Below are 57,671 nucleotides of genomic sequence, written 5' to 3' on the forward strand. Positions count from 1 at the left end.
TCACTACACTTCCATTCTGAACTTCTTTGAAAACAGGAGTACAAATGCATCAGCAGAATCATTCAATGCAAAAATAAAAGCATTCAGGGCTCAGTTCAGAGGAGTCACCAACATTGAATTCTTCCTGTTCAGACTATCTAACATCTATGCGTGAATAAACCTGCTCACCAGATATTAAGACTGATCCATACAAAGTAGGAAAAGTTGAATTTCCAGGTTAAGGCCGATCCGGTCTTCCGATCTGAAAAGCAAAGAATAATGTCAACTGAGTTCATTTCGGATATTCAGCTTCTGTTTTATATCCTTTTTGATTAGTGGCATGATTGCCATTTTTTATTTTGTTACTTTCAGATTTGGATTAATAAAATAACCTATGCCTCAACCCAAACTTATACAACCCTACGCCACAGTTATTTTGGTGGCTGCTATTCCAATTCTTTTTTCATGTAAAAAAGACGAACCGATAGATCTGAGAGAGAAAACTTTAACCAAAGAAGTGATCGCGCCATTGGTCAAAGCTGCAGAAGAAGGTATAAACCCCACTTTAGCTTCAGGACTAAAACTTTCCCTGTGGGCCGTAGATTCTCTGGTCTATGATCCAATTTCTATTCAGGTCACTGATGATGGAAGTTTGTATTATACACGTACCAATCGTCAGAAAAACTCTGAATTTGATATCAGAGGACATCAAGAATGGGAAATAGAATCAATCAGTCTGCAGACTATAGATGATAAAAGAGCTTTTCTGCAAAAAACGCTCTCACCAGAAATGTCAGATAAAAATACCTGGCTAGCAGATGTAAATGGAGATGGATCACATGACTGGCGTGATATGACCGTGGAGCGAGAGGAAGTTTTCAGACTAGAAGATAGGGATGGGGATGGACTGGCGGAGTATTCTCAGATTATGGTTCAGGATTTCAACGACGTCACTACTGATGTAGCGGGTGCGCTTCTAAAGTTTGAAGACAATTTGTTTGTGGGAGTGGGACCAGATGTCTGGCGAATGACCGATAAAAATGGCGATGGCATAATGGATGAAAAAGTATCCATCTCACATGGCTATGGAATTCACATTGGCTTTGGTGGGCACGGTATGTCCGGCCTAGAAGTTGGGCCGGACGGTAGGATCTACTGGGGAATAGGAGATATTGGATTTAATGGTGTAGGGCCTGACGGTACCGAATGGAAATATCCGAATAGAGGCGTAGTGGCTAGAGCCAATCCTGATGGAAGTGACTTTGAGGTTTTTGCAATGGGAGTGAGGAATACTCATGAATTCACCTTTGATGCATATAATAACTTGATCTCTGTAGATAACGATGGAGATCATCCTGGAGAAAGTGAACGATTAGTTTATCTGGTTAATGGCTCAGATACGGGCTGGAGAACCAACTGGCAATTTGGAAAATATAAAGATCCTGACAACAATACCTACAAAGTCTGGATGGATGAAAAACTCTATATTCCAAGACATGAGGGCCAGGCTGCTTACATCACTCCACCTATTCAGAACTACATCAATGGACCTACAGGAATGGTTTATAACCCAGGTACGGCTTTGGCTGAAAAATGGAAAAACACCTTTTTCGTAGCTTCATTCGTAGGAAATCCGACCAGATCAGGAATTCATGCTTTCAAACTTGAACCTGATGGAGCATCATTTAAAATGTCCCAAACAGAAAATATTATGTCAGGCGTATTGGCAACTGGTTTGGATTTTGGCCCTGACGGATCCTTGTATTTTGCGGATTGGATAGACGGATGGAATACCAAAAACTCAGGTAGAGTTTGGAAAATTGAAGATGAAGCAGGTGCCAACTGGGAAGCTAGGAAGATCACAGCTCAAGTAATGAAAACTGATTTCAAAACGCTGAAAGAGGAGGCTTTGAGTAACTACTTGGGTGATGAGGATATGAGGATTCGAAGAAAAGCCCAGTTTGAATTGGCAAAAAGAGGAGAGGATGGATTTAAAGTATTCCAAGCATCCATAGCTCAAAAAACAAATCAGTTTGCCAGAATCCATGCGATAGTCGGAATTAGTCAATTAGCCAGATTAGATAAGAAAGCCTATGCAGATGCTTTGATTCCGCTTTTGAAAGATCAAGATCCAGAGATCAGAGCACAAGCGGCCAAGTGGCTCGGTGATATAAAATATGCTAAAGCAGGTGCAGCTCTTATGCCTTTGCTAACAGACAAGGAAATACGAGTAAGGTTTTTTGCCTGCGAAGCACTGGGAAGAATCGCCTACGAACCTGCATTAAATGGTCTGGTCGACGTTTTAGAGGCAAACAACGATGAAGATGTCTTTCTTCGCCATGCGGCAAGTTTAGCATTAGCCAGAATCAACAAGAAAGATCCGATTATTGCACTATCCTCACACTCTTCCGACGCCGTTCGTCTTGGTGCCGTTTTAGCGCTTCGCCGAATGGCTGATCCCGGCATCTCAGTATTTCTATCTGACCGGAATGAGTACATCGTGACAGAGGCTGCGAGGGCAATCAATGATGACTTCTCTATAGAAGGTTCTCTGCCGGACTTAGGAAATCTTTTGGTCACTACCAGCTTCGAAAATGAGCCATTGATCAGAAGGGCCATTAATGCAAACCTGAGAGTAGGTACGCAGAAATCTATGGATAACCTGATGGCCTATATCGCAAAACCAGGGGTAAGTTCTACCCTGAAAGCCGAAGCTATTGCCACATTAGGAACCTGGGCCAAGCCTTCTGTGCTTGATCGTGTGGATGGACGAAATCGTGGTGCTATTGAAAGAGATCTTGCCCCGATACAGAATGCAGTAAAGCCAGCTCTCTTGGGAGCTTTGAACGACAAAGATCAGGATATTCGTGAGGCAGGTGTAAAAGCCATAGGTAAATTGAAAATCGCTGATGCAGAATCGCAGTTGGTTTCTTTATTGAAAAATGACCCATCAGAAACTATTCGAGTTGCCGCAATTTTGGCACTTTCTTCTGCTAATCCAGAATCCATTTCTGAGCCAATTGCGCTGGCGATGAAAGATGATTCTCGGGCAGTACGCGTGGTAGGTTTGGATCTACTATCCAAAACCGATATTTCGGAGGAGTTAATGGTAAGTTTACTTCAGGATGTTATTCAAAATAGATCTACTTCTGAGAAACAAGCGGCCTTATTGAGTTTAGGAAATTTGAGTAATTCGGCAGAGCTTCCGCTGTGGAATACACTTTTGGACGATTTGTCAAAAGATAAATTACCAAATGAAATAATGATTGAATTGGAAGAGGCTATAGATGCTACAAGCTCTAGTGAACTACGTTCGAGATTTGATCAGATACAAGAAACGCGAACTAAGGGTGATTTGGTGGCACTGTACAGTGGAGCACTTCAAGGAGGTAGCATTAGAGCAGGAAGGAATATTTTCTTTCAAAGTCAAACAGCACAGTGTATTCGTTGCCATGGCTATGATGACATGGGGGGAGTAGCCGGTCCACACTTAAATGGAATCGCCAATAGAATGACAAATACTGAACTGCTCGAAGCCTTGATTGACCCGAGCAAGCGATTGGCGCCTGGATATGGAATTGTGCAACTGAAGTTGACTGATGGGAGCTCTGTTAGTGGTACATTGATGGAAGAAAAACAAGAAGGATTATTGATTAAAGTTGGAGGGAAACCTGATACGTTAATAATGAATAGTGCTATCGCTGAGCGAAAAAACTCACCTTCTAGTATGCCAGATATGAAGACTATTTTGACCAAAAGGGAGATAAGGGATTTAGTCAGTTTTCTCGGCATGATGACCAAAGAGTGGGAGTGAGAGAACTCTTAGTCAGTTTATAGTTTAGTAGGATCATCACTTAGGTGGTGATCCTTTTTTTATACAATATGTTCTATGTTAAAATACCTACAATCAGGTCTGAAACTTTCATACTGATTCCCACAGTTTGATTGGAATATGGAATCTAAAGGTATCACTACTTAGTATGGTTAATCTAGCTTAATTGAGCTTTCATTTAAGGCACGTTTTGATTTTTAACCTTGGCAATTCCCTATTCTCTACCTCTGAAACCACCGATAATGTAAAAGCATAACTGAAATAGCGCTGCATGCGCTCAACATACTTACTCTCTGGTTCTTCTTTCAAAACATTACATATTATGTAAAGCTATTTCAAGATGGGACCACTATTTAAAAAATAAAAGCCACCTGAATCGGTTCAGGTGGCTTCTACTACATAACAAGTTTTATCTATCTCGGTAGATCATTTCCGATGAATTCGTTAGGATTGGCACTAGGGATATTAGATCCCCACTTTTGATTGATCTGATCTATAAATAGATTTGCAACAAAAGCATGAGCTCTAGCATTTGGATGAACTCCATCGAGGGAAAAGCCTCCATTCGGTGGTATAATAGATGCAGTAAGCCCAACTCCACCAGAACTTACTTGACCAGCTAATACTCGATTTAATAAGTCATTAACGTCAACTAAAACCAACCTCTCGGAGTTAGCCTGAACTGCTGCGCTAATAAAGCCATTGAAAGCAGTAATTTTTTGTTGGATTTCAGTTTGCTCCTGCGGTATCAAAACAAATTGGTCTTCAACAGGAACGGTAATTCCTCTCAGAGCAGCAGGATTTCCTCCTACAGGCTGTCCTAATGCTTGAGAAAGTGTAAGTGTCGCTTTATCTACAGGCTTACTCTGTCTAATTGTTGGTAAACCAAGTGCCGAAAGATCCGTCAATGACTCGTCTGCCATCACAAATGCATTTTGGCCTGCCGTAAAGAGAACTCTTCTAAAAACCTCTTCTTCTGCTGTTATCAACCCAAATGATCTTGCCTGAGCTAGACCTCCGTTATAAGCAGCATAACCTTGATTAGCTTGATCTGCTTGAGCTTGACTCAGAGGCAAGGCATTCCAAGGAACTAAATTGAAATAAGGTAAAACTGATAAACTTGGGATATTTGCTACAGCTCCTTTGGCAGTAGCATTAGCCTGAAGCAAAGCACCAAGTGCAGCACCTAGTCTTTGTTGAAAATCAGCATTGGAAGTAAGAATAGCTGGATTGGAAGCTCCACCTGTAGCATAGCCCAGTACATCATTATTTCCTAACCAGAAAGTAAAGAAAGTTCCTCCGTTAGCTAAAGCAGCAGCTGCATCTCCAATTATAGTTGAAGTTCCTGGGTTAGATGCAAACCTCTCATATAATCTGTTGTAAGCTGGATTTGCTGGTGAGGCAGGGCCTCCTGTCTGGGGAATTAAAGCAGTCAATAAGGTAATACCAGGGACACCAAAGTTGTTTAGGTTAGCTTTATTTCCAGCATAATTACCAGGAAGGTCTCCAACTCCAATAGGAGCTGGACCTGTAGCTCCAGTTTGAGGGTTTACTGTTAAAACTAGTCTTCCCAAAGGTCCCTGAGGCCCCATTTGGAAAAAACCATTGACAGAATTGATATCCGGTACATTGAAGTCGCCTCCTCCATTAAATTTCGCCTGTTCTGCCAGAATAACTGCAAATGAATTTTGCTGCCCTCTATTATATAGAGCTCCATCCATATATCCTGCTGTAATAGAATTACCAACAGAGACTATTTTTGTGAAATCAGCTGATCCAGAAGTTGGTTCAACAATTACAGGATCTGGAAAGTCATAGGTACAAGCTACAAATGAACCTAGTACTAATGAGTATATTAATTTATTGAATATTTTCATTTTTGTCGATTTATTAATTTAACAACTCATCAAATGTGATAGATACATAATATATCGCACCAATAGTAGGTCCTCCAAAATTTTGAATATTTCGATTATTGAAAATATTTGAGCCTCCTAGTTTGACAATAGACTTCAACTCTTTCAGCTTGTAACTCAACTGAGCGTCAAAAGTGTGAATCTCTGGAACATCCCCTTGGGCAAATGTGGATTCCCATCTGAATGCACTTTGGTATCGGTATGTCAACCCAAAGCCCAAGTTTTCAGTTAGCTTTCTATTTCCAAAAGTGATATTTGTCTTATGTTCTGGTGTATTGAAATCACTCAAGAAGTCTTCTTCTATATCTGAAATTAAGCTGTTGAAATTATAATTAGCACCAATGGAGAAATTTCTAGGTAAGCTATAATTTAAACCAATAGCAGCCCCATGAGCTCTAACATCTTCATCCACAATATTGGTATAGGTTTGGAATGTGTTTTCCTGACCTGGAGTGGTAATTGGTGTTAATAAGGTAGGTGCATTGATTGCATTGATCGCTCCTTCGTCGGTATTTGGCAAGGCACCAGGGTAAATAGGTCCAGGTGCTTTTCTAACAGAAGTTTGAGTGATGAAGTCATTGTAAATATTATAATAGTAAGCAACATCAATCAACAACCTGTTGGTCGCTAGCAAACTTTTATATCCAATCTCAAAAGACCTAACTCTCTCAGGGCGAAGCTCAGGTAAGGAGGTAACTTGCTCTAATAATCCTGTAGCTCGTGGATCCACAGGTGATAAACCAGTACCAACAGCTGCTACGTAATTATTGACAGATGCTAGTGAGTATGCATTCGTGAATATATCATACTTATCTCTGTAATAAGGTAGGCCACCAATCAATCTAGACGACACTACGTTCAAGTCAATGTGCTGACCTTGTGTAGTTGGGTTTCTAAAACCAGTCTGATAAGAAACTCTCAAATTGCTGTTTCCTTGAGAATAAACACCTGAAATTCTTGGGTTCAATTGACCTTTGAAGTTTTCATTCTTATCGTATCTTATCGATCCTGTCAATTTCAATTTGTCATCGAGCACTGTTTTTGCACCTTGAGCAAATGCTCCAAATTCCTGAATAGTAATATCATTACCCTCAACGTCTGCAAAAATGGTCCCATTAGACCTCAAATCATACACTCTATAAGAACCTCCCACTTGAAGATCCATAAAATCGATTTCATTTTTGAAATTGTATTGACCTTCTACCATGTTCATTCTTGACTGATCGTCAAATAATGAACCTGTTGGGATGGTTTCAGATCTTACTGCTGATTTGGCAGCTTCGAATTCAGGAGTTCCTGGCATCAACCTGCCCGTATCAGCGGCTCCTCTTGCAAATTGATGGGCTGCAGCCTGCTGAGCAGAAGTACCTAATTGGCCTGGTGCTACGCCTTGGCCGAAAAGATTTTGAAGATATGCGCCTGCATACTGACCAAACCAAGCTGTATTTGATTTCCATGTATCATTGATCACCACACCTGTTAAGTCAGCAATATAAGAGTCACCAGAATTCTCTATGGTGGTGTAAGCTCTCACGAAATAGTTATCGCCTTTCAATTCAAGTTTGTGTTGTATAATGGAGAAATTGGACAATGAATATCTTTGTGCACCAGTATAAACTGATGTACCAGCCCCATAATTCATGGTGTAAGAGAGTTCAGAGTTATCTGTTATTCTGTAGTGAAGAGCTCCGTTTAACTTCAAATTAGAAGCGTTGTAATCTACCAAAGTTCTCTCGTCATAACCTGTCCTAGATACTATTTGATCTGGAAGACTGCTTGCTGCAGGACCAAATGCCTGCTGAATTGCAGCTACATTTCTCAAAAGACCAATATTATTGGATACTTCATCTCCAAAAACATGAACTCTGTTTGCGCCTGGATTGAAAGGTAAGTCCCCTTGAGCGTCTACATTTAAATCAGTTTGATCTGTACCATACCAGTCGGTCGCCTGCATGTAAGAAGCATTGACTTTAAATGCAAACTTGTTATTGAATGCTTTTGCGTATCGAATGGAGCCTTCATACATCGGTTGAGGACTTGTAGGTTCACCTTCTTGTCCATTGATGTGATTGACTCCTTGTTTGTAAAAAGCACTTAGACCTTGATATTCAAAAGGGCTCTTACTATTTACTAACAAAATACCGTTGAATGCATTAGGTCCATAGAGTGCTGAGGATGCTCCTGGAATAAATTCTACTGATTCCACATCAAGTTCTGATGGTCCGTTCAAGTTTCCAATCGGAAAGTTCAAAGCTGGAGCTTGAGTATCCATACCATCTGTCAATTGAACAAATCTAGTATTACCAGTAGAATTGAAACCTCTTGCATTTATAATTTGGAAGTTTATTGACGATGTAGTGACATCAACACCTTTGAGGTTAGCAATTCCCTTATAGTAAGTGTCTGCTGGAGTTTCTCTAATCGCCAAAATGTCCATTTTTTCAATAGAAACAGGAGATTTCAAGATGCTTTCCTCAACTCTAGAAGCAGATACTACTACTTCTTGCCCTAGCATGGTCTGCTCACTTAGCTCAACTTTTAGGTTACTAGTTTTTGTATTTGTGATTTCTATTTCTTGAGATGAATACCCAATCATCGAAAATATCAAAGTAAGAGGAGGTTCTTGACTAACATTCAGGGAGAAATTGCCCGAAAGGTCTGAAATGGTTCCGATGACTTTACCTTTTACCAAAATGTTGACGCCCACTAGTGTCTCTTTGGTATCTGCATCTGTCACTGTCCCTGAAATAGTTGTCTGGGACATGACTTTTGCTGATGTGATGGAAACCAAGAGTGCCAGCAAAAACACTGACGCTCTGATTTGAGTTGTAAAATTACTCATAGGCTAAATTGTTAATTGTTAAGTGTTCGAGAGTTTTGGGTGAAAAACTCAACTGTTAGAACGCAAAAATTAGCCTAAAAAACCAATAATTAATAGTTTCTACGAAAAATAATATTCGATCATTAAATTGCCTAGAAACAGGCTAGAACGGAAACTCTAGCTTAAAATTCCAAATCAAAAAATATTTATTGATTTCATTGTAAATCCCTAAGTGACTCAATGATTTCATTACCGAATTTTAAAAAATGAATTTGTAAAAGTTTTTTACTTGAAACGACAAAAGCTCAGGATGAACTGAGCTTGTGTCGTTTGAAAGGAGGATTAACCTGCTTTATTCTCTTCATTTACGTGTTTTACTAACCGATCACAAAGCTCTTTGATCTCTTCCGACATGTATTCATCCGCGGTACTATTTAGAATCGTTTGAGCCATGCCTCCTAAGATATCAATGTAAAAACGCTTCATTTCTACTACCGACATTTCTTCTGTCCAAAGGTCAATACGAAGGGTGCTGTGGTTTTGATTATCCCACACATTGAGACTTATACTTTTCGTATCTTCTAGCCCTGTTCCTTCCTTATCTGAGGCATCCCATTTAATTTTTTTCGGGAAGCTGTTTTCGTCTAAGTCAACTTGAAATTTTATCTCTGAATTTTTCATTTGTTATAGTTCGATTCCGATGAAATCTTGTGTTTATCTCCCAAAATTAATCAGGCTAACTTTATGTTCACGGTCTGAGTTCCGTTTTGCTATTTTTATTTATATGATTATCCGCTTTTCTACCAGTAGGGTGGAATAAGCAATGTAGCAAATGTTAAACTTAAGAATTGAGGCACGCTTCGGTCATTGGTCTTCCAACCAGATAAGCAAGGAATATAAGGTGACTGGCATTATTGCGGATAATCATATTTATTTAATTGGTATATACGTCTTACTACCAGTAAAAAGCCGAATGTATTACTGTATTTGGTCAAGTTAAGAATTGAGAACATTTCGGTCACTGTTCTTCTGGCTTCTGCCTGATGCGTAAGGTAATTTTGGGTATTATCAAGGTTGCGGATAATCAAATTAGGTGAAAATCATCTCAGGTATTTCTCCATTCACGATCATCCTTCCAGCAGTTTTGGAATGAATCTCCTCTACTGAAACTCCTGGAGCTCTTTCTAAAAGAATGAAACCTCCGTCCGGAGATATTTCTAAAACTGCCAAGTCAGTAACAATCTTTTTTACACAACGAATACCTGTGATAGGTAAGGAGCATTCTGGCAAAAGTTTGGACTCACCGGCGCGTGAGCAGTGCTGCATGGCAACTATAATATTGTCTGCAGAGGCGACCAAATCCATCGCTCCACCCATTCCTTTTACCATTTTGCCGGGAATTTTCCAATTTGCGATATCACCATTTTCAGACACTTCCATTGCCCCTAGAATAGTAAGATGAACATGTCCGCCCCGAATCATCGCAAAGGACTCAGCAGAGTTAAATAGTGCGGATCCTTTGGCCATAGTCACGGTTTGCTTCCCAGCATTGATCAAGTCAGGATCGATCTGATCCTCAGTTGGGAAGGGGCCTATTCCCAGAAGGCCATTCTCAGATTGCAACACCACTTCCAACTCATTGGGAATGTAATTAGCAACTAATGTAGGGATGCCTATTCCTAAATTTATGTATTGCCCATTCTGCACTTCCTTGGCGATACGTTGGGCTATTTGGTCTTTTGTAAGCATTTCGGGTTTATTTTAAGTCCTTGATAAGTTTAAAAAAAGCACAGGGCAGCTTACTTGGATACCGTACGCTGTTCGATTCTTTTTTCGTAATCTTTTCCTTGGAAAATACGCTGTACATAAATCCCAGGGGTATGAATCTCGTTGGGATTGAGCTCTCCAGCTTCTACCAATTCTTCCACTTCAGCGATACAAATCTTACCAGCTGCAGCCATCATTGGATTGAAATTTCTAGCGGTACCTTTGAAAATCAAGTTTCCTGCGGTATCACCTTTCCAAGCTTTTACGATTGAAAAATCAGCCTTGAGCCAACTTTCAAGTAAATACATTTTACCATCAAACTCCCTCGTTTCTTTGCCTTCTGCTACTTCTGTTCCTACTCCGGCAGGAGTGAAAAAAGCAGGTATTCCCGCACCACCAGCTCGCACTCGCTCTGCAAGTGTACCCTGAGGAATTAAATCTACTTCCAGCTCACCACTTAATAATTGACGCTCAAATTCAGCATTTTCCCCCACATAGCTTGAGATCATCTTCTTGACCATTCGCTTTTTGAGTAAAAGTCCAATTCCAAAATCATCCACTCCGGCGTTGTTTGACACGATGGTCAATCCGGAAATATCTCTTTCTAAAATGGCTGAAATACAGTTCTCCGGAATTCCGGTAAGACCAAATCCCCCCATCATCAGCATGCAATCGCTGGGAATGTCAGCCACTGCCTCTTGGGCATTTTTTACAGTTTTATTGATCATATATTTTGGGTTTATAGCACTTTCTTAGCATTCTTTTGATCCACATAGAGCTGAGCCTTCAACGCTTCCAACCCATCAAATTTCTGTTCATTTCGAAGGAAAGCTTTGATGAAAATTGTGATTTGTTTGTCGTACAAATCACCTTGAAAGTCAAATAAATTAGCTTCTACAGTTTTCTTGGTCCCGTTGACAGTTGGACGATTACCGATGTTCAACATGGCCTTGTATAGCGAGCCACCTACCAAAGCTTCTATTGCATAAACGCCATCTTTGGGGATTAGTTTGTAATCATTTGGGATATGAACATTTGCCGTAGGAAAACCTATAGATCTCCCAATCTGCTCTCCCTTGATGACAATACCGTTCAATTCATAGGGTCTGCCCAGGTAATTTATAGCAGTTTCTATGTCTCCTGAGACTAGCGCATGACGAATTTTGGTACTGGAAACTCCAATATCCTCTACATCTTGTCTGGAAATTTCCTCCAGATCAAAGCCAAATTCCTGATGATGCGTTTGTAGGTATTCAAAGCTTCCTTCCCGATTTTTACCAAAACGATGGTCATAGCCAATTACCAATTTTTTGGTTTGAATAGAATCAACCAAAACGGATTCTATAAACTCCCTGGAGGTCAGCTGCGAAAATTCTTTAGTGAATGGGATGGTGATTAAATGATCTATACCTGCTTCTCGGAGAAGCTTGGCCTTTTCCTCAAATGTGCTCAATAATCTCAATTGATGTTCATCAGGATAAAGTACCAATCTAGGGTGCGGCCAAAAAGTTAATAACACCGTCTCTCCATTGATCGATCTAGCAATTTCCCTAATCCTATGAAGGATTTTCTGATGTCCCAAATGTACTCCATCAAATGTTCCGCTAGTAACGACGGCATTGGAGAGGGTAGGGAAGTCACTTAGACCTTCATAGATTTTCATATGGATAGAGGTTGTGTTGCAAAAGTCCCATGGAATCTGACTGGGTTTGTGTTTATTCCAATTTTTGACTCGTAGATTCCGGTTGGATTTCTTGTGTTCGTGCCTTGATTTCTTCTACCAAGGTTGTAAGCTCATGCGCTGCCGCAAGCTTGAAATCACCAATTCGAGTTCTGCATAATGAACTCATGTATGCACCTACATTTAATTTCTCACCCAAATCACGAGCTAAACTCCGAATATAGGTTCCTTTGGAACACACAATTCTAAATTCAATAACCGGATTTTCAAACTTCGTGATTTCAAATTCGCTAACCGTTACCGGACGAGGATCCATCTTTACTACTTTGCCTTGTCTTGCTGATTCATACACTCGCTTACCATCCACTTTGATCGCGGAATGCATTGGTGGAATTTGCAAAATATCCCCTGTAAGTTCGGCAACTGCCTTTTTCACCTGATCCAAAGTGATGTGGGAAGGATCTGAAACTTCAATGATTGGCTGCTCCAAATCGTATGAATCTGTAGTGGCACCGATCACAAAAGTCCCTGAATATTCTTTTTCTTGACCCATAAATGAGTCGATTTGCTTGGTCATTTTGCCGGCACAGACAATAAGCAGTCCATTCGCAAGGGGATCCAACGTACCAGCATGCCCCACTTTTTTTATTTTCAGCGCATTTCGCACTTTGCGCACTACATCAAAAGATGTCCACGCGAGAGGTTTATTAATTAAAAATACTTCTCCGTAAGGCTCTTGCTGCATTTCTTGAAGGGAATAGGGAAAACTGAACAGAATTCAGTCTCACTAGTTAATTAAGTATTAGGTTCTGACTTGGCGAAAATCGCGTAGAATTGGAAAATGAAGCCTGTTAGGGTCACTATCGGTCCGATAGTTAATCCCAAAACACCATTTCCATGTGGCGCACTATCGAGGCCAATAAGTATAAATCCAAGGATGATCAGTCCTATACCGATAAACATCAACTTGTAATTTTTGCGGGAAAAAGGAAAAGAAGATTTGCTCATTATATTAATAGAGTTCGTCCAAAGACATATTTAAATACTTGTTCACTGCACGCAAGGTACTGAGTACAGATAGAATCCCGCCAACTGAAATCAAAATTCCGAAAAGCACAAACAACAAATTCTGATTTTGCAGCATAGCAAAGCCTTCGATATTTGCTTGGGTATATTTCACCAAAGCAAAAAGTATCACCGAAGCCACGGCACCCGCTATCATTCCAAATAGAAACGCCCGAGATAGAAATGGTTTTCTGATAAATCCTCTCGTTGCACCAACTAACTGCATAGAGCGGATCAAAAAGCGCTGGGAAAAAAGCGCCAATCGAATGGTGTTATTAATCAGCATCACTACCGTAATGATCAAAATCAGAATGAATCCTCCCATGACCAAACTCACTTTCACTAGGTTTTTGTTGATGGAATCGACCAGATCAGTCATATAGGACACTTCAAACACGCCAGGCACCGCCTGAATCTCCTTCACAATGGCCTCAAGCTGTTCGGAAGTTTGAAATTCCTCAGCAATGGTCAGCACAAAGCTGTCTCGCAGAGGATTATCTTCCAGAAATTGGGTGAAATCTTCCCCAGTACTTTCTATAAATGTGGCTGCTGCTTCCTCATCCGAAACAAATTTGAGGCTAAGTGTATCGCCTTTTTGCAATATAAAGGATCGTGCTGCTAGATTTTCTTGAATCACATCCAACTCACTTTGCTCAAGGTCCTTTTCTAAAAACACCTGTACCTCGATGTTTTCTCGAATCATACTGGTAAGTGTTTTTGCTTGGATTAGAATTACTCCGAAAAGACCTACTATAAAAAGTGAGAGCGTAGTACTGAAGAGAACGCTCCCGAATTTGAAGTGTCCGAGTGTCTTTTTCTTTCGTGGATAATTGGCCATAGATTATGATTTCTGCTCAAAAGTAACCTTCCCCAAGGATATTGCCAATCTATTCCTCAGAAAGGATTTGAAAGAAATTTTATACAACAAGTTCGTTTAACGGGAATTGTTGTAACTCAGGTAAATGATAATTCCTACATCATAAGGTGAAAGGATGGCTAAAATTGATTGCAAAAAACAACAGCTATAGAATGAACTTTGAAGCTTCAAATGGTGACTAATGCACAATCTACCTGATGGATGTAGTGCCACTTTGGTATGGTTTTAGGTTTGAATTGGATAAATTAATATGCATCCCTACTTTAATTTTCACCTAATCTACTTTTTATGAAATGGTATCATTACACTTCCATCTGCTTGCTAGTCCTCCTGATAGGTCTGGAATCTGCTCAAGCCCAGTCCAAGTCTAAGGTAATTGGAGTATGGTTCAATTCTGAAAAAACGGCTCAAATAGAAATCCTGGAAAATAATGCTCAATTGATCGGGAAAATCATCTGGATAAAGCATGAAGATGGAAAACCAGAATCTATCACGGATCTAGGAAACTCAGATTCTACCTTAAGAGATCGCCCTTTAATGGGGCTTACTATTCTGGAAGGTTTGCAGTACAAAAATGGTATATGGTCTGACGGCAAGATCTATGACCCACAGTCTGGAATAAGTTATACGTGTGAACTACAACTCAAAAAAAAGGATGTTCTGGAAATTAAGGGCTATTTAGGGGAGTCTTGGGTCAGTAGGACCGTAGAATGGAATAGAGTAAAAAAATAAGGCTATCTCATAATTACTGTTTGCCACATTGAGCAAAGTCTAAATCCAGATGTATTTGCTACATACGTCATTGGACTCTGTTCACCTTGACAATATCAGTCCTCTATGAGATAGCCTCTTATTTTTTCATCCTACACATTTTTCTCTAACACATATCCGCTATGATACCAGTAAATAAGCTAAAAGTGCAATGGGGTTCGTTCAACTTAAGAATATATTCCGCTTCGGTCATCGGTCTTCCAACCTGACTAGCAAAGAATTTAGGCAACTGACTGGATTGAGGGTAAGGGTAGTTCTCTAATGTTTTTGCTGCAAGTAAAATGACTTCAGAATATAGGATAACTGTTCAAATTCTATCAAAAAGGCATCGTGTCCGGCTGTAGAGGTTATTTCCTTATAGGTTCCTTTTCTCACGCTGCCACTTATAAACTGAGACTCTTCGGGGAGGAAAAGCAAATCCGAATTAACTCCAATGGCCAATACGTTGGCTTCAATCTGACTCAAAGCCTCTTCGCATCCACCGCGATTTCTGCCCAAATCATGGGAATCCATCGTTTTGCTGAGTGTCCAGTAGGAGAGCGCATTGAATCTTTTGGCCAATTTTTGTCCTTGGTATCTCAGGTATGAAGCAGCGCGAAAATCGTCTAGCTTATTTTCAGAATCTACTTGTTTTGTCTCTAAGTCAAGGGGATGTCTGTACGTAAGCATGGCTATGGCTCGCGCGGTTTCTAGACCTTTTCTGCCTGCATCTTGGTTGTTTTCACCCCAGGTACAATCAGATTCTATGGCCATGCGCTGGGTTTCATTGAAGCCGATTACCCATGGTTTTGTCTTGGAAGTAGAGGCTAGAATGATCGCATTGTTTAGCTTTTTTCCTAAAGTATATGCCCATTCCAAACCTACCTGACCACCCAATGATCCACCAATAAGCGTATGAATAGTCTCTATTTGCAAATGAATCCTCAGTCGCTCCAAGCCCTGCGCTAAATCACGCGTGGTCATCTGAGGGAAATCATAATAATACGGCCTGCTGGTTTTGGGATTCTCACTAAATGGGTGAGTAGATCCGTAGCATGATCCTAGGAGGTTGGCACAGATGATAAAATGATTTGACGGGTCAAAGAATTTGTCTTCGCCTATCAAACCATTCCACCATTCTTGTGCATTAGAATCACCAGTGAGCGCGTGAATAACCCAGATTACATTGGAATTTTCTGCATTGAGCTGGCCATACGTAGTGTAAGCTAGTTCAAACTCAGGAAGAGTTTCTCCTGATTCCAGATGTAAAGGTGTGTTAGAACGAAATATTTCCTGGGTCATGGTAATCGAAGCGTACTGACTTTTAAGATTCATTTGTTGAATTAGATTTTATCGAAGGCTTGCTGCAAATCCGCTTTGATATCTTCAATGTGCTCGATTCCGCAGGAGATTCTCAATAGGGTTGGAGTGACGCCAGCGGCAAGTTGCTCGGCATCTGAAAGCTGCTGATGAGTAGTAGCTGACGGCTGGATAATCAATGTCTTGGCATCTCCTACATTAGCAAGATGAGAGATTAATTCCAGGTTATTGATTAGTGCTGAAGCCTGCTCTTTGTCACCTTTGAGCTCAAAACTCAAAACTCCACCAAAGCCATTTTTAAGGTATTTCTTTGCCAGCTCATGATAAGGCGAAGAGGCCAACCCGGGATAGTTTACTTTTTGAACCTTTGGATGGGCTTCTAGCCATTCCGCCAAAGCCAAGGTATTTTCAACTGTTTTTTGAACCCGAAGGGAAAGAGTTTCTACACCTTGAAGCAGTTGGAAAGAATTAAATGGACTGATGGCTGGCCCAAAATCACGAAGTCCTTCTACTCTGGCTCGTATGGCAAAAGCGATGTTTGGAAGTCCTAAAGGATTGTTTTCACCGAAAACCTCCCAGAAATTCAATCCGTGATATCCTTCCGAAGGCTCAGAGAATTGCTTGAATTTTCCGTTACCCCAATTAAAATTACCTCCATCTACGATAATTCCGCCTATAGATGTACCATGTCCGCCAATCCATTTGGTAGCGGATGAAGTGACAATATTTGCTCCATGAGCGATAGGCTGGCACAAGTACCCTCCGGCGCCGAACGTATTATCTACTATCAATGGGATGTTGTTCTTTTTGGCAACGTCAGCGATTGCTTCGAAATCAGGGATATTAAACTCAGGGTTTCCGATGGTTTCTAAGTAGATCGCTTTCGTCTTTTCGTCGATAAGCACTTCGAAATCTGCCGCGTCTTTTCCTTTGGCAAATCTTGCATCAATTCCGATTCTTTTGAAGGCTACCTTAAATTGGTTGAATGTACCGCCATATAGGAAAGGGCTGGAAACAAAATTTTCTCCAGCTTCAAGGATATTATTCAGTGCCAAAAACTGAGCTGCTTGTCCCGAGCTGGTTGCTACTGCTGCCACACCGCCTTCCAGCGCTGCTATTCTTTTCTCAAAAACATCAGTGGTGGGATTCATGATACGGGTATAGATGTTCCCGAATTCTTTTAATCCAAACAAATTAGCACCATGCTCGGCGGAGTTGAATACGTAGGAGGTGGTTTGATAAATGGGAACAGCGCGGGAATTAGTGGTTGGATCAGGTTCTTGTCCCGCATGAACTTGAAGGGTGTCGAAGTGAAGGTTTTTAGACATGATTGTTGGATTTATGGTTTGAAAACGTGTAAAACAAAAAACTAACTCTTCAAAGAAAAGAGCTAGTTCAAATCAGGCATATACTGCCGTTGGTTAGCCAAAATGGAAACCAGTACTAAATTCTGAAGGGAGAGAGAAGAAGGGGAATATCCGAGGTGCATAGACATATGAACTTATAGTTCCAAATAAGACTATCTCATTTGGCAGGAATTGGCACCTTGGACTTTCCAGGTTGCCAGAGGGTCAATGAGCCTGTCTCTCGCCTCTTCTGTATAAATCCACGCACTAAAAGTGATTGGATGATGCAAAGAAAGAAATCACGAGCTAAAAATCAAAATGATATTTAGCTCGTGTTCCAAATTTATTTTTTTAATCAGTTTATCCGCTTTGTCACCTGTAAAAAGCCAAAAGCATATTAAGATTTGGTCAATTTGAGATTGAGGCCACCTCAGTCTCCGGTCTTGGAACTTCTGACCGTTTGAGTAATAGAATTTCAGGGATTGCCAAGATTACGGATAATCATATTTTTCATTTATCTAATTCTTCAGAGTCAAACCTGAAAATAGGGTTAATACTCTCAAAATCAGGTTCAATATTGACTAATTCCTTGACCAAGCCATCCTTTAGGCCATAAGCCCACCCATGGATAGTCGGAGCATCCCTGTTTTTCCAAGCTTTTTGAATGGTGGACGTTTTGATCAAATCTTGGCACTGCTCAATCACGTTGAGCTCAACGAGCCTATTCACTTTGTCCTCATGAACTTCTATTGCATCTAATTCCGCCTGATAAGTTTTATAGACTTCTTTGATGTTTAGAAGCCATTTATTGATGATTCCAAAACTTTTATTCCCCAAAGCAGCATCTATACCGCCACAGCCGTAGTGACCACAGACTATGATATGCTCTACTTTAAGTACTGTCACAGCATATTCCAAAACACTCAAGAGATTGACATCAGTATGCACAACCATGTTGGCTATATTTCGATGAACGAAAATCTCTCCTGGATCTGTACCCGTGATTTGATTAGCAGGAACTCTACTATCGGAACAACCAATCCAAAGGAATTTTGGTGACTGCTGCTTTTCCAACCTCCCAAAAAAGTTTTTATCCGCTTGCTGTTGATCTACAGACCAAGCCTTATTCTGGAGTAATAGTTTCTCATAAGGTGTCATATTTTTTCTTGCAATTTATGGTGGTAACCTGTTACTGTGATAGTGATATCTTTATCTGGACCAGAAGCTATAAAATCATTTAATACCTCTTGAATATCATGATCAATAAATTGAGCTTTTTGTGCATTGATGATCACTTGGCTATGGGCTGGGATTTTCTCCAAGTTCTTCATGAGTAATGCTTTATTGAGGAAGGAAACATCTTTTTGAAGCTGCAAAAGGTAATTTCCATTCAGTTCGGTAAGGGTCACAGACCGTACAAAGTTGGTTTTCACTACAAAAAATAACCCGAAGGCCATGCCTATTCCTATACCTACAAGGAGATCGGTAAATAAAATGGCCAGTACCGTCACTATGAAAGGAATAAACTGATCCCATCCATTTTTGTAGATGTTTATGAAAATAGAAGGCTTCGCTAATTTATAACCTACTAAAAATAGAACTGCTGCCAAGCAACTTAATGGAATTAGGTTTAGAATGTTTGGGATCGCTAATACAAGGAGCATTAACAAGATGCCGTGAAAAATCGCTGACATTTTTGTTTTCGCTCCAGAGGCCACATTTGCAGAGCTTCTTACAATAACAGCAGTCACGGGAAGGCCACCTAGCAAGCCAGAAATTGAATTGCCAACACCTTGAGCCACTAGTTCCTTGCTAGGAGGACTAGTTCTCTTCAGTGGGTCAAGTTTATCAGCGGCATCAATGCTTAACAAAGTTTCCAGGCTGCCGATTATCGCAATAGTAGCAGCCACTATCCAAAATGTACCTTCGGTAATCATGGAAAAATCTGGGAAAGTAAGTAACTCTCCAATCTGACTAATACTATCTAAAACAGGAATACTTACCAAATGATCCCCTTTTAATTGCCATTCAGGCTTCCAAATAGTATAGAGATAATTAATAACGATCCCTGAAATAACTGCCCATAAAGCACCTGGAACAACCCCGAAAATTTTATGATTTTTGACCTTAGGTTGCTCAAAAAGAATCAAAATACCCATCGCTACCAAAACTATAGGAATTGCACCCATGCTAAAGTATTGAATAGCATACCAAATTTCAGAAAACGTGTTATGATCATCTGCTTGCAAAAACGCCTGATCACCCATCGCATCCACATCATATCCTAGTGCATGAGGTATCTGCTTCAAGATCAAAATTAATCCTATTGCAGTGAGCATTCCTTTGATTACCGCATGAGGAAAATAATAACCTATAATACCTGCTTTAGCGATTCCTAAGGCTAGCTGGATCAAACCTGCAATTACAAGAGTTCCTAAGAAAAGGGGAAATGAACCCATGCTGTTGATAGAGTCTAGCACGATCACTGTCAATCCAGCTGCCGGTCCACTGACACTTACATGCGAACCAGACAAAGAGCCAACTACGATTCCACCTACAATCCCAGCTATCAAGCCAGACATAGGTGGTGCGCCACTAGCTATTGCAATACCCAGACAAAGCGGTAACGCAACTAAGAAAACCACTAAACTGGATTTTAAATCATATTTCAAATTTTTGCCTAAAAGCGTGGTCATTCTTGGGTGGTTAATTTTAAAATGGAAAAATATAAACTGAAAACCAGTTTGTCAAAATAAATACTTCTGGACAAAATACATCTTAAATGTTTGACTTACTCTTAATGAAAGAGTCGATTATATGAATGGTCGATCGCTTGAAAGTCAAAACTGATTAGGACTCGATCCATCTTTTGCTGAATAGCAGGCAGTTCCAACTTACCAATACTTCCTTCATGTGTGTGTTCCAACTGACTTTGATCAGGATCAAAATTACCTGATTCTATTGCCAGACCCACTTGTTTGTAGGCATCCCTAAAGGGCATCCCTTTTAGGACTAGATCATTCACGACCTCTACCGAGAATAGGTGTTTGTAGAAAGCGTCTGAAAGAATATTTTCCTTAACCTTAATGGAGCGTAGCATAAACGAAGTCATACTCAGACAAGATCTAACTTGGTTTATTGCAGGGAAAATTTCCTCTTTAAGCAATTGCAAATCACGATGATATCCAGTAGTCGTGTTCGTCAACAGCATAGTCACGGAAGTTGGGACAGATTGGATTTGATTGGTTTTGGCACGAATCAATTCGAATACATCCGGATTCTTCTTGTGGGGCATGATACTGCTACCTGTGGTCAAATCGTCAGGAAAACTGATGAATGCAAAATGCTGATTCATAAAAATACAAACATCAGAGGCCATGCGGTTCAGCGTTCCAGCAATACCCGCCATCGCAAAGGAAAGCGTCCGCTCTGTTTTGCCTCTGCTGTTTTGTGCATTGATTACGTTGTGATGAAGATCTGCAAAACCCAAAAGTTCTGTGGTCATAGTTCTATTCAACGGAAAGCTAGATCCATAGCCTGCAGCTGAACCTAAAGGATTTTTATTTGCCAAGTCAAATGCAGCTTTTAACAAGCCTAGATCTTCTGTCAACCCTTCTGCAAAAGAACTGAACCAAAGTCCAAAGGAAGATGGCATGGCGAGCTGCGTATGCGTATAACCTGGCATCAAGTCATTTTTATGCTTTTCCGATAGAATAATCAGCAAGTCAAATAGTTCTTTTACTTCTTCAATAATCTCTCGAATAGCCGCACGATAATATAACTTCAAATCCACCAAAACCTGATCGTTTCGACTCCGCCCGCTATGCAGCTTCTTACCCACATCGCCAAATCTCTCAGTCAACAGAAACTCAACTTGAGAATGCACATCTTCTACACCAGGAGCAATTGAAAATTGTCCCTTTTCTATTTCAAAGTAAATATCCTTCAATCCACGCTGCAGGATTTCATTTTCTTCCTGAGTTAATAGGCCAATGGTAGAAAGCATCTTCGCGTGGGCCATGGAACCTAAGACATCAAATGGCGCTAAAAGTATATCAAACTCAGGGTCGCGTCCTATGGTGAATGATTCCACTTCCTTTTTACTTCCGGTTTCTTTTTGCCAAAGTTTCATTTCTAAGTAGTTTGAGTGAGCAAATTAGCGTAGGTTTCCAGTAGTTGGATATAACCTGCTATACCTTGCTGAATTTCGTTCAAATAAATATATTCATCTGCAGAATGTGACCTTGCAGAATCTCCAGGGCCGATTTTTACAGATGGATAGGGGATCAAAGCCTGATCGGATAGGGTGGGACTTCCGTAGGTTTTTAAGCCAAGTTTTTCTACAACTTGTAAAATTAGGTGATCTTTCGGAACATGGGAGGACTGCAATCTAAGCGACCGGGGAGTTAGCTCGGCACTGAGGGAGCCTTTCAATTCCTCAAATGCTTCTTCCAATGAATATGCATCCGTCACGCGAACGTCCAATACAAATTCGCACAGATCCGGAACAACATTGTGTTGCTGACCTGCATGGATAACAGTTGCGGAGACTTTCGTCTTTCCCAGAAATTGGGATACTTTCTGGAATTCAAAACTCTTGATTCTCTGTAGATCTTCCAAAGCTGCATAGATCGCATTGACTCCTTCCTCACGAGCTGCATGGCCAGCTTTACCATGGACTTTGGCATCGATGACCATGAGCCCTTTTTCTGCTACAGCCATATCCATCAAAGTAGGCTCGCCTACGATTGCCAACTCACAGGCAGGTAGCTGATCGATCACTGAAGCAATGCCATTTTTACCAGAAATCTCCTCTTCAGCGGAAGCAATCATGATCAAATTGAAGGGGAGGTCTCGCTCATGAAAGTACGTAAAAGCAGCAATCAAGCAAACCAAAGGCCCGCCAGCATCATTACTGCCAAGCCCAAATAACTTCCCATCTTCTGTGATAGCATGAAAAGGATCTTTGGTATAACCGGCATTTGGCTTCACGGTATCGTGATGAGAATTCAGCCATATCGTTGGCTTGTTATTATCAAAAGCTGACGCAAAAGCCCAGACGTTGTTCCCCGATTTATGTGATTCTATATCTCTTGCTGTAAAAAATTCTTCTATTAGTTCAGCAGTAGAGCTTTCTTCTTTAGAATAAGAGGGAATTTCTATTAGCTGAGTAAGAAGTTGAACCGCGTCATGATATAAATCCATCTTTAAATTTTGGTTTAGTATAAGTCGTATCGACTTCTCTCGATGGTTGTGCCCGAAAGTTTTCCTTTGGCTGCCAAATGAAGATTTTCAGCCTTTCCTATCCACACATGATTGACGCCCTTTTGCAAGGCCTCAAAAGCATTGTCCAACTTTGGAATCATACCTGAATGGATTACATTTTCCTTTTTCAGTTCTTGATAAATATCCTCATTAATCAGCGGAATGATGGAATTCTCATTTTTCTCATCGATCAGAACGCCACTTTTGTTGAAGCAGAAGTAAAGGTTAACCTGATGTTCTTTTGCCAAGCTAGTGGCTAGGGCAGAAGCTATGCTGTCGGCGTTTGTATTTAGCAATTGGCCTTTTGCATCATGGGTAATAGCATTTACCACTGGAAGCAAATTCCCAGAAAGTAAATGATCAATTAATTTAGTATTGACTTCCTGAATATCACCTACAAATCCGTAATCTATTCCTTTGACAGGACGTTTGATTGATCGGATGATGTTGCCGTCAGCACCACACATTCCTATTGCATTTACCTTTAGCGCCTGAAGTTTTGCTACTAGGTTTTTATTGATTAGTCCGGCATACACCATCGTTACCACATCGAGTGTTTCCTTATCCGTGATTCTACGTCCATCCACCATTTCAGGCATTACGCCAAGAGATTCACCGAATCTAGAAGCCATGATTCCTCCACCATGAACCAATATTTTGTGTCCGGGGAATTTGGAGAAGAGAGCTAAAAATTCATCTAATTTTTCAGGAAAATCGATGACATTGCCCCCGATTTTAATAATACTGATTTTCATTGGGAGTTCTTTAAATAGTTCCTAGAAGGTGACTAATGACTGCCTGAGCTGCGTAAACTCTATTTTTAGCTTGCTCCTGCACCAATGATCTTTTTCCATCTAAAATTTCGTCAGACAATTCTAGATTTCTACGGACAGGTAGGCAATGCATTACTTTTGCACTTGGAGCTTTTTTAAAATGATCTTCTGTGAGCATCCATGAAGCATCGGTGGAGATTATTTTTCCATAATCGTTAAAAGCAGACCAGTTTTTAACATACACAAAATCAGCGTCTTCTAGCGCTTTACTTTGATTATATTCTATCTTAGCGCCCTTGGTAAACTCCTCGTCCAATTCGTAACCAGAAGGATGTGTAATCGTAAGGTCATGATCCATTCCTAGGGTCCATTCCGCAAAGGAATTGGCTACTGCATGCGGAATAGCTTTGATATGAGGACCCCAAGTCAGGACAATTTTTGGTTTCTTTTTCCCTGACCAATTTTCACGGATAGTAATTTGATCTGCGAGACTTTGCAAGGGGTGACGGGTAGCGGATTCCAGACTGATGACTTGGATTCCTGAATATTTCACGAACTGAGAAAAAACAAAGTCACTTACGTCCTCCTCCTTGTTGGTCAAAGAAGGAAACGCCCGAATAGCTAGCATATCGAAATAAGAGCCCAAAACTGCTGCAGCGTCCTTGATATGCTCCACAGTGCCTTTGTTCATGATAGCTCCTTCTTGCATTTCCAATGCCCAGCCTTCCTTGTCCATATTCAGCACAATAGGTTCTAAGCCAAGATTCAGTGCAGCTAACTGGGTGGAAACTCTCGTTCTAAGTGAGGGATTTAAGAAAATACATCCAATGCGCTTTCCTTCGCCTTTAGCTTTGTCCAGCGCAGGATTGGCTTTGTAAAGTAATGCTAGCTCGATTAGCTCATTGCCTAGATCGAAGGATTCAAATTTCGTGAAATGTTGAAGTGGCTGGGAAAGTTTGGCCATTGATTAGCTGGAACGGGTTTAACTTAAGGTTTCTTTTAATGCGGTTACAAACGAATTTAATTGATTCCACTCGATATTTAAAGGCGGGAGCAGTCTTATAGTATTCTTTCCTGCGGCACTTCCTGTGAACATGTGATATTTTGTGACCAATTCTGAGCGAACCGGCCCCGCTTCTCTGTCCAGATCGATTCCGATCATCAGGCCCTTTCCCCGAATCGCAGTAATTCCAGGGATAATTTTCAGTTCATCCAGAAGCTTCTCTCCGAGTACAGAAGAATTTTCTATAAGCTTCTCTTTTTCAATCACTTCCAATACTGCCAATCCAGCAGCGCAGGCGAGATGATTGCCACCGAAAGTAGTCCCTAACAATCCGTAGGTAGCTTTAAATTCTGGAGAGATTAATATTCCTCCGATCGGAAAGCCATTTCCCATGCCCTTCGCCATGCTGATAATATCTGGTTTCAATCCAGCAACATGTTGGTGCGCAAAGAATTTTCCTGTCCTGCCAAAGCCTGACTGTACTTCATCTAGGATCAATTTGGCTCCATAATTCTTAGCTAGTGACGCTAATCCCAGAAGAAAATCAGCACTTGGAACCTGAATTCCATTTACTCCTTGGATACCTTCGATGATGATTCCCGCAATTTCTTTTGATTTCAAAACTTCCTCCACAGCAGCTAAATCTTCCCAAGGCAGAATGTGAAAATCTTCGCGAGCGTTGCTAGGAGCAACGATTTTTGGATTATCAGTTAAGGCCACTGCTCCGGATGTTCTACCATGAAAACTGCCCGAAAAAGCAATAAAGCCAGATTTTCCTGCTGCAAATGAAGCGAGCTTGATCGCATTCTCGTTCGCTTCTGCTCCTGAATTACATAGGAAAAGCTCGTAATCAGGATACCCAGATAGCTCTCCTAATTTCTCCGCGTATTCTTGTTGGATAGGAATATGAACAGAATTGGAGTAAAAAGCGATCTGATTCAATTGGTCTTGGATTCGCTTCACATAATATGGATGCGTATGACCGATGGAAATAACGGCATGCCCGCCGTATAAATCTATATATTCTTGTCCCTGATCATCCCATAGTTTGGCTCCATCGGCCTTAGCGATGGTCACTGGGATCAGAGGATAAACATCGAATAATTTCATGAGGATTTACGATTTGGGATTTTAGAAATACATGGCAATTCTGTACTTCCGCCATCTATTTTAAACTTGAAGAAAAATGAATGGTGCACGCAACATGTTGAAGGGACCTCCACCCAGTCTTGAATTTTGTCTCTAGCCTCTAAAATCCAATTAGAAGCCAATACTTTTTAAATTCAAGCCCATCCTCTCCTCAAGTCCAAATGCCAGATTGTAATTCTGAACGGCCTGTCCAGAGGCTCCTTTCAATAGATTGTCAATTGCAGAATAAATCACCAATTGACCCGCTTCTTTTTGCACGTGAATGATACATTTGTTCGTATTCACCGCTTGCTTCATGTCTATATCACTAGCTGAAACATAGGTAAAAGCAGCGTCTTTATAGAAATCTTTGTATGCTGCTACAGCTTCTTCTTGCGTTCCTACATAAGGGAAATAGGCTGTAATCCATATACCTCTAGGGAAGTTGCCTCGGTAAGGAACAAAAAGCATTTCAGATGAAAAACTTGGGTTCAGCTGATTGAAAGTCTGCTTAATCTCCTTGAGATGCTGATGTGTAAACAACTTATAGACAGACATATTTGAAGATCGATAGCTGAAGTGAGATGTCTCACCCAATTTCTTTCCTGCACCCGTACTTCCAGTGATTCCAGAAATGTGGATCGTATCTTTTACCCAACCTTTTGCGATAGCTGGAAGTAATGCCAACTGAATTCCTGTGGCAAAACAACCCGGATTGGCGATCTTTTTCGCAGTCTTGATTTTCGCAGCATTGACTTCTGGAAGACCATAGGTAAAGCCGTTGGATTCATCACGGAAGTCTGTGGACAAATCGATCAATACTGTCTCTGGTGAAAAACTATGTTGCTCTAAGAAACCTTTGGTCTGACCATGAGGCAAGCCTAAGAATACCGCTTCAATTCCTTCCGTTTGCACTTCATCTGTGAAAACCAAGTCACAATCTCCGATCAGATCAGGATGAACTTCAGCTACTTTTTTACCTTTCTGGCTATTGCTATGTACAAAGATCAGTTCGCAGGCAGGATGATGAACCAGAAGACGAAGTAATTCTCCACCGGTGTATCCCGCGGCGCCTATGATCGCTGTTTTGATTTTAGTCATTGTCGGAGTTTACCTTATGGAAAATCGAGGTTTGGTTACCTAAAATTCGGGTGAAGCCTTTCACATCTTCTGCAGTATAGCCCTTATTCATTTCGCCATAGCTGCCAAACTTGTTGGACATCAGGTCATGCTCCGAAGTAATTCCAAGCAAAGTAAATCGGTAAGGTTGAAGCAATACTTTTACATCACCTGTGACATAAGTTTGCGTGCTAGCCATGAATTCTTCCATATTTCTCATCACCGGGTCTAGGTAATGTCCTTCATGAAGGTGATTGCCGTAGAACTCAGCCAGTTGGTTTTTCCAGAAAAGCTGCCATTTGGTAAGCGTGTGCTTTTCCAAAAGCTGATGTGATTTAATAATAATGATTGGAGCAGCAGCTTCAAATCCAACCCGACCTTTGATACCGATAATTGTATCTCCTACGTGAATGTCACGTCCGATTCCGTAAGGTCCAGCCAAAGCTTGCAATGCCTGGATAGCTTCCACCGAATCATCATATTTTTTCCCATCGACACCCTTGAGTTCTCCTTGAGAAAAAGAAAGAATTACTTCCAATGGTTCTATCGCTGTAGCTTTAGTAGGCCAAGCACTATCTGGGAGGTAATCGGTAGAGGTCAAGGTCTCTTTTCCCCCAACTGAAGTCCCCCATATCCCTTTGTTGATTGAATAAGCCGCTTTCTCGAAATTCATCGATACGCCATGCTTTTTCAAATAGTCAATTTCCTCCGCTCGACTGAGTTTCAAATCACGAATAGGAGTGATAATCTCTATATCTGGGACTATCGTCTGAAAGATCATATCAAAGCGAACCTGATCGTTTCCAGCTCCCGTAGAACCGTGAGCTACAGCCTTCGCATCGATTGACTTGGCGTACTCAGCTAGGGATTTTGCTTGAAGAATTCGCTCAGCGGATACAGAGAGGGGATAGGTTTGGTTTTTCAGCACATTGCCAAAAACCAAATACTTAATCACTTCATTGTAATAGGTATCCATTACATGGAGGATTTTGAACGAAGCAACACCTAGGCTTTTTGCTCTTTCTTCTATATCTGTCAATTCTTCTTCCGAAAAACCGCCTGTATTCACCAGCACTGCATGCACTTCATAACCCAATTCTTTGGATAGATGCAAGGCACAAAATGTGGTATCCAAGCCACCACTGTAGGCTAAAACTATTTTCTTCATTTCAATCTATTTTATCTCCCAAACAGGAAGAATGAATTTATAAAAAGATGCTTGTGAGTGTGTCTTTTGACTTATTCAATTTCAGCATCACGTATTTCTTTAACCTTACCCAGCGATCAAATAATTTCAAATCTTTCTTGAAATCGTCACGAAGCGCTAATTCTTGGGTATGGTTTCTTTTAGAATTGGGATCGTAAAGCATCGCTGTGCAGAGACAGTTCTGCCTGTTTTTGCTCATCAGTATCTCATAGTTGATACAGCTTTGGCAGCCTTTCCAGAATTCATTATCATCCGTCAGATCGGAGTAGGAGACGGGAATGTAGCCCAACTCAGAGTTGATTTTCATAACCGCTGCACCAGTTGTCAATCCGAAGATCTTGGAATCCGGGTATTTAATACGACTTAGTTTGAAAACTTCATTCTTGATCTTGCGGGCAAGACCGTATTTCCTGTATTCGGGGGAAACGATCAATCCTGAGTTTGCCACATATTTGCCATGTCCCCAAGCCTCAATGTAGCAGAAACCTGCCCATTTGCCATCTGAGGTCAATGCGATCACCGCCTTTCCTTCATCCATTTTAGTTTCTACATAAGCAGGCGTACGCTTGGCTATACCTGTACCTCGAGCTTTGGCGGAATTCTCCATCTCGTCAGTGATCTGGGAGGAATAAACCTTATGTGAAGGATTAGCTACAATAATCTGGAAGGAAATGTTATCCATTAGGGATTGCATGTGTTTAATCCGATGAAATCGGAAGATTAGTAAATAAATCAAAGTTGAAAGGGCGGGCAGGTACTCCACGTAGGAGTACAACTATTCATCGTAGGGTTAAACCCTATAGAAAAATCTACACGTCCTTAACGGAGTGGAAAAAGCAATAGCATCAACTTTCACCGCTACAGGTGTAGTGCGAGTGTAAGTGGCTGCTATGTGATTTACTTGTGTCATGCGTAATAGGGTGGCAAAATTGATTCCATTGAAAAGAAAATGCAAGTATTACTGCGAAAAATATACTGTTCGTTGCGAATTTTTATGGATTTCGAAAAATCTACTTCTCCATCTTGCGAATTTTGCTCATTACAGAAGATAATTTTGCTTTTAATTATCTATTTGATAATGGAAATCACGTGAATACATTTAGGCATTTCCCGACATCTGCCTCAATGCAGCCACAAATTGATCCATATCTTCCTCAGAGGTATAGACATTTGGAGTGATTCTACAGCCGTTTACACCACCTGCACCATTGATGGCTACTGTAAAAATCCGATACTTATCTATCAGCGTCTTAGCCATTTCAGATGGACTCATGGCATCCAAACCTACATTGGCAATCGCACAGGATCGACGAGGATCAATTGGAGTATTAACATTTATCCCAGGTAAATCCCGAACCTGATCAGACCAGTATCGCTGAATAAATCTCAGGCGTTCCTCCTTTCGTTTGATTCCCATTTTATTGAGAAAATGGATAGAATCAATTACGGATAGATCAGTGGACACGGCATGAGTTCCAGTATGATTTAGATTCAATAATGTTTTTTGATCTAATTCATAAGGTGCTAAAAGAGGTCTGATTTGCCCACTTTTCCCTTTTTTCACATACAGCATCCCACAACCTAGCGGTACACTCAGCCATTTGTGCAGGCTGGAACCATAATAATCACAGTTCAATTCTGAAATGTTGAAATCAAAATGGCCAACTGCATGCGCTCCATCCAACATGACTTCTACGCCATGTCCATGTGCCATATCAGCAATTTTTCTCACTGGTAAAATATGTCCCGTGATATTCACAATGTGAGGAACCATCATCAACTTTGTTTTTGGAGTGATAGCCTTTTCATAAATTGCAACTATTTCTTCGTCATTCTCAGGATGTAGGGGTATGTCTATTCGTTTTACTTTGATCCCGTATCTCCTTTCGGCTAGCTCAAACATATTGAGCAGACTTTCATAGTCTTGATTAGACACAATAGCTTCATCCCCTTGTTGCCAAGGATAGCCTGAGATAATCAAATCAATGGATTCAGTTGTATTTCGTGTAAGCACAACTTCCTCAGAACTAGCACCTATCAACTCAGCCACGGCAGCGGCACTTTTGGCTTTGTTCTCCCACTGCACTGTTCGCATATAGCTTGATCCTTGGTAATTGACTTCTCTTAAATGTGCGATGTAGTTTTCAAGCGTTTCTTCGGGTAAAAAGCAGTAATAACCATTCTCCAGATTGATGTAATCTGGCTTGAGTTTGTAGGAAGCGCGGATTTGCTCCCAGTAGTCAGGTGCAGTTGGATCGAGATCTACTAATGATTTTGCTTTTGCTATTTCAGGTTTAAAAATTGACCCAGAGCCAATTCCAAGAAATGCTAAGGATTTAAGGAATTTCCGCTTATCCATGAGAGAATGTTTTTTTAAAGTATGTAACTAATAATCCAAACAATCAATAAGATGATTGCCAGCCAGGTGATCCAAGGTGATCGCTGCGGGAATTCGAATTTACAAATGGGACAAACTTTGGCTGAGGAATCTATTTCCATCGCGCAAGAAGGGCATTCTTTGGTTTTCATGTTTGGCTGAACTCTTTTGACTTAAAATCTATTTATTCCTAAGTAAAGAAAATTGATATAAATATGAAATCGAGCCTGTCTGCCTCAGGCATGACAAATAACCTCACACAATGAGATAATTATTACAATGCGAGATTTCATATGGCCATTAAAAATCAAATTACAAACACATGAAAATAGAAATATGGTCGGATGTAGCTTGTCCTTTTTGCTATATCGGAAAAAGAAAAATTGAGAAAGCAATTGCAAAATTTCCTCATAAAGACAAGATAGAAGTTGAGTGGAAGAGTTTTCTACTCAACCCTGATCAAGTCACTCAGCCTAACAAAAGCTCTGAAGAGCATCTAGCTGAGGTGAAAGGTTGGAGCCTAGCCCAAACCAGAGAGATCACTGCCAATGTGGTAAAGATGGCTGAGGAAGAAGGCTTGGATTATCACTTGGATAAATCTGTGGTTGCTAATACTAAGAAAGCGCATAGACTTTTGCATCTGGCAAAAACTCAGGGCAAAGGAGATGAGATGAAAGAAAGCTTACTTAAGGCATATTTCACAGATGCTGTAAACATTGATGATGATGCTTCTTTATTGACCTTAGCGAAAGAAATTGGACTCGATGAAACAGCTGTTAAGGAAGTTTTGAGTTCGGATAAATTTGAAAATGAAGTCGATCAGGACATCTATGAATCACGGCAACTAGGAGTTAGGGGAGTTCCATTCTTTGTATTGGATAGGAAATTCGGTATTTCTGGCGCCCAACAAGATGAGGTTTTTGACCAAACCTTGGAGAAGGCATGGAATGAATATGCCAAAGCAAACCCTGGTCTAGAAATCGCAGGAGGACAAGGTGAAGCTTGTGATGTGGATGATAAAAATTGCTAGAAGGTAGAAATATGCTACTACAAAAAATGGCGGTATTACTACCGCCATTTTTATTAAAATCATCCAAGTTTTACCAGACACCTCGGTTCCTCATCTGTAAAGTATAGACCGCGTCCATTGCCGTGATGAATAGAGTTTTTCTGTCTAATGATCCAAACACAACATTGGCAGTCCATTTGGCAGGGACAGGAATGTGAGCGATTTGCTCTCCATTGCGATTAAAAACGGTCACACCATCACCCGTCAGATAGACATTTCCCCGATCATCGATGGTCATTCCATCGGATCCCATCTCGCAGAAAAGCGTCTTATTGATCAAATAACCATCCTCTCTTATTTCATATTTGTAGGTTTTCTTGTCTCCAATATCTGATACGTAGAGGAATTTTCCATCAGGAGTACCTACTATTCCATTTGGTTTCACCAGATCTTCAGCTACCACAAATAATTCTGTTTTATCAGCAGAGAAAAAGTACACATTCTGGCCAGCTTGCTCAGATTCCTCACCCCGGCCTTCCCAGTACGGCCTAACGTAAAGCGGATCTGTGAAATAAATTCCGCCTTTTGGACGAACCCAAAGGTCATTAGGTCCATTTAATTTCTTTCCTTTAAAAGCCGTAATCCAAACGGAGTGATTTCCATCGGTATCAAAAGCCCACAGTTCATTTTTATTGTCGGCAGCCGCTACCAAAGTTCCATCTAGCATGAAGTACATGCCATTAGCACGGCCTGCATCTTCCTTGAACACGCTAACTTCATTAGAAATCGCATTCCATTTATGAATGCGGTTGTTAGGTTGATCTGTGAAAAACACGTCTCCAAAGCGATTTACCGCTGGACCTTCTGTGAATTCAAAGCCATCTTGGACTTTTACCAATTCTGCATTTTTAGCAACAATTCCTCTTTTGTCTTCTATTTCTTGAGCAATAACCTGCGTCCCCATAAATAGGACCGCCATCAAAAGAGTTGATTTAATAGGATTCATAGTGTAAAGTTATTTTCTATTTATCGTGACTACTAGCACATTTAGGTCTTCGCTATAGGCCATTCGTGTTATGTTTTCATGCGTATCGGAGGGTATCACTCCAAGTGTTTTCCAATCCGGACTAGTATATTTTCTGATGAAAACTTCATTTCCAGCTGCCATCAATAGGTGATTTTTGTCCAGCCAAATAAAATCTTTTGATCCCAAAACGCCAGCAAGATATACTTCTCTGGATCTATTTTCTATATCATAGCTTTTTATTATGCCGGCTTGACCTTCAGGAGACTGCGATAAATAGGTAATTTCTGATGTTTTAGGCCGCCTTTTTACTGAACGTTCTATGGCAGAATCAATCATGATTAAGTCATTTCTTCCACGCGCATAAACCAATCTATTTGGCTCTCCAAGGACAAACATTGCTGCTTTATTGTCATACCAATCATAGTAGCCCACAGGTTCTATATCATCATAAAGCAACTCTGCTGGTTCGAATGAAGTAGGGTAAAGCCAGATCCTTTGCTTTTGGTCTTCTTCCATCACCACTGCAGCGATATACATCCCGCAATCCGTGATACTTGGAGAAAACTCATTTCGGTCAGATGTCTTAGAAAAGTTGGTGAATTTGTCTGATTCAAAATTGTAAACTATAATATCATGGTTGCCATTTTGGTCGGCTGCTGAGAAAACCAGCTGAGTTTCATTAATAAAATTGGGCTGATTGTCATATTCTGGTCTATCAGTCAGTGGCCTCGCGGTTTCGGTCAGTAATTTTAGTTTGGCTCCCTTACCACTCGTGTTGATCACCCACAAATCTGTTCCGCTTTGGGCAAAGCCCAAAAAGCCATTAAAAAACAGGAGTAGCATGGGCAAGAAAAAACTCTTTTTCATAGGAATATAATTTGCCATCCTGACAAAACGGGACAGGCTATGGAATCTCGCATTAGCTGAAATCTTCCTACAAGGTGAAGTTTGCTTCTTGCTCGATTTAATCGGATTGTTAAAATTGTCCAACCAAAATAGTAAATCGTGGTTAGAAAGGTGTGAGCAAAATAGAACTATATCAAAACACAACATTTGATCAGCTAAGACAGACCCAAGATCCTCTTGCAGATCAGTTCGTTAGCTATTTAATCGCCAATCCTGAATTAATCTCGCACATTAATTCCTGGTCGGAAATTCCTTCAGCGCTGGATGATACTTATCCTGAGGAATTCCAAAATTTCTTCAATTTCTACCTGAAGCCGCCTGCTGTTTCTAAGGTTGTCTTGGAAAATGCTCAAAAGATCTTTGATCAGAAGGGGGATCTTTACCTCGCGATGCTGGGATTTTACTCGCTTCCTTATACCTATGCCTTTGGTGATGGGGCAGAGGTACTCGTTAGATCCCACAGAATTTTAAGCGACATTGGTCGAAGATTGGGAGAAACAGGTAGATTTTTACTAGATATTTTCGAACCTGGGGCATTCATCAGCTCAAATAAAGCCTACCTGACTTGTGCGAAAGTTCGTTTAATTCATGCTTTCAGCAGGTATTTTATCTCCCTTCACTCGAAGGATTGGAAGGCAGATTTCGGCAAACCCATCAATCAGGAAGATCTTATAGGGACCAATCTAGCTTTCAGTCTGATTGTGATTAGAGGTTGGAGAAAAATGGGTTTTGAAGTAAAAGCATCGGAGGTAGAAGCCATTATGCGCTACTGGAAATGGATCGGCCAATTGATGGGAATTCAGGAGGAATATTGGCCAGAAACCGCTAAAGAAGCATTTCAACTGGAAAAATTAATCCGAAAAAGGCAACTGAAATCCTCGGCAGCTGGACTTCAGTTAATCCAAGCATTAATTGGTCACTACCAATCCACCATTCCAGATTCGATAATTTCCGCGCAGGTTGAACCGATTTTGAATTTTTTCCTCGGAAAAGAGGCTTCTGCTGCATTGAACATTACTTCTACTTTGCCATTAAGAGGTGAGTTACTCGGATTGATATTTAGGTTTTCTGGATGGAAAACCTACGGGGCTAATAAAGGGTATGCACAGCTGGCAAAACAAGTTGACCTGAATCAATTGGCAGTTTATGGAGAGAAGTTAGAAATCAAACTACCTGAAATAAATCGTTCATAATCGAACACTATTTTGTTCGGTTATCTTGCATCAGAAACCCAAAACCTTCAATAATCGGCGTTTTTGGCTATGTTTGGGGTATGGCATCTTTTTCGTATTTAACAGCACATGAAGGTAATTACCCGATGGATATCAAATCTGCCGCTTGAGCTGATCTTTTGGATTGGGAGCTTGGTAGCAGTAGTTTTCCTGGATCCGCATGGGGGCAGTCACTTGAGTCTCTGTCCACTGAGCCAACTGGGAATTGATTGGTGTCCGGGCTGTGGCCTAGGGAGGTCCATGAGTCTGCTCGTGAGAGGAGAATTTCAAGCTTCCTTTGACATGCATCCGCTGGCAGCTCTGGCGTATGTGGTGATTATCTCCAGAATCTGGCAATTATTTAGAAACTTAAAAACAACACACAATTATGGCTAATGTATTAAGACATCTTCCTGAATTGGAAGGAATGGAACTGGGTTACATCCAGGGTTTAATGAAAAACATGGATGAGGATCAGGCATCACTATTCGCTCAGGTTTACCGTGCTCGAAGAAAAGACGCTCAAATGATTTTGATTCTTACATTGATTGGTTTCTTTGGATTTGCTGGATTACACCGCTTTATTTTGGGACAAATAGGCTTGGGGATCTTGTATTTCCTAACCCTCGGTCTCTGCTTTATCGGTACCATAGTCGATTTGGTCAACTATAAAAGCTTAGCCTATGAGTACAATATCAAGGTGGCTCATGAAACTATGAATCTACTTAATGCCAGTTATCCTGGTGATGTAACGAATACGACTCATTGATTTTAACTTAACGAGAACCAAAGCCGGAGGAAACTTCGGCTTTTTTGTTTTTGGGCTTATAGAGTTTTTGACTAGGAGAATATGTTAACCACCTAGTCACATCGTAAAACTAGTATTTCGGGAAGTCAGGCAGTGCCTGAAGATCAAAACTTGAAACTCTTTCTACCAATCCTCTTCCTCATTTTTATCCTTCAGAAAATCCCGCTCTATCCCTTCAAATATCCGTTCGCCATCGGTTGAAAAAAGCACATGAATTCCGGTCAACTTAGTATGAATTACTTTTAGTGTCTCAAAATCAGGCTGCTGAACATGAAAGGGAATGCTCATCAGATTATCTTGTTGTTTGGAAAATGGAGGCGGTGTCTCACTTGCAAAAAGGTAAGGAAAAAGCGTCATGCCGCAGCTGATTCCCCAAGTAGTAATCGGGAATTCATTTTCGTAGCGCTGAAGTCGTTCATTGATTTCTTCGAAAAACTGCTCACTCTCACCAAGTCTCAACCGTGAACCTGCTCTAGATTTACCTTTAGTTTTGAGGTATTTGATCTGACTTTTGCCTTGTTTTTGCCTCACCATGTAGGCTCTGAAGACTTTATGATCTAGCATTACGCCATTGTGAAAATAGCCTGTAACAGCAATTCCAGCACGGATCATGACTAAGCCTAGATGAAAATCATCCTTGACAATTAAGTGACCATTTTCGTCAGGAATCATATTCCACGGAAGAGCTAGTCGTGCAAGCCATGAATCACCGTTAGATAGTACCCATTGATGTTTGGAGCGATCAAAACTTCCCTCCAAGCTTTCTTGCTGAGCTCGCTGTAAGATAGACTGATACTTTTCTAGGGATATTAACTTTGGATTGCCAGAAGTCATAGCGGGGGAGGCTTTTCAATTATATTTGCACAAATAAACCGAAAAATGATGGACGAGGAAATTCAAGGCTTGATCAACCGCATGAGCGACCCAAACGAAAAGGAAGCTTTCTATTTTGCCGACAAACTAGGCAAAAATCTAGATGAAAGTGGTAGAGATAAGCTGATCGAACTAGTAAAAGGAGACAATTGGGAAGTTGCTTACCTCGCATGCCGAGCACTAGCTAAGTCATCTTTCAATGAGGAATCTCTAGATGCTATTTTTGAAGCGATCAATCATAAAAAAAATAGAGCTCACCAAGGAGCTTTCGTTCAGATCCTGGAAGAGTTTGATCTAAGCTTGCGATTTGTCGATATTTTTAGAGTTTTTCTGTTTGGTAATTTCAAAGCTCAAGTTCTTGCTAAGATGTATTTGGATGAAGTGGAATTTGACATGACCCCTCGCACACTTCGCAAGGCCGAAAAGCACTGGAACCATTATCTTCACAATCCTGAAGATGAGGGTAGTTTAGAGTTGAAAAAACTAGAAGTCGAGCCTATTTTAAAAGAGATTAAGGAATTATTTTCTGAGTGAAAAGTAACATTCGCCTGATTCTTGTGTTTTAATATATACAAGCAACTGGAGATTGTCATGAGAAAAGTGGATGTTGTAGATTTACACTCAGGGTTTTTCACAAACCATGGATTCGTCCTAAATCGCTCTCAATTGTTTTTTGAGAAGGTTTTTCCTCACGGAAAACAGGTAATATTTGTAAACTTGGTTGAAAGTTCAGCAGCGTATTTTGTAGAATATCACTTGGCAGTCAGGATTCATGCAGTAGAAGAATTGGTTCAGAAATTCCTTCCGACACCCATCAGCTATGCAGATCAATCCAATACACTATCCCAAACACCGGACAGATTGGGGAATAGCTACCCAAAAAAAATCACTGTTTCTGATCAGGTTGATTTTGCAAATATCCTCAACGCCACAGAAGATTTCTTTTTAAATAAAGGTTTTGATTGGTTGAATCAGATGATTGATCCGGTAGTTTTGGAGAAGGAATTTTTGTTTCAATCAAAAAGGAATAAACAAGATTTCAATCTGGTAGAAGCTGCATTCCGAGCTACAGCGCTAAGCAAACTTTACAATCCCGAAGATTATCAAGTCCTTCGTCAGGCATTTTTAGAAAAAATACACTCACAAGATTTCACTCCATTCACCATAGCATCGTTCCTTCAGTTTCTGAATCACCTAGACAATGAAAAGCAAGTAGCTGCCTAGTAGCGTTTTTTAACACCATTGATAGCTTGGGCTTCCAGTGGGTTTTCTGGCCACTCATGCTTAGGGTATCTTCTTTTCAACTCTTTTTTAACTTCGAAGTAGCCATTCTGCCAAAAGCTTTTCAAATCCTGAGTGAGCTGTACAGGTTTATATCCTGGAGAAAGAAGCTCGATCAAAACCCGAATTTTTCCATTATTTACCGTTGGAGTTTCTAATAAGCCAAATAATTCCTGAAGTCTAACAGCAAGAAGGGGAACCTCACCTTTTCTATATTCCAGTTTAATCTTACTGCCAGAAGGGACTTCAATTGTAGCTGGCGCAAAGTGATTTAAAGCTTTCACTTGCTCAAAATCTAAAGAATTAGAAAGGATTTGAACCAAATTTAACTTCTTGAAATCTTCATTTTTCTGAATTCCCTTCAGGTAGGGTTCAATCCAGTTTTCAGGTTTTTCACACAGATTCGCAACAGACCATTCCGGCCAGTTTTGAGTTGAATTCCAGCTCCTTAAGCTTTGCACTCGCAAGATTAACTGCTCCACCTCCTCATTGAAATCAAGCAAATACTCGCCTTCCTCACGTATAGCTTCCAAAATTGCTTCCGTCACGTCTCCGTCGGAATAGTTGGCCAAAGGCCGAGTACCGAGGATAATAGATCCAATTCTGATCTCTGAATGTGCCTGCAAGCCTCCCTTTTTTCTATCCCATTTGAGAACTTCCTTAGTCTTCAGCATCGGGGCTAAATCTTTTGGATTAATCGGAGCAGCCATCCAGATTTTACCCATTCCTTCCCGTGCGTCCACATGAGCTACAGCAAGCCAAGATTCGTGGGCTAGATCATCTTTGTGACCGATCTGGGCAATTTTCCCATTAGCCAATTGGAATTGGGCATTGTTTCCAGGACGGGCAGCTGCGATTCGCTCTGGATAAGCATAGGCAAGGAGCAATCCTGTCTGCCAAGGATCAACTGGGCTATTATCAGGTTGGACAGAAAACATGCGGCGATAGGAAGCTGCCATTTTCTCGATCTTTTTAATTCTCGGAATGCTTACATTATGTTTTCTGAATCTTCTTAGCGCTTCTATTCTTAGATTCAAATCCACCCCGGCATCTGTTCCTAGCGGGTCCCGTTCATCCAAAATAGCCGCAATATCTGTAGCCAATCCCAGCTGATCGATTTCTTGAGCATTGAGGAGCATGTGAGCGATTCGCGGATGAGTTGGAAGCTTATGTATCTCTCGACCATGAGGCGTCAGTTCGCCTTCCAAGATAGCTTCTATGGATTCCAGTGTCTTTTCTGCCAAGCTCAACGTTCCAGCCGGGGGAGGAGTGAGCCAAGTCATAGATCTGATGTCCTGCTTACCCCAAGCTTTCATATCCAGAACCAAACCAGTCAGATCCGCTTCCATCAATTCAGGTGTACGGTAGTCATTTAACTGATTTTGAATCACTTGTGTCCAAAGCCTATAGCTATGACCCGCGGTCAATCTACCTGCCCGGCCAGACCTCTGATCCGCAGAATCCTTACTGATTCTATGCAAAACCAATCGAGATAAACCTGACCTTGCATCAAAGCGAGAAGATTTGGCAAAACCTGAATCTACTACCACGGTCACACCTTCTATGGTGAGCGAAGTCTCAGCAATGTCAGTAGAAAGCACGATTTTCCTTTTCCCCGAAGGATGAGGCATGATCGCTCGATTCTGATCTCCAGGTGATAGTTGGCCATAAAGCGGTAATACCAAGTCCTCAGGAAGTGCTTTTCTCAAGATTTCCTGTGCTTTTCGGATCTCACCTTGCCCAGGCAAGAAAACCAAGAAATCCCCATCATGGACTTTTGTCAAGGGAATAATCTGGCGAGCTGCATCTTCCCCAATCGAGTATTGATCCACCTCATTCATATAGTTCACTTCAACAGGATACTGTCGTCCCTTGCTTTCTATCACTGAGGAACCGAGTAGGCCTGAAAGCACTTTTGAATCGATCGTCGCAGACATCAACAAGATCCGAAGGTCAGGTCTGAGAACTTGCTGAACCTCCCGACAAAGTGCCAGTGCTACTTCTGAGTGTAGATTTCTCTCGTGAAACTCATCAAAAATCACCAGTCCTACATCTTCCAGCGCATTGTCCGAATGTAGCATACGGGTCAAAATTCCTTCAGTAATTACCTCTAATCGGGTGTTATTAGAAATTGCAGATTCGAATCTAATTCTGTAACCGATCAGATCACCCAGTTTGGTATCGGTCATGGATGCCATGCGCTGCGCAATTGTCTTGGTAGCCAAGCGTCTTGGTTCCAGCATAAGGATTTTCTTTCCAGCCAGCCAGAACTCTTCCAGCAGAGTCAAGGGTAGCAGTGTACTCTTTCCAGCTCCCGGAGGGGCTTGGATGATCAGGGAGTTGGCTTTGGAAAGCTGAGATTTTACGTGAGGAATAATCTCCGATACAGGGAGATCGAAAGAAGACGGATTAAAATTTTCGAGCATGGGCTGCAAAAATAAGGATTTGGGATAGAAAGGGAATCATGACAACATGGAATATCCCTATTCCTTTGACCAAAGTATCTTGACTAATAGCAATGAAAAAGCCACAAGAATTAGATTCTTGTGGCTTTATAAGCTTGGAAACTAAGAATATTACTTGCTCAGCTTAGCTGAAGCTACACCATATTCCCATCTTACTTCGAAGCTCGCAGGTTTCACCTCATACACTAAGCGCTCTTCCATGCTAGAGCCTTGTCCGGAAGGTACAGAAACTCTAAGGGCGTCTTGTGCAGGATCATAGTCAAAAGCTCCCCATTGCTTAGCCACTTTGTTGAATATGAAAGTAGAAGAACTTTCGCCTGGAATTATAAAGAAGCTATAAGTACCAGCTGGTAATTTTTTTCCTTCTACCATGATATCCTTAGAAGTGGTGAAGGTAGTGGCGTCATTAGCTCCGGCTCTCCAAACTTCTCCTAGAGGAACTAGGTCTCCCCAGATCATTCTGCCTTTAACAGCTGGAGATGAGTAATTGATAGTAATTTTGGCATCGCCAACCATTCCTTCAGCGGTCTTGGCAGGGCTAGCTTTCTCTTGTGCATTAGCTGCAAAGCCTACAAAAGCTAGTAGGACAAAGGCTAAAAGGCTCTTTCTTAAATTCATCTTGATGTTGTTTTAGTTGGGTTGAAAATACGATTTTTTATTAAAATGGAATGGCTTCTACCCGACTTTATTGAAAAGACAAAAGACCGTGAGATAAAGAAATATCGATTTTCCATTTCTTCCGTCTTCCGTCTTCCTTTAAATCTTCACCCAGCCTTCTTTTTGGTTACTTTCTACGATCGCATCTCCGATGATCAATTCTCTCCATCCATCAGCAAAGGTAGGGTAGGTAGGTTTGTCTGGTTGCTTGCCTTCTCTTACCGCAGCATATACTTCTTTGAAAAGCTGCTTGGAAGTATCAGGAAATCCTTCTTGGTGCCCTCCTGGGAAGCTAACCAAAGAACGCGCTCCTTCGTCCACCAAAGCTGGGTCTTTCATCAAAATCGAATTAGGGGCATCGCGCTTACCGATCCAAAGTTCATTAGGCTTTTCAGCATTGAATTCGAAATTGGCCTTAGAACCCGAAATCTCAATATTCAAGCGGTTTTTACGACCAGCATTTACCTGACTCACTACGATCGAGCCAGTGCGGCCATTGTCAAAGCGAAGCATGATCGTCGCGTAATCTTCAGAAGTCACTTCATATTCCTCGTAATCTTTGGGATCAAGCGCCTTTCCAGAGAAAGATTCTACCGCCTTCAATGGTTTTAGACGAGTTGGATGGACAATTGAAAAGTCAGCCATCACAGCTGTCACTTTTAATCCAGTCACATATTCTGTCATATCTAAGAGATGAGAACCGATATCAGCAACTACTCTAGAACCTCCAGACTGCTTAGGGTCCAATCTCCAACTGTAATCTGTTTTGTGAATCAGCCAATCCTGAAGGTAAGAGCCCATGACGGAATACACATCTCCCAATTCTCCTTTTTCACGCATCACTTTCATCTGACGAACCATAGGATAATAGCGAAGATTGAAGTGAACGGCATTAATCAAGCCTTTTTCTTTCGCCAGATTCACCAGCTCCTCTGCTTCTTCCACTGTCATGGAAAGAGGTTTTTCGCACACGACATGCTTACCCGCTAGTAAACAAGCTTTTGCCTGAGGAAAGTGAAGGAAATTTGGAGTACAAATGTGCACTACATCGATCGCTTCATCTTTGAGCATATTGTCGAATGTGTAGGCATTCGGAATTCCTAGTTCAGCAGCTTTGGCAACTGCCACTTCTTGGTTCACTTCTACTAGTCCGGTGACTTGGATGTTAGGAATTCTTCTTAGTGCTTCTAAATGCGCTGGGCCGATAAATCCGGTTCCCACAATAGCCGCGTTGATAATCTGGGGCATAGGTTTTATTAGGTTGTTAAAGATTTATTTGAGTGTCAAATTATAAAAATTGCCTTAAAACTTTCCCATTCCTAGAAAAACTGTTTGTCTTTGAATCTTACCTCGCCCTCAAAAATAGATTTCAGTTACGTCTTAAAGCTGATTTTAGTTGGAATGATACGTTCACTTTTTTCACAAAAAGGTCAAAAAAAACATAGAGAATAAGTTTATCTTGAGGACAAGCTCGCCCTATTCTTCAGGTTTGTGATGAATGAAATACTACTTAGTCATTAAATCTTTTGAAGCTGAATTTGGCGTAACCCACCATTTTCTAGTGGTCTTAAGATTTTTATCCAACTCTATAAATTCACCGATCTCTGGGACAAAAATAGGCTGATCAATTTCTTTAGATTTTGCCAATACACGTTCCACTGGGTCTGTCCAAGTATGCATAGCTAGGGTAAATGCTGCCCAGTGGATCGGCATAAAGATGCTTGCTTTGATATCTTTTGCTGCTTGGGCGGTTTCCTCAGGAATCATATGAATATCAGTCCAACGCTCGTTGTATTGCCCACATTCCATCATTGCAAAATTAAACGGACCGTATTTTTCTCCGATTTCTTTGAAATGAGGCCCATAGCCACTATCACCGCTAAAATAGATATTGTCTTTTTGACCACGTATCACCCAGGAGCCCCAAAGCGTAGAGAAGCGATTAGTAAGGCCTCTTCCAGAAAAATGTCTTGCGGGCGTAAGTGCCAAAAGTAAGCCATCAGCTTGAATTTCATCCCACCAGCCGAGTTCATGAATTTGAGATGGGTTGATGCCCCATTCTTCAAAGTGGGCTCCCATGCCTAATGGCATGTAGAACTCTTTTGTTTTATCTTTCAACTTCTTAATAGACTCATAATCAAGGTGGTCGTAATGATCATGGGACATGATGATTAGGTCGATTTGAGGAAGTTTTTCGATGGTTATTGGCAGTTCTTCACTGTATCGCTTCTTACCAAACAAGGGAGTAGGCGAGGGAACCTCACTGAACATCGGGTCTATTAGTATGTTTTTTCCTTCGATCTGAAGCAAAAAAGTTGAGTGACCAAACCAGACTAAGCGTGTTGGATGGTCTTTGTCCACTAATTCTAAGGAATCTCTCATTTCAACAGGCAAATCAAAATTGGGTCTCCTGTTTGGATCATTTTTCAAAAACTCAGGAAGCATCTTGATCGCCTCGGAGAACTCCATATCCAAATTGGTCGGAATCAGGTTGCTGAATTTACCATTTTCAAAATATTCAAGTTTTTCAAATTGAGCGATTTTTTCCTTTGATGAACTCCCTCCAAACTGCGGACTAAGACTGACAAAAAGTATAGCTATAATAGCTATTAGAAGAACAATTGAAAGGAAGGTAATCATTAGATATTTCAGTGTTTTGAATAAAAACTGGAGCATAGTGAGCCGTAAATGCAGGGAATAAACTATTGGCTTTAACTGAAAACCCCAAGAAAAGGTGCGAGATAGGACTTTAAATTTTAAAAGACCAAGGGCTTACCAAAACTCAAAGAATTCAGTTTTCAATTATATCCTCCGATAGTTTGTCTCTAAAGGGTCTTTGATTTTCCTTTAGATTCAATTGAAAATGACGCCTTCGTGAATTTGCAGAACACATAATCTCTGAATTTTGATAATCGGTTTCTATACCCCTCTGATTTTCTATATCTTAACCTCACAAAAAATCTATCTTATCCCATGGCAACAATAAACCTAAAAATCAACGGGAAGTCCCATACAGTTGATGTAGAAGAAGATACCCCGCTTTTGTGGGTGTTACGAGATCATCTTGGACTAGTTGGCACCAAGTATTCCTGTGGAGTAGCTCAATGTGGCGCTTGCACGGTTCACAAAAATGGCGAAGCGATTTTTTCCTGTATCACTCCAGCAGCAACTCTCACAGAGGACAAAATCACCACCATAGAAGGCTTATCTGAAGACGGAGATCATCCTGTCCAAAAAGCATGGGCTGAGGTGGATGTCGCACAATGCGGGTATTGTCAGGCGGGGCAGATAATGAATGCATCTGCTTTTTTGAAGAAAAATCCATCTCCAACTATGGACGAAATAGACGAAGCAATGAACAGAAATATCTGTCGCTGTGGTACCTATCATAAAATCAGAGAAGCCGTTGCGATGGCTGCTAAATCCAACTAATCATGGCAACAGGTACTAAAACAAATCGAAGAGATTTTCTCAAAATAGCCGGAACTACGGCTGGAGGCCTTTTCATTGGCTTTAACTGGATGAGTTGTGACTCTCCTAAAATGAAGGTGCTCAGCACAGAGGAAATACTTGGTCAAGCCAAGAATTTCAATGCTTTTCTATCCATCTCGCCAACAGGCGATATCGTGATTTACTCGCCAAATCCAGAGCTGGGGCAAAACATTAAGACTTCATTTCCGATGGTAGTAGCTGAAGAACTGGATGCAGACTGGAAAAATGTAAGAGTGCTGCAGGCAAACCTGGATACAGATAAATATGAGCGACAGCTTACTGGTGGCTCAGGTGCCATGCCTCATTCTTGGGAGCGGCTTCGCAAAGCTGGCGCTACTGCCAAGTATCTTTTAGTAGCCGCTGCCGCAAAAAAGTGGGAAGTTCCAGCTGAAGAATTGACTACCTCCGAAAGCGTGATATCTCACGATGCGAGTGGAAGGAAAATTGGCTATGGCGAAGTTGCGGAAGAAGCTTCTCTTCTGACAGCTCCTGAAGAGGTGATTTTGAAGGATAAAAAGGATTTCAAAATCATTGGAACTCCAGTCAAGAATGTAGAAAATGCAGCTATTTTCACTGGAGAACCACTTTTTGGTTTGGATTTCTATAGAGAAGGAATGCTGCATGCCATGATCCAACGTGCCCCTTTTGGCATGAAAATCAAATCTATAGATGACACTTCCGCCAGAAATGTAGTAGGGGTAAAGGATGTGGTGACATTTGAAAATTCGGTGGCAGTAGTGGGAACTTCCACTTGGCCGCTGATGAAAGCCAAAAAACTTTTGAAGGTGGAATATGAAGCCGATGGAAAAGTAGAGAGTTCGGCAGATCACGATCAAATTTTCAAAGATCTAATGGCTAATGGAAAAGCCGAAGTCAAGAGAGAAGATGGAAATGTAAAAGTAGCTTTCAAAAATGCTGCACAAGTAGTCAGCGCTGAATATCAGTGTCCATTTCTATCGCATTCGCCGATGGAACCGATGAATTTCTTTGCACATGTTCAAGCTGATAAAGTAGAATTAATTGGCCCAACACAAACTCCTGAAAGTGCCAGAAGAGCTGCTGCAGAAGTGTCTGGTGTCGCCCCGGAAAATATTTCTGTAGAAATCACCCGTTTAGGAGGTGGTTTTGGTAGGAGACTTCGTGCAGATTACGTAGCAGAAGCTGTCCATGTATCCAAAATGATGAATGCTCCTGTAAAACTAACTTGGAGTAGGGAAGACGATTTAACAGGTGGAGCCTACCGCCCAGCAGTTCGATATAGGTTCGAAGCAGCTTTAGATGCCGAGGGAAATATGACTGCATATAAGCTGAGAGGCGTAGGTATGAACACAGGTAATAGTACCCGGGAGCATAATTTCCCAGCTGGTGCGGTGGATAACCTATTGATAGACAATATCAATTATGAATCATCAATTACGACCAATGCGTGGCGTGCCCCGATCACTAATTTCTTGGCGTATGCTGAGCAATCATTCTTGGATGAGGTAGCGCTAGCAGCACAAAAAGATCCCGTTCAATTCCGGTTGGAACTGATGGAAAAAGCGAAAGCAAATCCAGTAGGAGGTGAGCTTCGCTATGATGTAGATCGAATGATTGGAGTTACTAAAACAGCTGCTGAGAAATCCAATTGGGGGAAAAACCCGAATGTCAAACAAGGCTTTTCAGTCTATTTTTCCCACAGAACCTATGTGGCACAAGTAGCTGATATCGAGATGGAAAATGGTACCCCATCTCTGAAAAAGATTCACGTAGTCACGGACTGTGGCATGGTAGTGAATCCTACCGGAGCTGATCACCAAGTTAGAGGGGGAGTAGTCGATGGAATGGGCCATGCGATGTATGGAAACCTAACTTTCGAAAATGGCCTTCCTACCCAAACCAACTTTGATAAATACCGCTTAATCCGTATGAAGGAAGTACCTGCTGTCGATAGCTATTATGTAGATAGCGGCTATGATCCTACTGGTTTGGGCGAGCCATGTCTTCCACCTACAGGCGGGGCTATTGCAAATGCGATTTTCAGTGCCACGGAACGTAGATTGAGAAGTCAGCCTTTTATAGATCAGAAGGAGTTTCAGGATTTGAATTTGGGTATTAAAAGAGCGTGATTTAGATAGGTGTAGGGACGATTTATCATTCCCCTACATTTAGCAATTCCAGCAGCTGGGGCGAAAAATTTTTCGCCCCAGCTTTTTATATCTCATCCATCCCTCTCTCCGGCCAGTATGGCCCTTTCAGGTTCAAATCACTACCGACGATTTCAAAAGTAATTTTCATATGATCCCGCTTTTGCTCGTGGATAGCAAGACAGGCATTGAAATGAACCAGATCGAATTCTAAATCGAAATCGCCCTCAGTTTCATTTTTAAAATTGATCTCTGAGTTTAAATCAACTCTTTCTGCTAATGCTCCTTCCTTCTTGAAATAGTAGGAAAGGAATATTCCCAACTCTTTCTGATTTTCGGCTAATAGTTGACTGATTGACTCTGAATCAGCGTTTTCCGATTTTGGTAGTTTGATGGTCCAGGTTTCTTGCATAGTCGAAAATAGGGTAGATTTGAAGTCAAAGTATTAATTGAAAGTCAATATTTATTACAATAAAAATGGTTCTACCCTGAATTTAATGGAATAGCAAGTTGGGTTTAAAACAAATATTCCTTTTAGAGAGTGTAGAATATGATTATCACTGCTTCAATTTTTCTTTCGGGACTAAAAATTAATAACACATTTCCACTTTTTCTATAGGTTTTTCTTTGTCACTTTTTGGCGGCCAAAAAGTAACCAAAAAGCCCTGAGCCGCGGTCTTTTCTTTCCGCTGTGAGATTTAGTGCTACTTTATGCTGAGTTAACAGCGGAATTTTGTACTGCATTTCACACCTAAAAATGACTGGATCTCCCTCGTACCTCGGGAGCTAAGTCATTTTCTTCACGGTGTTCAATTCATTACAAAACCGAAAATCCCGAACGGCTCACCCATCCGGATGTTAGCCTCTGGAAACCATCTTCATCAGTTAATTAGTTATTAATGCCATTAAATTCGTGGTAGTACCATAAAAATAATAGACTTACAATAATTCATCTTTCTCAATCAACTACCAAAAGGAATATTTCCTATGGATGTAAGAATTTTGAATCATCCCGAAAATAGCCAAATTGAAAGTGAGATCTGAACGAACAAACACCCAACAACTAACACCCAACAGATGAATTACCCCATTTACCTCGATTACAATGCCACTACGCCATGTACTCCTGAAGTCATAGAAGCGATGACACCATTTTTTGGAGAGCACTATGGAAATGCCGCCAGCAAATCACATGGTTATGGCTGGGTAGCCGAAAATGCTGTTGAAACAGCTCGTGAGCAAATTGGTAATTTAATCGGCGCCCAATCGAAAGAAATCATTATTACCTCAGGAGCTACTGAAGCCATTAATCTCGCAATTAAGGGGACTTTCGACTTATACAAAGGCGAAAAGCAACATTACATCACCTGCCAAACTGAGCATAAAGCGGTGCTGGACACAATGAGAGCCATTGAAGAAAGAGGAGCAGAGGTGACGTATCTGCCTGTGGACAGCAAAGGAACTATTGATTTGGAAGCATTGAAATCAAGCATTCGTGCCCATTCCAAAATGATTTGCCTCATGTGGGCAAATAATGAAACTGGAGTAATTCATCCAATTGCGGAGATTGCCCATCTAGCGGAAGAGCATGGAATAATTTTTTTTACAGATGGGGTACAGGCTGTGGGCAAAATTCCTGTTTCTGTAGATGGGATCCAAATGATGGCAATTTCTGCTCACAAACTCTATGGCCCGAAAGGCATCGGAGCCTTATATATTCGTCATAATCATACCTTACCTAAGCCAATTTCTCAAATTGATGGTGGCGGGCACGAGAAAGGCTTCCGAAGTGGCACGCTAAACGTTCCGGCGATTGTGGGTTTTGGCAAAGCTGCGGAACTTAGGATGGCTGAAATGAACAAAGAAGCAGAACGCTTGGAAATTCTACGTAATTTGCTTGAAGCTAAACTCTTGTTACTTCCGAACACCTCTTTGAATGGAAGTCAGAATAGACTTACTCATGTCACAAACATCGCTTTTGATGGAGTAGAAGGAGAGGATTTGCTTCGCAAAGTTTGTCAAAAAGTAGCCGTGAGCTCAGGTTCTGCCTGCACCAGCATCTCTCCAAAACCTTCTCACGTGCTGCAAGCGATGGGTTTGGATTCCGATTTGGGAAGAGCTTCGATTCGTTTTAGTTTAGGGAGAAAAACTAATGAGCAAGATGTGTTGGATGCGGTGGATTGGGTGGAGAGAGTGGTCGGGGAATTAAGAATGAAAAGTTATTAGTTGTAAGGTTGTTAGGTTAGCCTTCTACAGCTTACAAATCATCAACCTTTAAAGATTCAAGTCCCGCAAATCCTCCTCCGTATCTATATCAACTTTACCTTTTGGAAAGGAGACTGTCGCCAGGTCGTCCTTGTGGGCAGCCACCATATTTTTGGCACCCTCATCGCCGGTAAGGGCCATCAATTCTTTGAAATACGCAGATCCAAATAGAATAGGAACCCCGAAAGTCTTGGAGTATTCACAAGCAACTATGCCTTTGTCTTCCTTCTTTTGGGTAGCAATCAATTTATTAAGGATTTTGGCATCTACAAAAGGCTGATCACAGAGCATAATGATTACCTGATCTGGTTTGTCGAACTTCAGCATATATTCCAGTCCTACTTTGATGCTGGAAGACATGCCCTTTTCGAAGTGTTGATTGGGAATATTTGGAATACTGGCGCCGGAAAATGTCTTCTTGATTTCATCACGATTGGCTCCGAGAACTACTACTCGCTTATCTGCCTCACATTCGTTGGCTGCATCGATGGCGATCTGAAGTAAAGTTTTCTCTTTGTATTTGGCGATTTGCTTTGGGTAGCCAAGTCTAGTTGATTCTCCTGCTGCAAGTATGATGATTCCGGTTTTCATAGTAGTCTAATATTTTTTCAAATGCCCCCAAAAATCCGATTAAATTGGATTTTCTAGTGTATGGGACCATTCTTATTTCGCAGAAAGGTAGCTGGTTTTTTAGCCAAAACCGCTTTCACCTCCGCCAAAATGGATAAGGCGATCTCCTCTGATCCCTCCGCTCCAATATCCAAACCCATTGGGGAGAAGATATTCTCCTGATTCACAGTCAGTCCGTTCCTTTCCATTCTTTCAATAAGTTTCTCAGACTTTTTCTTCGGTCCTAGGATTCCAATATATGGCAGTTGAAAAGGCGCTAAATACGCTAAAACCTGTGCTTCATATTCAAAATTATGCGTCATCAAAAGCGCAGCAGAATTACTATCAATTTCTAGCTGCTGCACAACTTCGTCTCCTGGCCCTGTGATGATTTTTATAGCGGACGGAAATCGAAATGGTGTTGCCAAATTTTTCCTACCATCGATTAATATGACTTCCAAACCTAGAATTTCAGCCATTTTAGCTAGGGGAACGGTATCATTGCCAGCTCCAAAAAGTAGAATTCGAATAGCAGGTTTGATGGCCTCTATGAAAACCTGAATATTATCTAAGTCAGGATAGTGTCGAATAACATGCTGCGTAAAATCGCGCTCTTCCAACTCAGCCTGAATAGTCAACCAAAGGGAACTTTCAATTGATGTGGGGTCACCGAAAACCTGATTTTCCTTCAAAAGCACTTTGGTACCTACCTGTTCTTTTTTGGAATGCTTCACCGAAAAAACCGTGATCAAATTACAGTTAACGCGATCTGTGCATGCGATTTTCAGCAATTCAATTGGATTGATAGGATCATGATAGTCAATAGGTTCTATCAAAACATGTATAATTCCATTGCAGCCTAGCCCTACTCCGAATTTCTGATCATCTTCATCAGTGGTGTCATAGGTGACAAGCATGGATTTCTGTTGGAAGATCACTGTTTGAGCTTTGCGAAGCGCATCCCCTTCAAGGCACCCGCCAGAAATAGCACCCGTCAACTCCCCATCTTCAGAAACCAACATTCTGGCTCCAGGCCGTCGATAGGCCGAGCCATCTACCTGGACTACAGTGGCAAGGGCTACTTTTTTCCCTTCTTTTTGTAAGGTTTCGTAGGCGCTGATGATAGTTTGGATTTCTTTCATTGGATTATGAACGGGCTAAGTAGAAAAACTTCCTCCTCTTATTCAAGAATAATAATTTCGGCGGTAGAGATTTAGCAAAAATAAGTACAGGGAATTAACTTGCGGGATGCAAATCCCAAGTCTGGCTAAACTTAAAAAAGAACTTAGCTACCTCAGCGAGAAAGAATTGATAGAAATGGTGGTAGAGCTGAGCAAATTCAGCCGTGATAATAAGTCCTATCTATTTTTCAAACTAAACGAGAAAGACAATCCAGGATTGTACGTAGAAATGGTGCAGGAAGAACTGGAGGCTGATTTTCAAACTTCCAGAGGTGGCCACTCTTACTACGCCAAGAAAGCTGCCCAAAAGCTTCGTCGTAAGATGAATAAGCTACTCAAGCTTAGTAAAGTCAAAACCGATCAGATCGAAGTGCTCTTATTTTTCTGTGAAAAACTCAGAGAATACGGCTACATGCACCATAGAAATCCTGTGTTGGATAATATCTACCAGATGCAGTTATCCAAAGCAGTGAAACTTATCTCTGGATTGCATGAGGATTTGCAATTTGATTATGAAGGAAGAATAGAGGATTTGACTGCCTAATTTTTGAGGGTAGTTTTTAGCTAAAAAGGCATTTTTTTTAAAATCTCAGGATACATATCCGGGTGCTTACCAATCAAGAATTAAAAGCATTTTGTGATTTGGTTAGGTTAACAATTGGGGTCTCTTCGATCAACTGTCTTTGGAAATCATCCGGGGAAGAAGGGAATTTTGGATCTTGGCAAGATTGCGGATAATCATAAATTTTAGGATACAAAGGATTATAGCTGAAGCGGGAGAAGAATTTTTATAAATCATAAGTATCAATCTGTCACTAGTTTAATGGAGTAGTGCTATATTCATTTTTATAAAACTTTTCTCAACTTCCTAACCCCTCTGCCATGACAGGACTTATAGTACTGGACACTTTTATCAGCTTGGTTTTCATATTTCTGTTGTACAGTTTATTTACCATGACGCTGATAGAATCGCTTACATCTATTTTTAGCTCTAGGGCAAAAAATTTACTTGCAGGAATAGAGCGACTTCTTGCAGATGAAAGTGAGTCTAACAAACACAATCATACCCTAGTCAACTTGTTTTGGGCCTCCACGTCGAGTGTTCTTACCAAAGCATTTTATCAACATCCCTCCATCAGATACCTCGGACCCAAAGGAATCAATAGTAAACCTTCCTACATCAGTCCAGAGAGATTTAGTTTGACTGTGGTGGATTTGTTGCAAAAAGGACCTAATAGTAGCCAGGTGGAGAATATCAGTGCTGCTTTAGGAAACATTCCAACCTTTGATCTAAAAGAGTTAGAGGATACTATCAGAGACTTGGAGGAGGATATTGAAACTTTGAAAAGTATCGAAACTGTCAATGAGTTTCAACTAGAATCAGCCAAGCAAGAGCTTACTTATCTCCAATTAGAATTAGAAAATCGAAGGAAATCGATCAGCCCTTTTTTACCCCTCAATTTTAAAATGAGTCCAGATACCAGCTATCAATTCAATCTACTTTGGAATGAAGCAAGTGATGATATCGAAAAATTCAAGGCGCTACTGGAGCAATGGTATAATGATCAGATGGATAGAATCTCGGGATGGTACAAGCGCAAATTATCCCTGTTGACTTTTATCCTAGGTTTTATAATCGCTTGCTCTTTTAAAGTTGACACCATACAGCTGGCTATGGATCTTTCGAAAAATGAGGACCTTAGGACCATATATGTGGAAGGCGCTAAGGATATGCTCGCACAAAATAAAACTGTGGACACGGTGAATCTTGACGAATACAAAAAGTATTTTGATGATAAACTGCAGGAAAATAACTTGGTTTTTTCAGTCACTGACATAAGTTTTAAAGACATCACACCCCTCAACGTAATAGGTTTTTTGATCACAGCTTTTGCTATTTCATTGGGAGCCCCTTTTTGGTTTGATATGCTCAGTAAACTGATGCGCGTACGGACTTCATTGCAGCCGGCGGATACGACACCTTCCAAATCAACACCTTCAACAGAAGGAAAGAATACTAAAGCTGTAGGATAATGGAGACTTATAAAGGAACAGTGACTCATTTGGTCAATGCTAGGATTTTCAAGCCTTCTGTCAATGCGCCCATTTCCCAAGAGTTGCAGCCCCGATGGGATGTGGAAATTTCCCATGCTATCCTTGGAGAAATGCATCGCGGATCGGACCTCTGGTATGTTTTGACCAATCGAACTTTTGTGTGGAGTGGGGCTATTTTCACTAGTCAGCTTGTACCCTTAGTGCAGAAGAAGTACTTAATCACTGCAGATGATATTGGAGTGGTCAAGGAAATTGACCTTGGAGCAAAGCTTGCCCTAAAGAATGGTTGGATTAATTCCATCGCTGTGCTGATCAATAGAACAGGAGACAAAGATGATGAGCAGCTCGACAGTCTTTATCAATTTCTTCAAAATACCACGCTAATGAATACTAATACGCTTTTGTCGCAGACTACGCATGTTGGTTTACATTACACTATTACTTCAGGCCGACCAGTTTCAGCATTGCAAAATGTAGATAGACTGGTCTGTGGAACAGGTTTTTTTCCCGAATATCAAACGTTGGACAACGAGTATTCAACGGATGACTATGTGAATCAAGCCATGCTAGAACTGGAGGCTCAATACACCAAATTCAAACGCATCTTCAAGCAAGAGCCCGCTCATCTCACTTCACACCATGATGTCCACACGTTCACCTATCCTCTTTTCAAAAGCATCCATGCTTGGGCTTTAGCGCACCAAATACCGATTAGATCACATAGTTTCTTACCCCCACTTAGGCGGGAATTTTATGATTTGGGAGTAAAGCTGAATTTGCCATCTATCAAAACTATGAATTCCTGGTCTTCCCAATTGGGTTGTAAGTCCTCGGCTGATCATACGCTCGTAGGCCATTATGGCCCGGCACCGTTTCTTCCATTGCTTAGCCTAAAAAGTGCTGTAAAGACAAAACATCGCACGCTCGATCAGGGTATTTATGATTTTCTGGTGAGCAGAGACGAAACGCGAGAAATCATGGTACATATTATCAAATCAGATTTCACTAAAAAGAAGGAATTCAAGGACTTTTACGAACCTTTTTGTAAAGAATATCCAGGAGTTGATTCTCGGTATTTTGCAGGTAGGGTGGCAGAGTATATGTCGCTGCAAACCAGAAAATTAGCATCACAGCAGAAAGCAAATAACTACTTAGTATCATTAGACTTTGCGCCTGTAGCGTTAAGGTTAATTTAGTGTTCAGTTCCATTCTCAGGAAATAATAGACTTCCTAGCATAAATACAGTTTGGAAAACTCAAAGATTGAGGAGGCTGCTTTTCCCCTAAATCTTGCTAAGCAGACACCTAAGCGAACAAGCAACTAAAGGGATAAAGTCACTCATGGAAAAATGACTTGTCAACTCCGTTTTTTCATTTACCTTTTGAAAAATGAACCCAGACTTATAGCTATGAAAAAACTACTTTACGCCTCAATAATTTTGCTAGCCTCCTGTAGCCAGCAAAATTCAGAAGAAAATACCGATGCAAAGAAACAATTCGTCAGTGTGGAAGGAATAGACTCCTCCATCAAACCTGGCGACAACTTTTTCATGCATGTCAATGGCCGCTGGTATGATACTGCTCAAATTGCCAGCGATCAATCTGGTGTTGGATCCTACTCTTTTTTGAACATCCCTCAAAAACAACTCCTCGAAAATATCCTCGAGGAAGTAGCTGCAGCTGACAATCCCGCAGGAAGTATAGAGCAAAAAGTAGGGGATTTCTATGCTTCGGGAATGGACGTGGATGCTATCAACCGACGAGGTTTTGAACCTATTCAGCCTATTTTGAACAGGATCGAGGCGGTGAATTCGATACCTGAACTAATGACTTTCGTCACTGAGGAAATCAAATCTTCCTCTCAAAGCATCATCAGCGTAGGAATCTCACCTGATGATGAAAACAGCAGTATCAACATAGCGCATTTCGGTCAGACTGGTCTGGGTTTGCCTGATAGAGATTATTATTTCAAAACAGACTCTGCCTCCACAGGTATCCAAAAAGCCTATGTGACTTATCTAGCCACACTTTTCCAACTCACAGGAAGTAAAGAAACTGTAGCCCAAGCTGCCGCACAAAAAGTATATTCACTAGAGAAACAATTAGCCGAATCTCACAAAACCCGAATAGAACGAAGGGTTGTGAAAGAGAATTACAACAAAATGTCTGTTGCTGAATTGAATCGAAAACAGCCAGCGATTGGATGGTCTGCCATGCTGGATCAGTTGGGGTTGAAAACTGATTCAGTTGACATCAGGCAGCCTGCATATTATCAGGCATTGAACAGAATGCTAGAGTCAGTTCCTCTTGTCGATTGGAAAACCTACATCAAAGCGCATACACTTGCTTCCTTTGCTGATGTATTGAGCAAGCCTTTTGAAGATGCGTCTTTTGACTATCAAAAAGAAATCTCCGGTCAATCGAAGCAGTTGACTCGAGCACAGCAAATGGTTCAGAAAGTGGATCGTCAGTTGGGCTACGCCCTTGGTCAATTGTATGTGAAGCGCCACTTCAATGAAGATGCAAAGCAACGCGTGCTAGATCTGGTGAATAATCTTCAAAAAGCTTTTGAAAGCCGCATCAATCAGCTGGATTGGATGAGTGATAGCACGAAAATTCAAGCAAAAGAAAAACTCTATGCAATCACCAAAAAAATAGGTTATCCTGACAAATGGAGAACCTATGATGTTGCGATAGCGAAAGATAAGTACTTTGAAAATGTGCTCGCCTTGCGTCAAAATGATGCGAAGTTCATGCTGGACAAGTTTGGAAAGGCGCCAGACAAAGCAGAGTGGCATACCACACCTTCTACCGTCACGGCATATTACAGTCCTTCAACAAATGAGATTGTCTTTCCGGCAGGAATCCTCCAATATCCATACTTCGACCTCTACGCTGATGATGCGATCAACTATGGTGGAATTGGGATGGTAATAGGTCATGAGTTGACTCACGCCTTTGATGATCAAGGTGCTCAATATGATAAGGACGGTAATGTAAAAAACTGGTGGACCGATGAAGATTATGAGAAGTTTAAAGCAAAAACTCAACAGCTAATTGAGCGCTACGATAGTTTCACCGTATTGGATTCTGTGCACGTGAAAGGGGCCATGACCATAGGTGAAAATACCGCAGACAATGGTGCTCTTTACATAGCTTACGAAGCATTCAAATTAACGAAGCAAGGTCAGGATACGACTAGAATCGATGGATTTACGCCAGATCAGCGTTTCTGTTTATCGATCGCAAGAATCTGGCGTGTAAAAACCCGTGATGAATTCTTGAGAACTTATGTGAATACCAACTCCCATTCTCCGGCAGTTTGGCGTGTGAATGGCCCGCTGATGAATTTTGATCCATTCTACACAGCATTTAATGTGCAGCCTGGAGATAAGAATTATAAAGCTCCTGAGGACAGAATTAAAATATGGTAAGAAAAAAGTTGTTCAGGTAAACCAAACCGACTTTCTCAAATCACTAAAAACTGTTAGGTTGAAACGAGAAAGCCGGTTGTTTTTGATCATTAAAGCTTATTTTTTCAAACAGTAAATTCCGCTCCAGTCAATTCCTCAGAAAGCTTCCATAGCCTTTGCGCATCACTGATGCTCTGAGACCTATCTGAAGAGGTGACTTTACCAGGTTCACCTTTTGCCTCCATGAAGCCAGTCGGACCTATGTATTCTCCACCCTTTAATGAAGGATCCAAGGCCGCCATCAGCGTAGGTTTTGCACCATCTTTCGCATCCTGACCAATAAGCGAAGAAACAGGTCCAAAAACTAGCTGTCCTAATTTGGGTAGATGCTGACTGAGGTTTGTACTTGACAAACCTGGATGTGCAGCCAGAGACATGATGCCTAAATTCTTTTGGTCTATTCTGCGTTGCAGTTCATAAGCAAACATCAAACAGGCTAGTTTGCTCTGTCCATAGGCTGCCCATTTAGAATAGGATTTTTCGCTATTAATATCATCGAAATTAATCGTCCCGTTTTTATGAGCTATACTACTCAGACTAATTATCCTCGCATTCTTTGTCTTTTTGATTACAGGGAAAAGAAGATTAGTCAATAAAAAGTGTGAGAAATAATTCACCTGCATTTGGCTTTCAAATCCATCTTTAGTTTTGGAATAGGGTGGAACCATTATTCCCGCGTTCAAAATCAAAAAATCCAGCTGCTCATATTTTACTAGAAATTCTTCTGCAAATCCATGCACAGTATCTAGGTTTTTTAAGTCTATCAAGATGATCTCAAGATTCGCTTGAGGAACAATTTTTACAATTTTCTGCCTGGCTTTTTCAGCTTTATCGAAATCTCTACAGGCAAGAATAACCTGAGCACCCTGTTTTGCCAGACCTAAAGCAGTTTCATATCCCAGGCCAACATTTGCGCCGGTCACAACCGCGATTTTGCCCTTTTGAGAGGGCATAGATGATAGTTTGAATTTGCTCATAGTTGTATGGTTTGCTTTTTTTTAACTTAAATAAATTAATTATGTAGGTGAATTTTGCAAAAATCAATCCTATTATTAAATCTCACAGAATTGCGAGAAAGCGCAACTTTATGGATCGAAATCCGGAGCAAAAATTAAGAAGGCGGTGGTTTACCTGCTCATTTTGAGGAAAAGGTTCTACCTATCAATTTTTTAAATCTGCCTTAAAATGCCTTAATCATACAATCTAATCTTGGAATCACCTTTGATACTTTTAGGTCCATCAGATTAGTATTTTTAAAACCAACATTATATGACAACCAATAAACCAGAAGGAATAACCACTATCAACCCATTGAATGGCAAGGAAATCAAAGCCTACGCATACATGACCTCAGATGAAATGAATGATGCGATTCAAAACTGCCATGAAGCTTTCATGAATTGGCGGCATAAGGAAGTATCCGAACGCTCAACTGTGATCAAATCCATCGGAAAGGCTTTACTAGATAATAAAAAGGTGCTCGCTGCGCTCATGACCGATGAAATGGGCAAATTGCTAAGCCAAAGTATTCAAGAAATTGAGCTGTGCGCTGGGATCTGCGATTATACTGCAGCTAATGCCCCAAAAGAATTTGAAAATATTGAAAGAGATCTAGCCGATGGGGAGAAAGGAATAATCTCTTTTTCTCCTATAGGTATAGTATATGGTATTCAGCCATGGAATTACCCAGTTTATCAAGTCATGCGCTATGCCATTGCAAGTTTGGCTGCAGGAAATGGAGTGTTATTAAAGCATGCTTCAAATGTCACCGGTACCGGTGCTATGCTTGAGAAGATCTTTCATGAAGCAGGACTTCCAAAACACCTTTTCACCCAACTCATCATTGACCATGATCAATCCGACGAAGTGATCAAGCACAAACTCGTTCGCGGGGTCACATTCACCGGTAGCTCGGGAGCAGGGCGTTCGATTGGAGAGAAAGCTGGTGCAGCACTCAAAAAATCTGTGTTGGAACTAGGTAGTAATGATGCTTACCTAGTTCTCGAAG

At 41.0% G+C, this 57,671-nt stretch carries 51 protein-coding genes and 1 riboswitch (1 of these 52 running past the window's edge); of the genes, 18 read left to right on the plus strand and 33 right to left on the minus strand.

Annotated features, from left to right (window positions below; genetic code table 11):
* The coding region (locus tag ABJH64_RS03530; RefSeq protein ID WP_348275123.1) for a transposase at positions 1 to 154 on the plus strand (154 nt) is incomplete at its 5' end.
* Positions 155 to 373: 219 nt separating this feature from the next.
* Entirely contained in the window at positions 374 to 3,793 is a 3,420-nt protein-coding gene (locus ABJH64_RS03535) for a HEAT repeat domain-containing protein (RefSeq protein ID WP_348299807.1), read from the plus strand.
* Positions 3,794 to 4,224: 431 nt separating this feature from the next.
* Here ABJH64_RS03535 and ABJH64_RS03540 read toward each other — a convergent pair whose 3' ends face one another.
* From ABJH64_RS03540 to ABJH64_RS03580, 9 genes are all read right to left on the minus strand, one after another.
* Positions 4,225 to 5,688 carry a hypothetical protein gene (locus tag ABJH64_RS03540; RefSeq protein WP_348299809.1) on the minus strand — a complete coding sequence of 488 codons (1,464 nt, stop codon included), beginning with the start codon at positions 5,686 to 5,688 and terminating at the stop codon, positions 4,225 to 4,227.
* A gap of 13 nt (positions 5,689 to 5,701) precedes the next feature.
* Complete coding sequence (locus tag ABJH64_RS03545) at positions 5,702 to 8,491, minus strand: carboxypeptidase-like regulatory domain-containing protein (RefSeq protein ID WP_348275145.1); 2,790 nt, start codon at positions 8,489 to 8,491, stop codon at positions 5,702 to 5,704.
* A gap of 399 nt (positions 8,492 to 8,890) precedes the next feature.
* Positions 8,891 to 9,229, minus strand: a complete 339-nt coding sequence (gldC, locus tag ABJH64_RS03550; protein ID WP_348275142.1) for a gliding motility protein GldC — start codon at positions 9,227 to 9,229, stop codon at positions 8,891 to 8,893.
* A gap of 408 nt (positions 9,230 to 9,637) precedes the next feature.
* Entirely contained in the window at positions 9,638 to 10,297 is a 660-nt protein-coding gene (locus ABJH64_RS03555) for a 3-oxoacid CoA-transferase subunit B (protein ID WP_348275141.1), read from the minus strand.
* 50 nt (positions 10,298 to 10,347) lie between these two features.
* Positions 10,348 to 11,043, minus strand: coding sequence for a CoA transferase subunit A (locus tag ABJH64_RS03560; protein ID WP_348275140.1), 696 nt, complete (start codon positions 11,041 to 11,043; stop codon positions 10,348 to 10,350).
* Between the two features lie 11 nt (positions 11,044 to 11,054).
* Positions 11,055 to 11,978, minus strand: a complete 924-nt coding sequence (locus ABJH64_RS03565; RefSeq protein ID WP_348275139.1) for a bifunctional riboflavin kinase/FAD synthetase — start codon at positions 11,976 to 11,978, stop codon at positions 11,055 to 11,057.
* Positions 11,979 to 12,030: 52 nt separating this feature from the next.
* Positions 12,031 to 12,741, minus strand: coding sequence for a tRNA pseudouridine(55) synthase TruB (gene truB, locus ABJH64_RS03570; protein ID WP_348275138.1), 711 nt, complete (start codon positions 12,739 to 12,741; stop codon positions 12,031 to 12,033).
* 50 nt (positions 12,742 to 12,791) lie between these two features.
* Entirely contained in the window at positions 12,792 to 13,004 is a 213-nt protein-coding gene (locus tag ABJH64_RS03575) for a DUF3098 domain-containing protein (protein ID WP_348275137.1), read from the minus strand.
* 4 nt (positions 13,005 to 13,008) lie between these two features.
* Entirely contained in the window at positions 13,009 to 13,899 is an 891-nt protein-coding gene (locus ABJH64_RS03580; RefSeq protein WP_348275136.1) for a permease-like cell division protein FtsX, read from the minus strand.
* A gap of 327 nt (positions 13,900 to 14,226) precedes the next feature.
* Here ABJH64_RS03580 and ABJH64_RS03585 point away from each other — a divergent pair, with 327 nt between their 5' ends.
* Positions 14,227 to 14,670 (plus strand): DUF2147 domain-containing protein, encoded by a 444-nt coding sequence (locus tag ABJH64_RS03585; protein WP_348275135.1) that lies wholly within the window; start codon positions 14,227 to 14,229, stop codon positions 14,668 to 14,670.
* A 297-nt stretch (positions 14,671 to 14,967) separates the two neighbouring features.
* On the opposite strand, the gene metX is transcribed toward ABJH64_RS03585, so the two are convergent.
* From metX to ABJH64_RS03650, 13 genes are all read right to left on the minus strand, one after another.
* Positions 14,968 to 16,023, minus strand: a complete 1,056-nt coding sequence (gene metX / locus ABJH64_RS03590) for a homoserine O-acetyltransferase (RefSeq protein WP_348275134.1) — start codon at positions 16,021 to 16,023, stop codon at positions 14,968 to 14,970.
* Positions 16,024 to 16,031: 8 nt separating this feature from the next.
* Positions 16,032 to 17,336: an O-acetylhomoserine aminocarboxypropyltransferase/cysteine synthase gene (locus ABJH64_RS03595; protein ID WP_348275133.1), complete on the minus strand. Its 1,305-nt coding sequence runs from the start codon at positions 17,334 to 17,336 to the stop codon at positions 16,032 to 16,034.
* A gap of 170 nt (positions 17,337 to 17,506) precedes the next feature.
* Positions 17,507 to 17,615, minus strand: a riboswitch (SAM riboswitch).
* 249 nt (positions 17,616 to 17,864) lie between these two features.
* Positions 17,865 to 18,512 carry a carbonic anhydrase gene (locus ABJH64_RS03600; protein WP_348299118.1) on the minus strand — a complete coding sequence of 216 codons (648 nt, stop codon included), beginning with the start codon at positions 18,510 to 18,512 and terminating at the stop codon, positions 17,865 to 17,867.
* The gene (locus ABJH64_RS03605; RefSeq protein ID WP_348276185.1) at positions 18,509 to 20,050 is read right to left on the minus strand and encodes a SulP family inorganic anion transporter; all 1,542 of its coding nucleotides are present in this window, start codon (positions 20,048 to 20,050) and stop codon (positions 18,509 to 18,511) included. The genes ABJH64_RS03600 and ABJH64_RS03605 overlap by 4 nt, the downstream gene beginning before the upstream one ends.
* A gap of 101 nt (positions 20,051 to 20,151) precedes the next feature.
* Positions 20,152 to 21,486, minus strand: a complete 1,335-nt coding sequence (gene argH, locus ABJH64_RS03610) for an argininosuccinate lyase (protein WP_348276184.1) — start codon at positions 21,484 to 21,486, stop codon at positions 20,152 to 20,154.
* A gap of 2 nt (positions 21,487 to 21,488) precedes the next feature.
* The gene (locus tag ABJH64_RS03615; RefSeq protein ID WP_348276183.1) at positions 21,489 to 22,559 is read right to left on the minus strand and encodes a M20 family metallo-hydrolase; all 1,071 of its coding nucleotides are present in this window, start codon (positions 22,557 to 22,559) and stop codon (positions 21,489 to 21,491) included.
* 14 nt (positions 22,560 to 22,573) lie between these two features.
* Positions 22,574 to 23,374 (minus strand): acetylglutamate kinase, encoded by an 801-nt coding sequence (argB, locus tag ABJH64_RS03620; RefSeq protein ID WP_348276182.1) that lies wholly within the window; start codon positions 23,372 to 23,374, stop codon positions 22,574 to 22,576.
* A 10-nt stretch (positions 23,375 to 23,384) separates the two neighbouring features.
* Positions 23,385 to 24,356 carry an acetylornithine carbamoyltransferase gene (locus ABJH64_RS03625; RefSeq protein ID WP_348276181.1) on the minus strand — a complete coding sequence of 324 codons (972 nt, stop codon included), beginning with the start codon at positions 24,354 to 24,356 and terminating at the stop codon, positions 23,385 to 23,387.
* A gap of 18 nt (positions 24,357 to 24,374) precedes the next feature.
* Positions 24,375 to 25,505 (minus strand): aminotransferase class III-fold pyridoxal phosphate-dependent enzyme, encoded by a 1,131-nt coding sequence (locus tag ABJH64_RS03630; RefSeq protein ID WP_348276180.1) that lies wholly within the window; start codon positions 25,503 to 25,505, stop codon positions 24,375 to 24,377.
* Positions 25,506 to 25,655: 150 nt separating this feature from the next.
* On the minus strand, positions 25,656 to 26,624 hold the full coding sequence (gene argC / locus ABJH64_RS03635; RefSeq protein WP_348276179.1) for an N-acetyl-gamma-glutamyl-phosphate reductase: 969 nt from the start codon (positions 26,622 to 26,624) through the stop codon (positions 25,656 to 25,658).
* Positions 26,617 to 27,810: an argininosuccinate synthase domain-containing protein gene (locus tag ABJH64_RS03640; protein ID WP_348334488.1), complete on the minus strand. Its 1,194-nt coding sequence runs from the start codon at positions 27,808 to 27,810 to the stop codon at positions 26,617 to 26,619. The genes argC and ABJH64_RS03640 overlap by 8 nt, the downstream gene beginning before the upstream one ends.
* Positions 27,811 to 27,847: 37 nt before the next feature.
* Positions 27,848 to 28,531 (minus strand): GNAT family N-acetyltransferase, encoded by a 684-nt coding sequence (locus ABJH64_RS03645; RefSeq protein ID WP_348274170.1) that lies wholly within the window; start codon positions 28,529 to 28,531, stop codon positions 27,848 to 27,850.
* A 417-nt stretch (positions 28,532 to 28,948) separates the two neighbouring features.
* The gene (locus ABJH64_RS03650; protein WP_348274171.1) at positions 28,949 to 30,208 is read right to left on the minus strand and encodes an aminotransferase class V-fold PLP-dependent enzyme; all 1,260 of its coding nucleotides are present in this window, start codon (positions 30,206 to 30,208) and stop codon (positions 28,949 to 28,951) included.
* Between the two features lie 51 nt (positions 30,209 to 30,259).
* On the opposite strand from ABJH64_RS03650, the gene ABJH64_RS03655 reads away from it, so the two are divergent.
* Complete coding sequence (locus ABJH64_RS03655) at positions 30,260 to 30,388, plus strand: hypothetical protein (protein WP_348274172.1); 129 nt, start codon at positions 30,260 to 30,262, stop codon at positions 30,386 to 30,388.
* A gap of 160 nt (positions 30,389 to 30,548) precedes the next feature.
* Positions 30,549 to 31,256, plus strand: a complete 708-nt coding sequence (locus ABJH64_RS03660; protein ID WP_348274173.1) for a DsbA family oxidoreductase — start codon at positions 30,549 to 30,551, stop codon at positions 31,254 to 31,256.
* Positions 31,257 to 31,326: 70 nt separating this feature from the next.
* Here ABJH64_RS03660 and ABJH64_RS03665 read toward each other — a convergent pair whose 3' ends face one another.
* Both ABJH64_RS03665 and ABJH64_RS03670 read right to left on the minus strand, forming a co-directional pair.
* On the minus strand, positions 31,327 to 32,214 hold the full coding sequence (locus ABJH64_RS03665) for an SMP-30/gluconolactonase/LRE family protein (protein ID WP_348274174.1): 888 nt from the start codon (positions 32,212 to 32,214) through the stop codon (positions 31,327 to 31,329).
* Between the two features lie 36 nt (positions 32,215 to 32,250).
* Positions 32,251 to 33,129 carry a hypothetical protein gene (locus tag ABJH64_RS03670; RefSeq protein ID WP_348274175.1) on the minus strand — a complete coding sequence of 293 codons (879 nt, stop codon included), beginning with the start codon at positions 33,127 to 33,129 and terminating at the stop codon, positions 32,251 to 32,253.
* Between the two features lie 152 nt (positions 33,130 to 33,281).
* Here ABJH64_RS03670 and ABJH64_RS03675 point away from each other — a divergent pair, with 152 nt between their 5' ends.
* From ABJH64_RS03675 to ABJH64_RS03685, 3 genes are all read left to right on the plus strand, one after another.
* On the plus strand, positions 33,282 to 34,361 hold the full coding sequence (locus ABJH64_RS03675; RefSeq protein WP_348274176.1) for an oxygenase MpaB family protein: 1,080 nt from the start codon (positions 33,282 to 33,284) through the stop codon (positions 34,359 to 34,361).
* 108 nt (positions 34,362 to 34,469) lie between these two features.
* Positions 34,470 to 34,775, plus strand: a complete 306-nt coding sequence (locus ABJH64_RS03680; protein WP_348274177.1) for a DUF2752 domain-containing protein — start codon at positions 34,470 to 34,472, stop codon at positions 34,773 to 34,775.
* Positions 34,768 to 35,148: a TM2 domain-containing protein gene (locus ABJH64_RS03685; protein WP_348274178.1), complete on the plus strand. Its 381-nt coding sequence runs from the start codon at positions 34,768 to 34,770 to the stop codon at positions 35,146 to 35,148. Before ABJH64_RS03680 ends, ABJH64_RS03685 begins: the two co-directional genes overlap by 8 nt.
* A 162-nt stretch (positions 35,149 to 35,310) precedes the next feature.
* Here ABJH64_RS03685 and ABJH64_RS03690 read toward each other — a convergent pair whose 3' ends face one another.
* Positions 35,311 to 36,021 (minus strand): hypothetical protein, encoded by a 711-nt coding sequence (locus tag ABJH64_RS03690; RefSeq protein WP_348274179.1) that lies wholly within the window; start codon positions 36,019 to 36,021, stop codon positions 35,311 to 35,313.
* A 45-nt stretch (positions 36,022 to 36,066) separates the two neighbouring features.
* Between ABJH64_RS03690 and ABJH64_RS03695 the strand changes: the two genes are divergently transcribed.
* Complete coding sequence (locus ABJH64_RS03695) at positions 36,067 to 36,594, plus strand: HEAT repeat domain-containing protein (RefSeq protein ID WP_348274180.1); 528 nt, start codon at positions 36,067 to 36,069, stop codon at positions 36,592 to 36,594.
* A 132-nt stretch (positions 36,595 to 36,726) separates the two neighbouring features.
* A complete protein-coding gene (locus tag ABJH64_RS03700; protein ID WP_348358138.1) occupies positions 36,727 to 37,284 on the plus strand; it encodes a hypothetical protein in 558 nt (185 codons plus the stop codon).
* On the opposite strand, the gene hrpB is transcribed toward ABJH64_RS03700, so the two are convergent.
* The 4 genes from hrpB to ABJH64_RS03720 all read right to left on the minus strand — a co-directional run bounded on the left by hrpB (position 37,281) and on the right by ABJH64_RS03720 (position 43,103).
* On the minus strand, positions 37,281 to 39,767 hold the full coding sequence (gene hrpB / locus ABJH64_RS03705) for an ATP-dependent helicase HrpB (RefSeq protein ID WP_348274182.1): 2,487 nt from the start codon (positions 39,765 to 39,767) through the stop codon (positions 37,281 to 37,283). The genes ABJH64_RS03700 and hrpB overlap by 4 nt on opposite strands.
* 150 nt (positions 39,768 to 39,917) lie before the next feature.
* Positions 39,918 to 40,424, minus strand: a complete 507-nt coding sequence (locus ABJH64_RS03710; RefSeq protein ID WP_348274183.1) for a DUF2911 domain-containing protein — start codon at positions 40,422 to 40,424, stop codon at positions 39,918 to 39,920.
* Positions 40,425 to 40,562: 138 nt separating this feature from the next.
* Positions 40,563 to 41,711 carry a Gfo/Idh/MocA family oxidoreductase gene (locus ABJH64_RS03715; protein WP_348274184.1) on the minus strand — a complete coding sequence of 383 codons (1,149 nt, stop codon included), beginning with the start codon at positions 41,709 to 41,711 and terminating at the stop codon, positions 40,563 to 40,565.
* Between the two features lie 258 nt (positions 41,712 to 41,969).
* The gene (locus ABJH64_RS03720) at positions 41,970 to 43,103 is read right to left on the minus strand and encodes an MBL fold metallo-hydrolase (protein ID WP_348274185.1); all 1,134 of its coding nucleotides are present in this window, start codon (positions 43,101 to 43,103) and stop codon (positions 41,970 to 41,972) included.
* 333 nt (positions 43,104 to 43,436) lie between these two features.
* On the opposite strand from ABJH64_RS03720, the gene ABJH64_RS03725 reads away from it, so the two are divergent.
* Together ABJH64_RS03725 and ABJH64_RS03730 are read left to right on the plus strand one after the other, a co-directional pair.
* On the plus strand, positions 43,437 to 43,895 hold the full coding sequence (locus tag ABJH64_RS03725) for a (2Fe-2S)-binding protein (protein WP_348274186.1): 459 nt from the start codon (positions 43,437 to 43,439) through the stop codon (positions 43,893 to 43,895).
* 2 nt (positions 43,896 to 43,897) lie between these two features.
* A complete protein-coding gene (locus tag ABJH64_RS03730) occupies positions 43,898 to 46,063 on the plus strand; it encodes a molybdopterin cofactor-binding domain-containing protein (RefSeq protein WP_348299016.1) in 2,166 nt (721 codons plus the stop codon).
* 85 nt (positions 46,064 to 46,148) lie between these two features.
* Here ABJH64_RS03730 and ABJH64_RS03735 read toward each other — a convergent pair whose 3' ends face one another.
* Positions 46,149 to 46,493, minus strand: coding sequence for a hypothetical protein (locus ABJH64_RS03735; RefSeq protein WP_348275313.1), 345 nt, complete (start codon positions 46,491 to 46,493; stop codon positions 46,149 to 46,151).
* 665 nt (positions 46,494 to 47,158) lie between these two features.
* Here ABJH64_RS03735 and ABJH64_RS03740 point away from each other — a divergent pair.
* A complete protein-coding gene (locus tag ABJH64_RS03740) occupies positions 47,159 to 48,307 on the plus strand; it encodes a cysteine desulfurase family protein (protein WP_348275314.1) in 1,149 nt (382 codons plus the stop codon).
* 48 nt (positions 48,308 to 48,355) lie between these two features.
* Here the strand turns inward: ABJH64_RS03740 and ABJH64_RS03745 are convergent, their stop codons facing one another.
* Together ABJH64_RS03745 and ABJH64_RS03750 are read right to left on the minus strand one after the other, a co-directional pair.
* Positions 48,356 to 48,937, minus strand: a complete 582-nt coding sequence (locus tag ABJH64_RS03745; RefSeq protein WP_348275315.1) for a nucleotidyltransferase family protein — start codon at positions 48,935 to 48,937, stop codon at positions 48,356 to 48,358.
* Between the two features lie 53 nt (positions 48,938 to 48,990).
* Positions 48,991 to 50,097, minus strand: coding sequence for an XdhC/CoxI family protein (locus ABJH64_RS03750; RefSeq protein WP_348275316.1), 1,107 nt, complete (start codon positions 50,095 to 50,097; stop codon positions 48,991 to 48,993).
* 106 nt (positions 50,098 to 50,203) lie between these two features.
* Between ABJH64_RS03750 and ABJH64_RS03755 the strand changes: the two genes are divergently transcribed.
* From ABJH64_RS03755 to ABJH64_RS03770, 4 genes are all read left to right on the plus strand, one after another.
* Positions 50,204 to 50,680 (plus strand): hypothetical protein, encoded by a 477-nt coding sequence (locus ABJH64_RS03755; RefSeq protein ID WP_348275317.1) that lies wholly within the window; start codon positions 50,204 to 50,206, stop codon positions 50,678 to 50,680.
* A gap of 338 nt (positions 50,681 to 51,018) precedes the next feature.
* A complete protein-coding gene (locus ABJH64_RS03760; protein WP_348275318.1) occupies positions 51,019 to 52,170 on the plus strand; it encodes a hypothetical protein in 1,152 nt (383 codons plus the stop codon).
* Complete coding sequence (locus ABJH64_RS03765) at positions 52,170 to 53,387, plus strand: ChbG/HpnK family deacetylase (protein WP_348275319.1); 1,218 nt, start codon at positions 52,170 to 52,172, stop codon at positions 53,385 to 53,387. The genes ABJH64_RS03760 and ABJH64_RS03765 overlap by 1 nt, the downstream gene beginning before the upstream one ends.
* 212 nt (positions 53,388 to 53,599) lie before the next feature.
* A complete protein-coding gene (locus ABJH64_RS03770; protein WP_348275320.1) occupies positions 53,600 to 55,624 on the plus strand; it encodes a M13 family metallopeptidase in 2,025 nt (674 codons plus the stop codon).
* 104 nt (positions 55,625 to 55,728) lie between these two features.
* Here ABJH64_RS03770 and ABJH64_RS03775 read toward each other — a convergent pair whose 3' ends face one another.
* Positions 55,729 to 56,640 carry an oxidoreductase gene (locus ABJH64_RS03775; protein WP_348275321.1) on the minus strand — a complete coding sequence of 304 codons (912 nt, stop codon included), beginning with the start codon at positions 56,638 to 56,640 and terminating at the stop codon, positions 55,729 to 55,731.
* A 292-nt stretch (positions 56,641 to 56,932) separates the two neighbouring features.
* Between ABJH64_RS03775 and ABJH64_RS03780 the strand changes: the two genes are divergently transcribed.
* Positions 56,933 to 57,671, plus strand: partial view of an NAD-dependent succinate-semialdehyde dehydrogenase gene (locus ABJH64_RS03780; protein ID WP_348275322.1) — the 5' portion only. 650 nt of this gene lie beyond the right edge of the window; only the first 739 of its 1,389 coding nucleotides appear in the window; its start codon is at positions 56,933 to 56,935; the stop codon falls past the right edge of the window.

This window comes from Algoriphagus sp. (assembly GCF_039969895.1).
Lineage (GTDB): Bacteria > Bacteroidota > Bacteroidia > Cytophagales > Cyclobacteriaceae > Algoriphagus.

Excerpts from the sequence above, each read along its gene's own strand:
- ABJH64_RS03535 (WP_348299807.1), top strand. The coding sequence starts at position 374 with ATGCCTCAACCCAAACTTATACAACCCTACGCCACAGTTATTTTGGTG.
- ABJH64_RS03540 (WP_348299809.1), bottom strand. The coding sequence starts at position 5,688 with ATGAAAATATTCAATAAATTAATATACTCATTAGTACTAGGTTCATTT.
- ABJH64_RS03545 (WP_348275145.1), bottom strand. The coding sequence starts at position 8,491 with ATGTCCCAGACAACTATTTCAGGGACAGTGACAGATGCAGATACCAAA.
- gldC (WP_348275142.1), bottom strand. The coding sequence starts at position 9,229 with ATGAAAAATTCAGAGATAAAATTTCAAGTTGACTTAGACGAAAACAGC.
- ABJH64_RS03555 (WP_348275141.1), bottom strand. The coding sequence starts at position 10,297 with ATGCTTACAAAAGACCAAATAGCCCAACGTATCGCCAAGGAAGTGCAG.
- ABJH64_RS03560 (WP_348275140.1), bottom strand. The coding sequence starts at position 11,043 with ATGATCAATAAAACTGTAAAAAATGCCCAAGAGGCAGTGGCTGACATT.
- ABJH64_RS03565 (WP_348275139.1), bottom strand. The coding sequence starts at position 11,978 with ATGAAAATCTATGAAGGTCTAAGTGACTTCCCTACCCTCTCCAATGCC.
- truB (WP_348275138.1), bottom strand. The coding sequence starts at position 12,741 with ATGCAGCAAGAGCCTTACGGAGAAGTATTTTTAATTAATAAACCTCTC.
- ABJH64_RS03575 (WP_348275137.1), bottom strand. The coding sequence starts at position 13,004 with ATGAGCAAATCTTCTTTTCCTTTTTCCCGCAAAAATTACAAGTTGATG.
- ABJH64_RS03580 (WP_348275136.1), bottom strand. The coding sequence starts at position 13,899 with ATGGCCAATTATCCACGAAAGAAAAAGACACTCGGACACTTCAAATTC.
- ABJH64_RS03585 (WP_348275135.1), top strand. The coding sequence starts at position 14,227 with ATGAAATGGTATCATTACACTTCCATCTGCTTGCTAGTCCTCCTGATA.
- metX (WP_348275134.1), bottom strand. The coding sequence starts at position 16,023 with ATGAATCTTAAAAGTCAGTACGCTTCGATTACCATGACCCAGGAAATA.
- ABJH64_RS03595 (WP_348275133.1), bottom strand. The coding sequence starts at position 17,336 with ATGTCTAAAAACCTTCACTTCGACACCCTTCAAGTTCATGCGGGACAA.
- ABJH64_RS03600 (WP_348299118.1), bottom strand. The coding sequence starts at position 18,512 with ATGACACCTTATGAGAAACTATTACTCCAGAATAAGGCTTGGTCTGTA.
- ABJH64_RS03605 (WP_348276185.1), bottom strand. The coding sequence starts at position 20,050 with ATGACCACGCTTTTAGGCAAAAATTTGAAATATGATTTAAAATCCAGT.
- argH (WP_348276184.1), bottom strand. The coding sequence starts at position 21,486 with ATGAAACTTTGGCAAAAAGAAACCGGAAGTAAAAAGGAAGTGGAATCA.
- ABJH64_RS03615 (WP_348276183.1), bottom strand. The coding sequence starts at position 22,559 with ATGGATTTATATCATGACGCGGTTCAACTTCTTACTCAGCTAATAGAA.
- argB (WP_348276182.1), bottom strand. The coding sequence starts at position 23,374 with ATGAAAATCAGTATTATTAAAATCGGGGGCAATGTCATCGATTTTCCT.
- ABJH64_RS03625 (WP_348276181.1), bottom strand. The coding sequence starts at position 24,356 with ATGGCCAAACTTTCCCAGCCACTTCAACATTTCACGAAATTTGAATCC.
- ABJH64_RS03630 (WP_348276180.1), bottom strand. The coding sequence starts at position 25,505 with ATGAAATTATTCGATGTTTATCCTCTGATCCCAGTGACCATCGCTAAG.
- argC (WP_348276179.1), bottom strand. The coding sequence starts at position 26,624 with ATGACTAAAATCAAAACAGCGATCATAGGCGCCGCGGGATACACCGGT.
- ABJH64_RS03640 (WP_348334488.1), bottom strand. The coding sequence starts at position 27,810 with ATGAAGAAAATAGTTTTAGCCTACAGTGGTGGCTTGGATACCACATTT.
- ABJH64_RS03645 (WP_348274170.1), bottom strand. The coding sequence starts at position 28,531 with ATGGATAACATTTCCTTCCAGATTATTGTAGCTAATCCTTCACATAAG.
- ABJH64_RS03650 (WP_348274171.1), bottom strand. The coding sequence starts at position 30,208 with ATGGATAAGCGGAAATTCCTTAAATCCTTAGCATTTCTTGGAATTGGC.
- ABJH64_RS03655 (WP_348274172.1), top strand. The coding sequence starts at position 30,260 with ATGATTGCCAGCCAGGTGATCCAAGGTGATCGCTGCGGGAATTCGAAT.
- ABJH64_RS03660 (WP_348274173.1), top strand. The coding sequence starts at position 30,549 with ATGAAAATAGAAATATGGTCGGATGTAGCTTGTCCTTTTTGCTATATC.
- ABJH64_RS03665 (WP_348274174.1), bottom strand. The coding sequence starts at position 32,214 with ATGGCGGTCCTATTTATGGGGACGCAGGTTATTGCTCAAGAAATAGAA.
- ABJH64_RS03670 (WP_348274175.1), bottom strand. The coding sequence starts at position 33,129 with ATGAAAAAGAGTTTTTTCTTGCCCATGCTACTCCTGTTTTTTAATGGC.
- ABJH64_RS03680 (WP_348274177.1), top strand. The coding sequence starts at position 34,470 with ATGAAGGTAATTACCCGATGGATATCAAATCTGCCGCTTGAGCTGATC.
- ABJH64_RS03685 (WP_348274178.1), top strand. The coding sequence starts at position 34,768 with ATGGCTAATGTATTAAGACATCTTCCTGAATTGGAAGGAATGGAACTG.
- ABJH64_RS03690 (WP_348274179.1), bottom strand. The coding sequence starts at position 36,021 with ATGACTTCTGGCAATCCAAAGTTAATATCCCTAGAAAAGTATCAGTCT.
- ABJH64_RS03695 (WP_348274180.1), top strand. The coding sequence starts at position 36,067 with ATGATGGACGAGGAAATTCAAGGCTTGATCAACCGCATGAGCGACCCA.
- hrpB (WP_348274182.1), bottom strand. The coding sequence starts at position 39,767 with ATGCTCGAAAATTTTAATCCGTCTTCTTTCGATCTCCCTGTATCGGAG.
- ABJH64_RS03710 (WP_348274183.1), bottom strand. The coding sequence starts at position 40,424 with ATGAATTTAAGAAAGAGCCTTTTAGCCTTTGTCCTACTAGCTTTTGTA.
- ABJH64_RS03715 (WP_348274184.1), bottom strand. The coding sequence starts at position 41,711 with ATGCCCCAGATTATCAACGCGGCTATTGTGGGAACCGGATTTATCGGC.
- ABJH64_RS03720 (WP_348274185.1), bottom strand. The coding sequence starts at position 43,103 with ATGATTACCTTCCTTTCAATTGTTCTTCTAATAGCTATTATAGCTATA.
- ABJH64_RS03725 (WP_348274186.1), top strand. The coding sequence starts at position 43,437 with ATGGCAACAATAAACCTAAAAATCAACGGGAAGTCCCATACAGTTGAT.
- ABJH64_RS03730 (WP_348299016.1), top strand. The coding sequence starts at position 43,898 with ATGGCAACAGGTACTAAAACAAATCGAAGAGATTTTCTCAAAATAGCC.
- ABJH64_RS03735 (WP_348275313.1), bottom strand. The coding sequence starts at position 46,493 with ATGCAAGAAACCTGGACCATCAAACTACCAAAATCGGAAAACGCTGAT.
- ABJH64_RS03740 (WP_348275314.1), top strand. The coding sequence starts at position 47,159 with ATGAATTACCCCATTTACCTCGATTACAATGCCACTACGCCATGTACT.
- ABJH64_RS03745 (WP_348275315.1), bottom strand. The coding sequence starts at position 48,937 with ATGAAAACCGGAATCATCATACTTGCAGCAGGAGAATCAACTAGACTT.
- ABJH64_RS03750 (WP_348275316.1), bottom strand. The coding sequence starts at position 50,097 with ATGAAAGAAATCCAAACTATCATCAGCGCCTACGAAACCTTACAAAAA.
- ABJH64_RS03755 (WP_348275317.1), top strand. The coding sequence starts at position 50,204 with ATGCAAATCCCAAGTCTGGCTAAACTTAAAAAAGAACTTAGCTACCTC.
- ABJH64_RS03760 (WP_348275318.1), top strand. The coding sequence starts at position 51,019 with ATGACAGGACTTATAGTACTGGACACTTTTATCAGCTTGGTTTTCATA.
- ABJH64_RS03765 (WP_348275319.1), top strand. The coding sequence starts at position 52,170 with ATGGAGACTTATAAAGGAACAGTGACTCATTTGGTCAATGCTAGGATT.
- ABJH64_RS03770 (WP_348275320.1), top strand. The coding sequence starts at position 53,600 with ATGAAAAAACTACTTTACGCCTCAATAATTTTGCTAGCCTCCTGTAGC.
- ABJH64_RS03775 (WP_348275321.1), bottom strand. The coding sequence starts at position 56,640 with ATGAGCAAATTCAAACTATCATCTATGCCCTCTCAAAAGGGCAAAATC.